Annotated in this window: 64 protein-coding genes and 1 pseudogene (2 of these 65 running past the window's edge); 20 read left to right on the top strand and 45 right to left on the bottom strand. The window is 62.6% G+C overall.

Annotation, left to right across the window (positions count from 1 at the left end):
• Positions 1–824, bottom strand: partial view of an NAD(P)/FAD-dependent oxidoreductase gene (locus BN2694_RS13365; protein WP_135666415.1) — the 5' portion only. It extends 184 nt beyond the left edge of the window; 824 of the gene's 1,008 nt are visible here — the first part of the coding sequence; the start codon lies at positions 822–824; its stop codon lies off the left edge, out of view.
• A gap of 220 nt (positions 825–1,044) precedes the next feature.
• Here BN2694_RS13365 and BN2694_RS13360 point away from each other — a divergent pair, with 220 nt between their 5' ends.
• Both BN2694_RS13360 and BN2694_RS13355 read left to right on the top strand, forming a co-directional pair.
• The gene (locus BN2694_RS13360; protein ID WP_135666413.1) at positions 1,045–1,260 is read left to right on the top strand and encodes a hypothetical protein; all 216 of its coding nucleotides are present in this window, start codon (positions 1,045–1,047) and stop codon (positions 1,258–1,260) included.
• Between the two features lie 93 nt (positions 1,261–1,353).
• A complete protein-coding gene (locus tag BN2694_RS13355) occupies positions 1,354–1,941 on the top strand; it encodes an NfeD family protein (protein ID WP_135666411.1) in 588 nt (195 codons plus the stop codon).
• Between the two features lie 15 nt (positions 1,942–1,956).
• Here BN2694_RS13355 and BN2694_RS13350 read toward each other — a convergent pair whose 3' ends face one another.
• Entirely contained in the window at positions 1,957–3,009 is a 1,053-nt protein-coding gene (locus BN2694_RS13350) for a zinc-dependent alcohol dehydrogenase family protein (protein WP_135666408.1), read from the bottom strand.
• Between the two features lie 298 nt (positions 3,010–3,307).
• On the opposite strand from BN2694_RS13350, the gene BN2694_RS13345 reads away from it, so the two are divergent.
• Positions 3,308–4,438 carry an SPFH domain-containing protein gene (locus tag BN2694_RS13345; protein WP_135666406.1) on the top strand — a complete coding sequence of 377 codons (1,131 nt, stop codon included), beginning with the start codon at positions 3,308–3,310 and terminating at the stop codon, positions 4,436–4,438.
• Between the two features lie 47 nt (positions 4,439–4,485).
• Positions 4,486–5,091 carry a winged helix-turn-helix transcriptional regulator gene (locus BN2694_RS13340; protein WP_135666404.1) on the top strand — a complete coding sequence of 202 codons (606 nt, stop codon included), beginning with the start codon at positions 4,486–4,488 and terminating at the stop codon, positions 5,089–5,091.
• A 75-nt stretch (positions 5,092–5,166) separates the two neighbouring features.
• Here the strand turns inward: BN2694_RS13340 and BN2694_RS13335 are convergent, their stop codons facing one another.
• A complete protein-coding gene (locus BN2694_RS13335; RefSeq protein ID WP_135666401.1) occupies positions 5,167–5,415 on the bottom strand; it encodes a DUF7123 family protein in 249 nt (82 codons plus the stop codon).
• 144 nt (positions 5,416–5,559) lie between these two features.
• Entirely contained in the window at positions 5,560–5,958 is a 399-nt protein-coding gene (locus tag BN2694_RS13330; RefSeq protein ID WP_135666399.1) for a TRAM domain-containing protein, read from the bottom strand.
• 136 nt (positions 5,959–6,094) lie between these two features.
• Here BN2694_RS13330 and BN2694_RS13325 point away from each other — a divergent pair, with 136 nt between their 5' ends.
• A complete protein-coding gene (locus BN2694_RS13325; RefSeq protein ID WP_342210814.1) occupies positions 6,095–6,862 on the top strand; it encodes an aldo/keto reductase in 768 nt (255 codons plus the stop codon).
• A 13-nt stretch (positions 6,863–6,875) separates the two neighbouring features.
• On the opposite strand, the gene BN2694_RS13320 is transcribed toward BN2694_RS13325, so the two are convergent.
• Together BN2694_RS13320 and BN2694_RS13315 are read right to left on the bottom strand one after the other, a co-directional pair.
• A complete protein-coding gene (locus BN2694_RS13320) occupies positions 6,876–7,526 on the bottom strand; it encodes a YkgJ family cysteine cluster protein (RefSeq protein WP_135666338.1) in 651 nt (216 codons plus the stop codon).
• Positions 7,527–7,569: 43 nt separating this feature from the next.
• Positions 7,570–7,848, bottom strand: coding sequence for a helix-turn-helix domain-containing protein (locus tag BN2694_RS13315; RefSeq protein WP_135666336.1), 279 nt, complete (start codon positions 7,846–7,848; stop codon positions 7,570–7,572).
• A 140-nt stretch (positions 7,849–7,988) separates the two neighbouring features.
• Between BN2694_RS13315 and BN2694_RS13310 the strand changes: the two genes are divergently transcribed.
• Together BN2694_RS13310 and BN2694_RS13305 are read left to right on the top strand one after the other, a co-directional pair.
• Complete coding sequence (locus tag BN2694_RS13310) at positions 7,989–8,693, top strand: class I SAM-dependent methyltransferase (protein ID WP_135666334.1); 705 nt, start codon at positions 7,989–7,991, stop codon at positions 8,691–8,693.
• Positions 8,694–8,772: 79 nt separating this feature from the next.
• Positions 8,773–9,672, top strand: coding sequence for a glycosyltransferase family 2 protein (locus BN2694_RS13305; RefSeq protein WP_135666332.1), 900 nt, complete (start codon positions 8,773–8,775; stop codon positions 9,670–9,672).
• Between the two features lie 25 nt (positions 9,673–9,697).
• Here BN2694_RS13305 and BN2694_RS13300 read toward each other — a convergent pair whose 3' ends face one another.
• From BN2694_RS13300 to BN2694_RS13270, 7 genes are all read right to left on the bottom strand, one after another.
• On the bottom strand, positions 9,698–10,507 hold the full coding sequence (locus BN2694_RS13300) for an amidohydrolase family protein (protein ID WP_135666330.1): 810 nt from the start codon (positions 10,505–10,507) through the stop codon (positions 9,698–9,700).
• Between the two features lie 244 nt (positions 10,508–10,751).
• Positions 10,752–11,363, bottom strand: coding sequence for a GTP-dependent dephospho-CoA kinase family protein (locus BN2694_RS13295; protein WP_135666328.1), 612 nt, complete (start codon positions 11,361–11,363; stop codon positions 10,752–10,754).
• Positions 11,364–11,366: 3 nt separating this feature from the next.
• Positions 11,367–11,564: a transcription elongation factor subunit Spt4 gene (spt4, locus tag BN2694_RS13290; protein ID WP_135666326.1), complete on the bottom strand. Its 198-nt coding sequence runs from the start codon at positions 11,562–11,564 to the stop codon at positions 11,367–11,369.
• Positions 11,564–12,136 (bottom strand): DNA-directed RNA polymerase, encoded by a 573-nt coding sequence (locus BN2694_RS13285; RefSeq protein ID WP_135666324.1) that lies wholly within the window; start codon positions 12,134–12,136, stop codon positions 11,564–11,566. The genes spt4 and BN2694_RS13285 overlap by 1 nt, the downstream gene beginning before the upstream one ends.
• Before the next feature lies 1 nt (position 12,137).
• Positions 12,138–12,512, bottom strand: coding sequence for a PIN domain-containing protein (locus tag BN2694_RS13280; RefSeq protein ID WP_135666322.1), 375 nt, complete (start codon positions 12,510–12,512; stop codon positions 12,138–12,140).
• Positions 12,509–13,744 carry a translation initiation factor IF-2 subunit gamma gene (locus BN2694_RS13275; protein WP_135666320.1) on the bottom strand — a complete coding sequence of 412 codons (1,236 nt, stop codon included), beginning with the start codon at positions 13,742–13,744 and terminating at the stop codon, positions 12,509–12,511. The genes BN2694_RS13280 and BN2694_RS13275 overlap by 4 nt, the downstream gene beginning before the upstream one ends.
• A 115-nt stretch (positions 13,745–13,859) precedes the next feature.
• Positions 13,860–14,408: a mechanosensitive ion channel domain-containing protein gene (locus tag BN2694_RS13270; RefSeq protein WP_135666318.1), complete on the bottom strand. Its 549-nt coding sequence runs from the start codon at positions 14,406–14,408 to the stop codon at positions 13,860–13,862.
• 100 nt (positions 14,409–14,508) lie between these two features.
• Between BN2694_RS13270 and BN2694_RS13265 the strand changes: the two genes are divergently transcribed.
• The gene (locus BN2694_RS13265) at positions 14,509–15,474 is read left to right on the top strand and encodes a DUF5787 family protein (RefSeq protein WP_135666316.1); all 966 of its coding nucleotides are present in this window, start codon (positions 14,509–14,511) and stop codon (positions 15,472–15,474) included.
• A gap of 4 nt (positions 15,475–15,478) precedes the next feature.
• On the opposite strand, the gene BN2694_RS13260 is transcribed toward BN2694_RS13265, so the two are convergent.
• From BN2694_RS13260 to BN2694_RS13250, 3 genes are all read right to left on the bottom strand, one after another.
• The gene (locus BN2694_RS13260; RefSeq protein ID WP_135666314.1) at positions 15,479–15,706 is read right to left on the bottom strand and encodes a hypothetical protein; all 228 of its coding nucleotides are present in this window, start codon (positions 15,704–15,706) and stop codon (positions 15,479–15,481) included.
• A gap of 70 nt (positions 15,707–15,776) precedes the next feature.
• Positions 15,777–16,655: an MBL fold metallo-hydrolase gene (locus tag BN2694_RS13255; protein ID WP_135666312.1), complete on the bottom strand. Its 879-nt coding sequence runs from the start codon at positions 16,653–16,655 to the stop codon at positions 15,777–15,779.
• Positions 16,655–18,019, bottom strand: a complete 1,365-nt coding sequence (locus tag BN2694_RS13250) for an ATP-binding protein (protein ID WP_135666309.1) — start codon at positions 18,017–18,019, stop codon at positions 16,655–16,657. Before BN2694_RS13250 ends, BN2694_RS13255 begins: the two co-directional genes overlap by 1 nt.
• A gap of 105 nt (positions 18,020–18,124) precedes the next feature.
• Between BN2694_RS13250 and BN2694_RS13245 the strand changes: the two genes are divergently transcribed.
• Together BN2694_RS13245 and BN2694_RS13240 are read left to right on the top strand one after the other, a co-directional pair.
• Positions 18,125–19,153 (top strand): phosphoribosylaminoimidazolesuccinocarboxamide synthase, encoded by a 1,029-nt coding sequence (locus BN2694_RS13245; RefSeq protein WP_135666307.1) that lies wholly within the window; start codon positions 18,125–18,127, stop codon positions 19,151–19,153.
• A 333-nt stretch (positions 19,154–19,486) separates the two neighbouring features.
• Positions 19,487–19,708, top strand: coding sequence for a hypothetical protein (locus BN2694_RS13240; RefSeq protein WP_135666305.1), 222 nt, complete (start codon positions 19,487–19,489; stop codon positions 19,706–19,708).
• Positions 19,709–19,849: 141 nt separating this feature from the next.
• On the opposite strand, the gene BN2694_RS13235 is transcribed toward BN2694_RS13240, so the two are convergent.
• The 5 genes from BN2694_RS13235 to BN2694_RS13215 all read right to left on the bottom strand — a co-directional run bounded on the left by BN2694_RS13235 (position 19,850) and on the right by BN2694_RS13215 (position 25,081).
• Positions 19,850–20,824, bottom strand: a complete 975-nt coding sequence (locus BN2694_RS13235) for a formyltetrahydrofolate deformylase (protein ID WP_135666303.1) — start codon at positions 20,822–20,824, stop codon at positions 19,850–19,852.
• Between the two features lie 75 nt (positions 20,825–20,899).
• A complete protein-coding gene (locus tag BN2694_RS13230) occupies positions 20,900–22,780 on the bottom strand; it encodes an NADH-quinone oxidoreductase subunit 5 family protein (protein WP_135666301.1) in 1,881 nt (626 codons plus the stop codon).
• Positions 22,774–23,058 (bottom strand): NADH-quinone oxidoreductase subunit K, encoded by a 285-nt coding sequence (locus BN2694_RS13225; protein ID WP_135666299.1) that lies wholly within the window; start codon positions 23,056–23,058, stop codon positions 22,774–22,776. The genes BN2694_RS13230 and BN2694_RS13225 overlap by 7 nt, the downstream gene beginning before the upstream one ends.
• Positions 23,055–23,585, bottom strand: coding sequence for an NADH-quinone oxidoreductase subunit J (locus BN2694_RS13220; RefSeq protein WP_244605456.1), 531 nt, complete (start codon positions 23,583–23,585; stop codon positions 23,055–23,057). The genes BN2694_RS13225 and BN2694_RS13220 overlap by 4 nt, the downstream gene beginning before the upstream one ends.
• Positions 23,582–25,081: an NADH-quinone oxidoreductase subunit N gene (locus BN2694_RS13215; protein WP_135666297.1), complete on the bottom strand. Its 1,500-nt coding sequence runs from the start codon at positions 25,079–25,081 to the stop codon at positions 23,582–23,584. Before BN2694_RS13215 ends, BN2694_RS13220 begins: the two co-directional genes overlap by 4 nt.
• A gap of 197 nt (positions 25,082–25,278) precedes the next feature.
• Between BN2694_RS13215 and BN2694_RS13210 the strand changes: the two genes are divergently transcribed.
• The 3 genes from BN2694_RS13210 to BN2694_RS13200 all read left to right on the top strand — a co-directional run bounded on the left by BN2694_RS13210 (position 25,279) and on the right by BN2694_RS13200 (position 28,058).
• Positions 25,279–25,794, top strand: coding sequence for a hydrogenase maturation protease (locus BN2694_RS13210; RefSeq protein WP_135666295.1), 516 nt, complete (start codon positions 25,279–25,281; stop codon positions 25,792–25,794).
• A 101-nt stretch (positions 25,795–25,895) separates the two neighbouring features.
• The gene (locus tag BN2694_RS13205) at positions 25,896–27,095 is read left to right on the top strand and encodes a class II D-tagatose-bisphosphate aldolase non-catalytic subunit (RefSeq protein ID WP_135666293.1); all 1,200 of its coding nucleotides are present in this window, start codon (positions 25,896–25,898) and stop codon (positions 27,093–27,095) included.
• The gene (locus tag BN2694_RS13200; protein ID WP_135666291.1) at positions 27,096–28,058 is read left to right on the top strand and encodes a BadF/BadG/BcrA/BcrD ATPase family protein; all 963 of its coding nucleotides are present in this window, start codon (positions 27,096–27,098) and stop codon (positions 28,056–28,058) included.
• A gap of 61 nt (positions 28,059–28,119) precedes the next feature.
• Here BN2694_RS13200 and BN2694_RS13195 read toward each other — a convergent pair whose 3' ends face one another.
• From BN2694_RS13195 to BN2694_RS13145, 11 genes are all read right to left on the bottom strand, one after another.
• A complete protein-coding gene (locus tag BN2694_RS13195) occupies positions 28,120–29,145 on the bottom strand; it encodes an SIS domain-containing protein (protein WP_135666289.1) in 1,026 nt (341 codons plus the stop codon).
• A gap of 106 nt (positions 29,146–29,251) precedes the next feature.
• The gene (locus BN2694_RS13190; RefSeq protein ID WP_135666287.1) at positions 29,252–30,346 is read right to left on the bottom strand and encodes an ABC transporter ATP-binding protein; all 1,095 of its coding nucleotides are present in this window, start codon (positions 30,344–30,346) and stop codon (positions 29,252–29,254) included.
• A 151-nt stretch (positions 30,347–30,497) separates the two neighbouring features.
• Complete coding sequence (locus tag BN2694_RS13185; protein WP_135666285.1) at positions 30,498–31,343, bottom strand: carbohydrate ABC transporter permease; 846 nt, start codon at positions 31,341–31,343, stop codon at positions 30,498–30,500.
• A complete protein-coding gene (locus BN2694_RS13180) occupies positions 31,340–32,278 on the bottom strand; it encodes a carbohydrate ABC transporter permease (protein WP_135666283.1) in 939 nt (312 codons plus the stop codon). The genes BN2694_RS13185 and BN2694_RS13180 overlap by 4 nt, the downstream gene beginning before the upstream one ends.
• Before the next feature lie 10 nt (positions 32,279–32,288).
• Positions 32,289–33,638 (bottom strand): ABC transporter substrate-binding protein, encoded by a 1,350-nt coding sequence (locus BN2694_RS13175; RefSeq protein WP_135666278.1) that lies wholly within the window; start codon positions 33,636–33,638, stop codon positions 32,289–32,291.
• A gap of 112 nt (positions 33,639–33,750) precedes the next feature.
• A complete protein-coding gene (locus BN2694_RS13170) occupies positions 33,751–34,110 on the bottom strand; it encodes a 4Fe-4S dicluster domain-containing protein (protein ID WP_135666272.1) in 360 nt (119 codons plus the stop codon).
• Positions 34,107–35,096, bottom strand: a complete 990-nt coding sequence (locus BN2694_RS13165) for a complex I subunit 1/NuoH family protein (protein WP_135666266.1) — start codon at positions 35,094–35,096, stop codon at positions 34,107–34,109. The genes BN2694_RS13170 and BN2694_RS13165 overlap by 4 nt, the downstream gene beginning before the upstream one ends.
• Positions 35,093–36,370, bottom strand: a complete 1,278-nt coding sequence (locus BN2694_RS13160; protein WP_135666260.1) for a hydrogenase large subunit — start codon at positions 36,368–36,370, stop codon at positions 35,093–35,095. Before BN2694_RS13160 ends, BN2694_RS13165 begins: the two co-directional genes overlap by 4 nt.
• Positions 36,370–36,843 carry an NADH-quinone oxidoreductase subunit C gene (locus tag BN2694_RS13155; protein WP_135666255.1) on the bottom strand — a complete coding sequence of 158 codons (474 nt, stop codon included), beginning with the start codon at positions 36,841–36,843 and terminating at the stop codon, positions 36,370–36,372. The genes BN2694_RS13160 and BN2694_RS13155 overlap by 1 nt, the downstream gene beginning before the upstream one ends.
• Complete coding sequence (locus BN2694_RS13150; protein WP_135666248.1) at positions 36,818–37,396, bottom strand: NADH-quinone oxidoreductase subunit B family protein; 579 nt, start codon at positions 37,394–37,396, stop codon at positions 36,818–36,820. Before BN2694_RS13150 ends, BN2694_RS13155 begins: the two co-directional genes overlap by 26 nt.
• 5 nt (positions 37,397–37,401) lie before the next feature.
• Positions 37,402–37,752, bottom strand: a complete 351-nt coding sequence (locus BN2694_RS13145; protein ID WP_135666242.1) for a hypothetical protein — start codon at positions 37,750–37,752, stop codon at positions 37,402–37,404.
• Between the two features lie 204 nt (positions 37,753–37,956).
• On the opposite strand from BN2694_RS13145, the gene purS reads away from it, so the two are divergent.
• Positions 37,957–38,208, top strand: coding sequence for a phosphoribosylformylglycinamidine synthase subunit PurS (purS, locus tag BN2694_RS13140; protein ID WP_135666240.1), 252 nt, complete (start codon positions 37,957–37,959; stop codon positions 38,206–38,208).
• Positions 38,205–38,879 (top strand): phosphoribosylformylglycinamidine synthase I, encoded by a 675-nt coding sequence (gene purQ, locus BN2694_RS13135; protein WP_135666238.1) that lies wholly within the window; start codon positions 38,205–38,207, stop codon positions 38,877–38,879. The genes purS and purQ overlap by 4 nt, the downstream gene beginning before the upstream one ends.
• A gap of 47 nt (positions 38,880–38,926) precedes the next feature.
• Here purQ and BN2694_RS13130 read toward each other — a convergent pair whose 3' ends face one another.
• The 6 genes from BN2694_RS13130 to BN2694_RS13105 form a co-directional block, all read right to left on the bottom strand.
• Positions 38,927–40,003: an archaeosine biosynthesis radical SAM protein RaSEA gene (locus tag BN2694_RS13130; RefSeq protein ID WP_135666236.1), complete on the bottom strand. Its 1,077-nt coding sequence runs from the start codon at positions 40,001–40,003 to the stop codon at positions 38,927–38,929.
• 50 nt (positions 40,004–40,053) lie between these two features.
• Positions 40,054–40,296 carry a hypothetical protein gene (locus tag BN2694_RS13125; protein ID WP_135666233.1) on the bottom strand — a complete coding sequence of 81 codons (243 nt, stop codon included), beginning with the start codon at positions 40,294–40,296 and terminating at the stop codon, positions 40,054–40,056.
• Entirely contained in the window at positions 40,280–40,876 is a 597-nt protein-coding gene (locus tag BN2694_RS13120) for a hypothetical protein (protein ID WP_135666231.1), read from the bottom strand. Before BN2694_RS13120 ends, BN2694_RS13125 begins: the two co-directional genes overlap by 17 nt.
• A 101-nt stretch (positions 40,877–40,977) precedes the next feature.
• Entirely contained in the window at positions 40,978–41,394 is a 417-nt protein-coding gene (locus BN2694_RS13115) for a VanZ family protein (protein ID WP_135666229.1), read from the bottom strand.
• Positions 41,391–43,139 (bottom strand): archaeosine synthase subunit alpha, encoded by a 1,749-nt coding sequence (arcS, locus tag BN2694_RS13110; protein ID WP_135666227.1) that lies wholly within the window; start codon positions 43,137–43,139, stop codon positions 41,391–41,393. The genes BN2694_RS13115 and arcS overlap by 4 nt, the downstream gene beginning before the upstream one ends.
• A gap of 120 nt (positions 43,140–43,259) precedes the next feature.
• Positions 43,260–44,003, bottom strand: a complete 744-nt coding sequence (locus BN2694_RS13105; protein ID WP_135666220.1) for a pirin family protein — start codon at positions 44,001–44,003, stop codon at positions 43,260–43,262.
• Between the two features lie 203 nt (positions 44,004–44,206).
• On the opposite strand from BN2694_RS13105, the gene sod reads away from it, so the two are divergent.
• Positions 44,207–44,809, top strand: coding sequence for a superoxide dismutase (sod, locus tag BN2694_RS13100; protein WP_135666218.1), 603 nt, complete (start codon positions 44,207–44,209; stop codon positions 44,807–44,809).
• Between the two features lie 153 nt (positions 44,810–44,962).
• On the opposite strand, the gene BN2694_RS13095 is transcribed toward sod, so the two are convergent.
• The 5 genes and pseudogenes from BN2694_RS13095 to BN2694_RS17785 all read right to left on the bottom strand — a co-directional run.
• Positions 44,963–45,460, bottom strand: a complete 498-nt coding sequence (locus BN2694_RS13095; protein WP_135666216.1) for a flavin reductase family protein — start codon at positions 45,458–45,460, stop codon at positions 44,963–44,965.
• A 149-nt stretch (positions 45,461–45,609) separates the two neighbouring features.
• Complete coding sequence (locus tag BN2694_RS13090) at positions 45,610–46,557, bottom strand: winged helix-turn-helix domain-containing protein (protein WP_135666214.1); 948 nt, start codon at positions 46,555–46,557, stop codon at positions 45,610–45,612.
• 234 nt (positions 46,558–46,791) lie between these two features.
• Positions 46,792–48,267, bottom strand: coding sequence for a tRNA guanosine(15) transglycosylase TgtA (gene tgtA, locus BN2694_RS13085; protein ID WP_135666212.1), 1,476 nt, complete (start codon positions 48,265–48,267; stop codon positions 46,792–46,794).
• Positions 48,268–48,360: 93 nt separating this feature from the next.
• Positions 48,361–48,522 carry a hypothetical protein gene (locus tag BN2694_RS17790; RefSeq protein ID WP_244605460.1) on the bottom strand — a complete coding sequence of 54 codons (162 nt, stop codon included), beginning with the start codon at positions 48,520–48,522 and terminating at the stop codon, positions 48,361–48,363.
• A gap of 20 nt (positions 48,523–48,542) precedes the next feature.
• Positions 48,543–48,683, bottom strand: a pseudogene (locus BN2694_RS17785) (NUDIX domain-containing protein); the annotation flags it as partial.
• A gap of 451 nt (positions 48,684–49,134) precedes the next feature.
• On the opposite strand from BN2694_RS17785, the gene BN2694_RS13075 reads away from it, so the two are divergent.
• The 3 genes from BN2694_RS13075 to BN2694_RS13065 all read left to right on the top strand — a co-directional run bounded on the left by BN2694_RS13075 (position 49,135) and on the right by BN2694_RS13065 (position 51,270).
• A complete protein-coding gene (locus BN2694_RS13075; RefSeq protein ID WP_135666210.1) occupies positions 49,135–49,656 on the top strand; it encodes a DoxX family protein in 522 nt (173 codons plus the stop codon).
• Positions 49,657–49,669: 13 nt separating this feature from the next.
• Complete coding sequence (locus BN2694_RS13070; RefSeq protein ID WP_135666208.1) at positions 49,670–49,936, top strand: hypothetical protein; 267 nt, start codon at positions 49,670–49,672, stop codon at positions 49,934–49,936.
• Positions 49,937–50,022: 86 nt separating this feature from the next.
• Entirely contained in the window at positions 50,023–51,270 is a 1,248-nt protein-coding gene (locus BN2694_RS13065) for an aminotransferase class V-fold PLP-dependent enzyme (RefSeq protein WP_135666206.1), read from the top strand.
• Between the two features lie 27 nt (positions 51,271–51,297).
• Here the strand turns inward: BN2694_RS13065 and BN2694_RS13060 are convergent, their stop codons facing one another.
• A complete protein-coding gene (locus BN2694_RS13060) occupies positions 51,298–52,554 on the bottom strand; it encodes a hypothetical protein (RefSeq protein WP_135666203.1) in 1,257 nt (418 codons plus the stop codon).
• Between the two features lie 111 nt (positions 52,555–52,665).
• On the opposite strand from BN2694_RS13060, the gene BN2694_RS18045 reads away from it, so the two are divergent.
• Positions 52,666–52,884 carry an aminotransferase class V-fold PLP-dependent enzyme gene (locus BN2694_RS18045; protein WP_342210813.1) on the top strand — a complete coding sequence of 73 codons (219 nt, stop codon included), beginning with the start codon at positions 52,666–52,668 and terminating at the stop codon, positions 52,882–52,884.
• 270 nt (positions 52,885–53,154) lie between these two features.
• On the opposite strand, the gene BN2694_RS13050 is transcribed toward BN2694_RS18045, so the two are convergent.
• Positions 53,155–54,257 carry the 3' portion of a hypothetical protein gene (locus BN2694_RS13050; RefSeq protein WP_135666201.1) on the bottom strand. 208 nt of this gene lie beyond the right edge of the window, so only the last 1,103 of its 1,311 coding nucleotides appear in the window; its start codon lies off the right edge, out of view — the gene reads right to left on this strand; it ends in the stop codon at positions 53,155–53,157.

Raw genomic sequence — 54,257 nt, 5'->3', positions numbered from 1 at the left:
GTCAATCGGTCGTCCCCAAGGAGTTCCACTACTCGCTGTGTGGCGGCCTCGGCGGCCGCGGCGGGTGACGTCTGCGGATGCGTGACTGCCCATCCTGGACCGAACTGGACGATGACGATGGCCTCACCATCCGGAACGTGGCCCGGCTTGTGCCCCTCGTTGGAGACCCAGGCGACATCGTAGACCCCCTCCTCGCTGACGAGGCCGAAAAACGGCGTCTCGAGTTCGAAGGGGTAGTGCAACGCGACGCTGTCCATCGTCCGATAGGGGATCGTATCGAGCGCTCCCGCGAGGTCAGCTCGGATGGGAGCGCCCCAGTCGGCTGTCTCGAAGAGTACCGACGCCGAAGCGCCGGGGACGGCCAGCACGACCGCGTCGAACTCCCGCTCGCCCGTGTCGGTTCTGACCAGCCAACCGTCCGTGAGGCGCTCAAGGTGGGTGACGCCGACGCCGACCTCCAGATCGGCCCCGCTGTTCTCTATCATCGCCCGGACAATGCCATCGAGACCCTCTTTGGTCGTCCAGCGGGTGTTCTGAGGCGTCTGACCTTCGGCGATCTCGCCGCTCGCGTCGAACTGCCAGACCGGCGGTTCGATCTCGACGGCAACGTCCCCGGCGGCGTCCTCGATAACGGATTCGAGGTCCGCGTCCCCGAGTTCGAGGTAGTTCGCGCCGAAGTCGAACACACATCCGTTCCGGCGGTGACTCGCCATGCGCCCGCCGACGGTGTCCATCTCGAAGACCGTCACATCGACGCCGTCCAGCACGTGGGCCGCCCCTGCCCCGGCGATGCCGGCGCCGACGACACAGACTCGTTCAGTCATACTGTCTCTTCGATGGGCCCGACCAAAAGGGACGCCTTGCAGGCAGGTACTGCGGTGATCACCCGCCACACCGGGGAAAGAGAAACGCTCCGGATACCGGTCGCTGTCGCAGTCAAGCCGAGAGATGGCAGGAAAGCGGCTCGATCGATGCGCGGCGGGATCGACCTTTTAATTATATCTAATTACTTTTTTGTGCGTCGAGCTCATCAGCCAGTCTACGATGAACCCGCCAGAACCGATGGGTTCGACACTGTCCGCGTCCCGCCAGGACCTGATACTGTTCGCCCTCCCGCTCGCCTTTTTCGGAACGTTCGTCCTCGGTCGCTGGATCGTCGACTCTACCGTGCTGGCGATCGGGGCCGCCGGGATCGTGTGTCTCGTGCTCCTGGTCGATGGGCTGTTCGTGAACCCGCCCGTTCCCGAGGAGAGAAAATGACGGGCGCGTCCACAGGACGGTTCGAACTGGGCGGGTTGCTGACAGAGAAAAGAGGCCCGAACTGTTAACTCATCTCGGACCAAAGATGGGGGCATGGCGTCGGTCTTTGGCACGGATCTGTCGTTGCTATTGCTGTTAGCGGGAGCGTTGCTCCTCATCGCGGAAGCGATGGCTCCGGGAGCGTACTTCATCGTCCTGGGGATCGCACTGCTTATCGCCGGACTGGTCGGACTCGCACTCCCGGCGTCGCTTGGCGTCTTCTCAGTCGTGATCATGGCCGGAGTGGTACTGGCCGTCGGATCGGTTACACTGTATGCCTACCGACAGTTCGACTTCTACGGCGGGAAAGGTGAGGCACGAACCAGCGACTCCGAGTCGTTGAAAGGCGCAACCGGACGTGTGACCGAGCGGGTCACCGCAAGCGAGGGCCAGGTCAAACTCCGGAGCGGTGGCTTCAACCCCCACTATCAAGCCCGGGCGTTCGACGACGAGATCCCCGTCGGCGAAGAAGTCATCGTCGTCGATCCCGGCGGGGGGAATGTCCTCACTGTCGAGTCGATGGCCGTCCTCAGTTCCGACGAGATCGACGAAGAACTCGAGGCGGGTCGGGAAGCCACTGAGCCGGAAGCAAAAAATCCAGGGAGAGATGCCGACAGAGAACCGGAGACGGATCCCGCCTGACACGGCGGCGCCCAATCAGAAGTCGTTACAGACCGGGAGCCCAACCGTGTCGAAGTCGCTCATCGCAGCGAGCGTCTCCGGAATATCATCGAGGCTGATCGTCTCGGAGACCAGCGCCGTGGGGTCAAGCTTCCCGCTCTCGATCATATCGAGCATCTCCGGGTAATGTGAAGGCTGGAGCCCCAAGGACCCATAGAAGTCGATTTCACTGGAGACAAACCGGTCGACCGGCAAGGGAATCTCCCCGCTTTCCTCTTCGGTGGTCATCCCAAGCTGGACGTGTCGGCCATTCTTTGCCAGAGAGTTGACGGCGTTTTTCGTGGTCTCGGCGATACCTAGTGCGTCGACGGAGACAGCCGCCCCACCGTCAGTGATGGCCCGAACCTCCGCAACTGGATCGGTCTCGGCGGCGTTGACCGTCGCGACTGCGCCGAGTTCCTCGGCTTTCTCGAGCTTTCGGTCCTCAAGGTCGACACCGATGACGTTGGCACCGAGGGCATCGGCAATCTGGACGCCAGAGAGCCCGACTCCCCCGAGTCCGTAGATGACCACGTCCTCGCCACGACCGACGTCAGCGCGATGAGCAACCCCGTGATAAGAGGTCATAAACCGACAGCCGATGCCGGCCGCCGTCTTCGGATCGATCGAGTCCGGCAGCGGCACGGCGTTGACATCCGCCGTCGGGATATGGACCTGCTCGGCAAAGGCACCGGAGACAGTAAATCCGAGCCCCTGGTGGTTCTCACAGATGTTCTCGTGTCCAGTCCGACAGAGATGACAGTGCCCACACCCGAGGTTGAACGGGATCGCGACCTGCTGACCGACTTCGACGGTCTCGACATCCTCGCCGACTTCGATAATGGTGCCCACCGGTTCGTGCCCGAGGACGTGCGGCGGATCCGGTCGATAGTCGATCCAGTCCCAGTGACCCTGCCAGGCGTGCCAGTCGCTCCGGCAGACGCCGACGCTGTCGATCCGTGCGACGGCGCCGTTCGGATCCGGCTCCGGATCCGCCACGTCGTCGATTACGAGCGGTTCCTGGTACTCTTCCATGACAGCTGCACGCATACATATACAACTCCGGCCCGAGAGAACCATATATCGATTCCCCGGATACTACGGCATATTTTAACTATAATACAACAAATAATAATTATCTAAGGAAGCTTCCATGCTAGTGGCTCCGGGTGTTTCCAAGCACTCAAAACAGGAGTGTTGCCCGAAGACCCTACCGAACGTGAGAGAGACAGGTCGTGCCACGGCGGATATCCCGATTAGGCGAGCAAGGTATCGTGCTTGCATAGTTGTTCTCCCCGCGGGACAGGCAGGCCAACACTTTTGTTCCGTTCCTGCCAAGTCGGATCGTATGCTTCCGATCACCCCGCTGCAACTGGGTGGGGACATCTTCCCCATCGTCGCGTTCGTACTGCTCGCCATCGCCGTGGTGACGGTCTGGCAGATGGTCGTCATCACGGACGCCTACGAGAAGAAAGCCCTCACGGTCCTGGGGGAGTACCGCAAACTCCTCGAGCCGGGGATCAACTTTGTCCCGCCCTTCGTCTCCCGGACGTACACCTTCGACATGCGGACACAGACCTTAGACGTACCGCGCCAGGAAGCGATCACGCGGGACAACTCACCGGTCACCGCCGACGCCGTCGTCTACATCAAGGTGATGGACGCCAAGAAGGCGTTCCTGGAAGTCGACGATTACAAACGGGCCGTCTCGAACCTCGCCCAGACGACCCTCCGTGCCGTCCTCGGTGACATGGAACTGGACGACACCCTGAACAAGCGCCAGGAGATCAACGCCAAGATCCGCAAGGAACTCGACGAACCCACCGACGAGTGGGGGATCCGCGTCGAGAGCGTCGAGGTCCGGGAGGTCAACCCCTCCAAGGACGTCCAGCAGGCCATGGAGCAACAGACCTCCGCCGAGCGTCGCCGCCGTGCCATGATCCTCGAAGCCCAGGGAGAACGTCGCTCGGCCGTCGAAGAAGCCCAGGGTGAAAAGCAGTCCAACATCATCCGCGCCCAGGGTGAGAAGCAAAGCCAGATCCTCGAAGCCCAGGGTGACGCCATCTCGACTGTCCTGCGTGCGAAGTCCGCGGAAGCGATGGGCGAACGCGCAGTCATCGAGCGCGGGATGGAGACCTTGGAGACGATCGGCGAGGGCGAATCGACGAAGTTCGTCCTGCCCCAGGAACTGACGTCGCTGGTCGGCCGCTACGGCAAGCATCTGACCGGGTCAGACACCAAGACTGACGGCGAAGTCCTCGAAGGGCTGGACTTCGACGCCGAAACCCGCGAAATGCTCGGTCTCGATGACATCGAGGAGATCCTCGGCCAGATCGACCAGGAAGCCGAAGTCGACGTCGAGGAGATGGAAGAGCAGGCCCAGGCAGTCAAGTCCGGTGCCGAAACCGCCGACATCAAAGATCCCGACGAAGTGATCGAGGAGATGGACGACGAGTTCGACAGCGGCGAGTCGTCCTGACTCGATCAAGCGAAGCCGTTTTGTGACTGCCTGACGTGTATCTGTTAATGGCTGATGGTGAGGGCGTCGACGAGAGCAAGCGGGCGACTCTCCGTCGGTTCGCCGCGCTGGGTGCCGCCAGCCCGCTGGTCGGCCTCGCGGACACCGGCAGCGATAGTCGCGCGCCGGATGCGATTGCGGGCTATCTCTCCCGGACGCCGGGGGCACACTTCTCGAAGATCCGTGACGACCTCAAGCTCGGGACCGGCGAGACCCAGCACCACCTCCGGACGTTGCTTACCGAGGATGCCATCGAGAGTGAGCGCGACGGAGAATACCGTCGGTTCTTCCCGGCCGACCGGTTCGACACGTTCGAACGCACGGCCCTGGGGTATCTTCGCCGCGAGACGCCCCGGGGAATGATTATCGCGTTGCTCGAAGATCCGGCCGCCGCGGCAAGTGAACTAGCCGAGGGCCTGGACGTTTCGACGCCGACCGTCAGCAAGCACGCCGCACGCCTCGAAGCGGCCGGGCTTCTCCGGCGAGAGGACGGATACGAACTCCGCGAACCGGAGACGCTGCTCCTGCTGGTTGTACGCTACGCCGACTCCTTCGGGCCAGACGCGATCACGTTCGCTTCCCACGCGGACGAACGCGTCAGCTACGACAGCTGAACGAGAGACATTTCGTGATGGCTGTGCCTCAACGAAGACCGTTCGGTCAGCGGATGAGAGAAAATGCCGTCAGAGTCAGGCTTCGACCATCCACGTCGTCGAAGAGGAGTACCCCCACTTCTCGACGGACACGTCGAACTCGCCGTCGGCGATGGCCGTCATGTTCGTCCCGACCTCCTTGGCCGAGAGCCCGAGTTCTTCGCCGATAAGTCGGGACTTGAAGTACGTCCGGTCCTCTGCGTTGGACCGAAGGTACTCGAGGATCCGCCGCTGTTTGTCCGAGAGTGGCTCGGTCTCCGTTCCCGCAGCCGGACGAACGCTCATATCCAACCGTTGGTCAGAGAGCGGTATAGGCAGTTTGGTACGGTCGGTTAATCGACTGCAGTAGTGCGGTTTGAGGCAGGGAGACGGGGGCGACCGTGATCTCGACGTTTCCCTGGGGGGCGTCTGGTACGGCGGGGAAACTGGTCAGATGTCTTCTTCGATGATCTCGCCGACAGCGAAGTTAGACTTCACTTCGGTGATCTCGACTTTGACGCGGTCGCCGACGTCAGCACCGGGGACAATAATGACGTAGCCGCGTTCGACGCGGGCGATGCCGTCGCCTTGCTTGCCGATGTCCTCGATCTCGACGTAGCGGATCTCGCCGTTTTCGACCGGGGGCTGGGGTTCCGAGGGCGGGCCTTCAGTCGTCGGCTGCTCGTCGGCTTCCTCGGCCTCGCCCGAGATGAGCGCGACCCGATAGGTGTCGCCGGGGTCGATCGAGCCGGTCTCGACCTCGCGGCGGGGTACCTCGACGACGTAGCGGTCGTCCTCGTCCGTCACTTCCGCACTGAACAGACACAAGAGTTTCTCTGAGATTTCCACAGTCAGTCCTCCGTTCGCCGCGTCGGCGGCCTCCCTAAAGAACTTGACGACAATCCGAGTCACAGACGGCCAATAGTGTCGAGCACTATCCGATCGACCCCGTGGGCTTTTGTTTCGATCCACCGGAGTGAGTGACATAGATACACTCCAGTCGATCGGTCTCGGCACCATGGGAATCGACGACCCTGAGACGATCGCAAGGGCGATCGAACTCGGGTATAGCCACCTCGATACGGCACAGATCTACGACAACGAGAGAGTCGTGGGCCAGGGCGTCGAGCGCTCTTCACTCGATCGAGAAGAGCTATTCGTCGCGACGAAAGTCTGGATCGACAAACTTGCCCCAAAGGCGGTGGTTGACTCGACGGAAGCGAGTCTGGGGCGCCTCGGAATGGACACCGTGGATCTGCTGTACGTCCACCGACCGCGGGGCGACTACGAGCCGGCCGAGACGTTGCCGGCCTTCGACGAACTCAGAGACAGCGGACACATCGAACACGTCGGCGTTTCGAACTTTACCGTGCCACAGCTGGAGCGGGCCAGAGACCACCTGGAGGCCCCTATCTTCGCTAATCAGGTCGAGTATCACCCGCTCTACCAGCCTGAAGCTGCGCTGGAAGACGCTCGCGAACACGAGTACTACCTCGTCGCGTACTCCCCGCTGGCAAACGGCCGTGCCGGTGACATCCCAGAGGTAGTCGAGATCGCCAATAAACACAACGCGACGCCCCAGGCGATCTGTCTCGCCTGGCTCACGGCCAAGGACAACGTCGTGGCGATCCCGAAAGCCAGCAGCGAGGCGCACCTCCGAGCGAATCTCGAAGCCGCCGACCTCGAACTCGATCCCGAGGACCACGACGCGATCGACGGGATCGAACGGGAGGAGGAAATCTTTCCGGAGTGAATCGTACAGGGAGTCACTCGCGGGCGTCCAGCGCCGTTCCGTCCGGGCGTTTCTGCCCTTCCGAATCGTGGACCACGACGCCGTCAACGTCTGTGGGTTCGTAGTTGTCGCGGACCCCGATAGCTTCTTCATGCTCTCGAATGGCGCGTTCTTTGAGGGCTTGTGCCAGTTCCTCGGCGTCCTCACGCGAGATGTCTCGCCCGAGACCTTCACACTCGTGGGCGCGAACAGGGCCGTCGCTATCGACGACGCTCCCCATCGGCTCGCTCGTGGCCTCGTCGTCTGCCAGGGCGATGCTGAACGGATAGGTTTCACAGATGAGCGGTCGGTCACCGTAGATCGAACACGCGCCCGCGTCGTCGTAGAAGGTGCAGTCCCCGCAGTCGTCGGTCTGTAACGCCCACTCGAAAGTCTCGCCGCTCACCGCGTCGCCGCCGTCGTCCAGCCCGTAGGGCATCGGCCGGGCGACGTCACGCCACACCTCACCTTCTGCGTCCTGGATCGCCCGGATCTCGTCGGGGAAGACCGTCGCCGTGTGTTCCTCGTCCATCCCTTTACAACAGTGACCACAGCGCGTACACTCGAAACCGATCCGCTCGATGGCGTCGGCAATAACACCCACGTCGAGGTCGCGCACGGCTGCCAGTTCGGTTTCGAGGGTCATGGATCGGCTACCCGGCGAAGGTAAAAAAGGGCGTCGGGGTCGCTTACTCGCTTGTACGGTAGTAGACCTGCTTGCGGGCGTCCCGGAAGCTGTGGCGGGCCGAGACGAGGTCGGCCTCCTCCAGGCGGTTCAGCGCGTACCGGACGGTCCGATCGGGCAGCAGGGACTCCTCGGCGAGCTCGCCCTGCGAGAGGGGTTGATCCGTCTCCAGGACTTTGGCGACCAACTTCGCGCTCGGCGGCAGCTCACGGAGGCGTTCGCGGAACTCCGCGTCCGTGAGGACGACTTCCGTTCTGGATCCGTCTTTGACGGTCGTGCTCATACGTGGAGAAAACCCGGTCGGTATTGGTAAAGCTTGGCTATATGGTGGATATAATTCCTTGGTTAGTATATACGTCCTTATACACTCCCGGAGCCGGCGATCCAATACCGTTTTAGTCGCCCCGTGGTGACAACGGTGACGTGAAGGGACAGGAGTGGTACCAGGCCGACGAGATCGCCGAGGCCTACGAGGACAAGCGCTTCTCCGGCGGTGGTCGGCTTATCGATCATCGGGAGAAAGAGGCGGTACTACGCGCGCTGGGGCCCGTCGAAGACAAGCGGGTCCTCGAAATCGCTTGCGGAACGGGCCGGTTCACCGTCATGCTGGCCGAGCGCGGAGCGGACATCGTCGGATTAGACATCTCGGGGCCGATGCTCCAGCAGGGCCGGGAGAAGGCTCGCGCTGCCGGCGTCGACGACCACCTCCAGTTCTTCAGGGGCGACGCCGGCCGGCTGCCCTTCCCGGACGATCACTTCGACGCTGTCCTTGCGATGCGGTTTTTCCACCTGGCAGACACGCCAGAAGCATATCTCAGCGAGATGCGACGGGTTGGGAAGGACGTCGTCTTCTTCGATACGTTCAACCGGTTCAGCACCCGGTCGATCTACAACTGGGCGCTCCCGATGGGGTCGCGGCTGTACTCCCGCTGGGAGGTCGACCGCCTGGTGTCGACGGCCGACCTGACACTGGTCAACGTCGCCCACGACTTCGTCGTCCCCTATGGATTTTACCGGGCGATCCCCGACGGTCTCGCTACCGCGTTCCGGAGCGTCGATCAAGTGATCGGCCGGGTTCCGGGTGGTGACCGACTCGCGTCGGTCTCCTACTGGACGTGCAAGGTCTGAACCTACGGAACTGTTGAAATAAAATATATCTCGTGGGATCCCGCGACGCTTATACGCGTTCGAGGCGCTATAGAGTGGTATGGAGCTGTCCGTCGTCGTCCCGACCCTCGACGGGCGCGAACAACTGGCCGGGACCCTCGACTCCATCGCGGCCAACGCGCCAGGGGTCGAGGTGATCGTCGTCAACGGCCCCTCGACCGACGGGACGACTGGAATGGTCCGCGATCGGGCGGACGTCGACGTTCTCGTCGAGATCGCTGACCGCTCGATCAACGCCGCTCGAAACGCCGGGATCGATCGGGCGAACGGCGAGGCCGTCGCGCTGGTCAACCAGGGACTCTCGCTGACCGAAGAGTGGTTGGAAGGGCTCCGGGTCGGCTTTCAGACGTCGCCAGTGGTCACTGGACCGACCCATCGCCCAGTCCGTGCTGGAAAGACCACCGAGGCGGTCGAGCGCCGGACGATTGCGGGGCGAACGGTGACGTACGTCAATCCGGGGAATCTGGCAGTGACGCGGAAGTTGATCGACGACCTCGACGGGTTCGACGAATACCTCAAGATCGGTGGCGCACGGGACTTCTCTCATCGGGTCGCCGGAACAGAGCGCAGCATCAGCTGGCAACCGGAGATGGCGGTCGAACGAGTCGTCGGTGCCGACGGCGGCAGTACCGAGCGCGACTGGGGCTGGAAGTATCGGTCGCTCTCGTACCGTCTCGCGAAGAACTACGGCCTTCGGCCGGCGGTCATCGGGCGTCTCTATCGCAATGCCGTCCGCGACGGGGCCGATGCACTCCGCGAGGTGTTCGACGGCGACCGGCGAGCGTCGATCTGGCTGGACACCGGTCGGCAGGTGCTCGGTGGCGTGGCACGCGGACTCAAAGACGGGCTGGCGGCCCGGGCACGCGATCGGAGCGAGCGCCGGAATCCCCGTGGCCGATCCAGCCGTCGGGACCGTGCCGTTTCGGTTTTCGAGAACTAACGACACGGCCGTGCGAAACGTCTCCTCAGGGGGCCAGCGCGTCGAACACCCGGGCCGGGTTCTTCGTGAAAGCCCTCCGCATTGCGTCCTCTGGCACGTCCAGGGTAAGGATCTCCATGAGCGCCACGTCAGGGTGGGCAGTGGGTGCTCCACTCCCGAACAGTACGCGATCAGGATGTTCGCGCAGCGCCCGCTCTAAGGGTTCACGGAACCTGACGAAACTCGTATCGAGGTAACAGCGGTCGTGTGCCTCCAGTAGATCGATGGCAGTTTCCATCCGCTCACGTGCGAGGGGATAGCCGCCGAAGTGGGCGACGACCGTCGGGAAGTCGTATTCGAGGATCGTCTCCGCGATGGTCTCGGGCGGGAACGCGTCACCGCCGTGGATGATCACCGGGAGCCCGACCGACTCGAGTGCCTCGAAAACCGCCTCGTCCGGAAGGCCGTCCCGGCCGGGGTGGAGTTTGAACCCCTCGAAACGATCGTCGTAGGCGTACTGTTCGACATCTTCGGGGGCGGTGTGTTCGTCCGCACGACTCGCGGCGAGATTGCGCAACCGCGTCCCGGCGTTGTCGCCCGGATCCAGTGGTCCGTTGATGCGTGCCAACGCCTCGAACGGACGGCCAACACTCATGCGGGCGATGGCGTTGTTGGCCTTCAGATAACTCTCTGCCCGACCGGTTGGGTAGACGAGCGACCGAACGATCCCGGCCTGGTGCATCTCCCGCTCGAGGCGCTCCGGAGTTCCCGGGACGTCCCCCGACTGTCGGTCGGCGTCAGGAGTCAATCGCATGTGCACGTCGACGACCCGGAACCCATGCTCCAGCTCCAACATCCCCCGATTGTTCTTCGGGTTCGCGTATTAAATCATCGCTCCGCGGCGTGGGGAGTCAGCGACCGCTTCACAGACACGGAACACCGACGGACCCAACTCGTCGGTGAAGGCGACTCCGGCAGTGACCCGGCGCCCATTCACGAAGGGTTCTCGAACGGAACACGTCGACGTGGAGAAACAGAGCGACCCCTGAAAAGATACCGTCACGCGGTAAGTGTGGGACCGAGACGGACGCCTCCGTGATTCATGCCGAAATACCGAGCAGTTCACGCGCCCGCTCCGGATCGCCGTCCATCCGATCGAACAGGGAGGCGGTACGCTCACGGACCTCCTCCTCGACGGCGACGTGTACCATCCCTTCGCCAGGTTGTCCGTAGACGACGCTCGCGCCCTCGGGGGCGGCCAGGATCGCCGGGAGCGTCGCAAGGTCCTCCTCGCCGTAGACGATCAGGACCGTCGTCGTCTCCTCGGCCGCGAGTGCATCGACGAGGGCCTCGAGCAACGACGCAGTCAGCGTCGCCGAGGGATTGGCCACGTCGATGCGCCGATCGAACCACGACCCCCCGTCGCCGACGACGGTTCGCCTGATACCGTCATCGACTGCGCTACGCTCGGTCCGTTCGTCGACGAGGGCGACATCTGGCCGTCGTCCCGCCTCCAGGAGGTGATAGGTGACGATATCACCCACGGCGATCAGCGGATCACCGGCGCCCTCGAGCAACGCGTCAGGATCCGTGAAGACGGGACCGAGCGGCGCCTTGAGGTCGGGCCGAAGCGCGTCAGGGAGTTCGAGGACGATTTCGGTTTCCGGATCGGATTCGTCGCTGCCGGCCGGCGTCGAAGGCTCCTCAGTCACGGTCTATCGGACCTTCAGCGCGTACTTGCCGGGCTCGGTGACCTCCATCTCCGCGGCAATCTCGCTGTTGGCAGGATGAGCGATAATAACGTATCCGGCCCAGTCCTCGGTGAGTGAACTCGACCCGCAAGCCTGACAGATTTCGGCTTCCGCCGAATCCTGAACGCGGTGGCACTCCCGGCAGACGTACCGATCCGCCATCAGTTCTCACCCGCGGCTTTCGCCCGCTCCTTTCGCTCTTCGTCGAGCCAGCCGTGTTTGCCCAGGCCAACCTGCTTTGCCGTGAGGCCGATCTTTGAGTCCCGCGGGTTGCGTTCGTCGATAGACTTGGTGACGATCCGGGCCCTGACGGCGTCGCCGACGGTCAGCGTCCGGTTGGAGTCCCGGGAGGCCAGCATCTGGTTCTCGCCGTCGTAGGCCAGATACTCGTCGGAGATCTGAGAGACGTGAAGCAGGCCGTCGACCGGCCCAATGCCGACGAACGCGCCGAAGTTGACGACCTCGACGATCTCGCCGTCGACGACTTCCTGCATCTGGGGGTCGAACGTGAGTGCGTCGAACTCGGCCTCGTAGTAGACGCCGGGCTCGTTGGGGACGACTGCCCCCTCGCCGACATCGTGGACCTCGGTAACGGAGACGATGCTGCCGACATCCTCGTCCATGCGGCCCTCTAGTTTGTCCTGTAGCAGTTTCTTCACCAGCTCCGGCGTCACGTCCGCCAGATGCTCGGGCGGTACCTCGACCGTATCGCGGAGACGAACCCGTTTGTACATGTTATAGTTGAGTGATCGCGAGTTTGTTCTGGCCCCTTAAACCAATTACTGGACAGTTCGCGGCAAGCAGCCGTTCTTTGAGCGGCCCATCGTTGGTGACGGCGTAGGCGCCCTCGGTACGGGCGAGTTCAAGCACCGCGTCGTCGGCATAGTCAGCCTCGTGTTCGCGGACCGTACAGCGCTCGACGAGGTCGCGACCGACACTCGCGGCGGTGGCTTCCTCGCCGGCGCCTGCCGAAAGATCTTCGAGTTCGCCCACGACGGCTTCGGGGACCAGTCGCTGGCCCGCACCGAGCAGGCGATCGAGTTCCTCGAAGACACGGACGTCACACTCGACGGGCATCATCAGTGCGTTGGTGTCCAGGACGGCGCTCATCCACGAAGCGTGCCGATACCGATCAGCCGCCAGCGCGCGCCGATCCGGCGGTTGATGGCGATAGTTGCCCCTTCGCGGGCGCAGACCGGCCGCTTCAGCGCGACTTCGGCCTCACCATCGCGAGCGCTCGTGACGGAACCGACCGTCGTTGCGGTACCGATCGTCAGCATCAGCGGCTCGCCCGTCGAGACCTCATCGACATCATCAGTCTCCTCGCCGACGATCCGGTCCAGCAACTGGACATCCATCGTGAACTCCTCGTGGACCGGCGGCAACGTCCCTGGGGGACCGGCAATCTGGCCCGCCAGCGCGTCGCCTTTCGTCAACGACGGATCGAGACCGGTTCCGAGACCCAGTAAGCCGCCGGGCGTCACTTCATCGACGGTCTCGCCACCGGCCTGCAGCGACCGGGCGGTCGTCGTCACGGGCCGCCACTCAGTCTGGCCGCCCTCTTCGACCTCCCGGCCCGGCCGGAGTTCGATCTCGTCGTCGGTCTCGAAGCGCCCCTGTGCGAGGCTGCCGCCCAGGACGCCGCCGACCAGCGAGTCCCAGGTCGAGCCCGGCCGATTGATGTCGAAACTCCGGGCAACCATCATCTCGGCATCGGCGTCGGGATCCCGATCCGGCGTCGGGATCTCTTCCTCGATGGCCTCGATCAGGATGTCCGTGTTGACGCCCTGGCCCGCGCTGATCGGAACGATCGGCGCGTCTTCGGCGACGGTGCCTTCGACGAACTCCTGGATCTGCTGATAGTTCTGTCGAGCGCGTTCCTCGTCGACCAGGTCGATCTTGTTCTGGGCGACGACGATGTTGTCGATTCCGATGATGTCCAGAGCCATGAGGTGCTCCTCGGTCTGGGCCTGGGGGACGTCCTCGGTCGCGGAAATGACGAGGACGGCGCCGTCCATGATCGCCGCACCGGCCAGCATCGTCGCCATCAGCGTCTCGTGGCCCGGTGCGTCGACGAACGAGACTGTCCGTAGCGGATCGGTCGCTTCGTCGTGTTCCGGGCAGGATTCGGCGACCGTATAGCAGGCCGGCTCCCCACACTCCGGACAGCGCCGGAACGTCGCGTCTGCGTAGCCCAGGCGGATCGAGATCCCGCGTTTCATCTCCTCGGAGTGTTGGTCCGTCCACTCCCCGCTCAGGGCCTCGACCAGCGTGGTCTTGCCGTGGTCGACGTGCCCGACCAGTCCGATGTTCACCTCCGGTTGTCCGTGTGTTCCTGTCATCTCCACAGTAATCGTAGCTGGATTACCCTCCTTGAAGTGATAAACCTACTGTTCTCCGCACGACGGCGGCGACCATCACCACCGCCCGGATCGCTGGATGGCGCCGAGATCACAATCAGGGATCGACGTGGTCGGTCAGGCGCGTCCAACGCGACTCGACATTGCGGTTGGCGAGTACTTCGATGCCCTCGCCGGTTCGGAACCGACTCTTCCGGAGTCCGATGTCCATGACGGTCCCGGTCATCGAGGCAGTCCGCACGCTGTCGCCCTCGTTGAAGTCGGGATCGCGGAGCAGGTACACCCCGGAGACGGTATCCTCGATCATCGCCGAGAGGGCATAGGAGACGCCGAGTCCGATGAATCCCGCGGCGGAACCGAGACTGGCCGCGACTGTACCCAGTCCGACGACGTTCAACAGGACCAGGCCGGCGCCGAACCACATGAACACGGCGACCACGAGGACGGAAAACTCGACGATCAGCTGTTCCTCGGCAGGATAGACGCGCTCGAGTCCTGACCGGAGCAAGCGCGTGAGGACTTTGATGGCGACGTATGCGACGGTGAGGAACACCAGCCCCGAGAGTAGTCGAGGCAGTGCGGCGACCACGTCCGCCCGGAACGATCCCAGCGTCGAGTCGAGCAGGTCGAGGAGACGTAGGGGCATGCCGGTCGTTTGTGCCACCGCGGCCAAAACGCTACCGGCAATCGTGACGAGCACCCCTCCGAGCGAGACGTTTTTGCGGATCGCCGCCCGACTTCCGGGTGTGCGTGAATACGCGTTCGAGCTGGCGCTGTGTGGTGCACTCGAGAGCAAGGACCGCCTCCTGGCTCGCCAGCTCGGCGCACACGTCAACGGTCGCCGGATCATCGACGTCGTGACGGTCGAGCCCGGCCCCGGATTCGATCGCCGCGCGTCGATCACTGCGGGGACGATTCCGCCAGCAGCGATCGAGGCCCCCGTCGGCCCGGGTGCCGCCCGGCGCGTCAAGGACGTCTTCCCGGATATACGACCCGAACAGCGCAGACGGCTCGTCGACCAGGCCGTCGAAGCGGGCTTCTTCGAGCGAAAACGCCGTGGCGGCGACCCGGCCGTCCGGCAGGTCTGTCGGTATCCAGCGGGGTGGTTCGACCACCTGGTTGGCATCGAGAACAAGCCCGATCTCGACCGACCGGGTGACCTCCAGGCGCAACTCCGGACGGACGTCTCGCTGGGCATCTTCGACGAAGTGGTCCTGGCGACAGCCTCTCACGTCACCGGCGCTCACCGCAACCGGATCCCCGAGGAGGTCGGAATCTGGCGGTTCGACCCAGAAACGGGCGAACGCGAGGTCCTGCGGGAACCCGATCCGCTCGACCCGGCCGAGCAGGGCCTCGAGATCCTCGATCGCCAGCCCGGCCGGTCGGACATCGCGATCGTCACGGCCGACGAGAAGCAGCGTGCCAGACGGCGGATCGCAGAACGAGCCTACGGCAAGGGCTGGCGGACGTTCGACCTACCGGCCTGCGGGCGGTGTGACCCGGACGGTGGCCCAGCCGTGGCAGTGCCCTACTGTGAGTGGGCCGAGCGAATCGTCGATCCAGCCAGCGAGTGCGGGACGGACTGTCCCGGCCATGAGCCGGCCGAGCCGCCAGCGATGGACCGACGACGCCACCGGGACGAACGCAGCGCCTGGCGACGTGATCCCGACGGACAGCGTCGTCGGCAGGCGGGACTCGATCGCTTCGAATGAGCGCTCACTCGCCCGCGAACTGCCGGCGGAGGTACAGGAAGGCGACGTAGACACCAGTAAAGACGATCGCGAACGCGGCGGTCTCGACGACATCGATCTGCCCGTCCATCGCCAGCTGGATCGCCAGGTAGACGACGGTGGCGACGACTGCTGCGATAGCGACCGCCACGACGGGCCGCTCGGCGGGAAGCCCCTCTACACTCGCCGGGTCGGTCTCAAGGTCGAGATCCATGCCGACGCCTTCGAGTTCCAGAACAAAGGTCTTACCCGAGAAACTTCCCCGACGGCATTTCTACGGCGACTCACAGCGTAAAGCGCTCGCCGTCGACGGCACGCGGGGCGTCGAAGGCCGTCTCGGCCGGCAGGTAATGCGAGAGGTGGACGATCCGCAGTTCAGTGGCGTCGAGTTCGTCCGCGAGCGACCGTGCGCCTTCGATCGTCATGTGCTTGCTCCCGTAGGTCATCGGGACGCCGTCGGTGTCGTGATGAGAGCCGCCGGCCGGGTGAGAGTCACAGCGGTCGGCCGGCAGGATGCCATCTGCCAGCAGGAGATCGGCATCGGCGAAGGCGTCCTTCGACTCGGGCGGCACCCGATAGCTGGTGTCGCCGGTGAGCGCGAGTGTCCCACCCGTTTGGGGATCCTCGATCACGACGCCGTAGCAATCGAGGGGTGGATGGTCAACGGGGACGAGCATGAAATCGAGCCCACAGACCCGGACGGACTCGAAGGGGTCACGAGGACGGACATCGATGACATCCAGGTAGTCGTACCGCTCACGGATGCTCTCGGCGACGCTCTGTCCGGTCGCAGGGTCCGTCTTCCCCGACGCGTAGACCGGCAGATCCCGCGTCAGCCGGTAGACGTTTCCCAGCCCGTCGAGGTGATCGAAATGAACGTGAGTGATCAGTGCGGCGTCGGGTGCCTCGAAGCCGTGCCGGAGGAACTGCGTCCGGAAGTCTGGACTGGCGTCGATCAGCAGCGTCTCGCCGGTCCGGTCGTTGCGAACGTGCACCGAGAACCGCGTGCGTTCGACGCCCCGGGTGCCGACATCCACGCCACGCTCGCGGAGCTGTTCGCGGAGTCGATCGTCCGGCTCGCGAGCGCGCCGACACGTTTCACAGTCACAGCCGACCGTCGGGGTACCCGTCGTGTCGCCGGCACCCAGCAGCGTGACCTCCATCAGTCCTGGGCGTGATCGGCCGCGTGATCGTGGGCGTGGTCGTGTCCGCCGCTTTCATCGCCGGTGTCAGGAGTTCCGCCGGCGACGAGAGCGTCGTGGTCGCCCTCGATCATATCGAGGTTCTTGAGGTTGTCCCGCTCCTCGAAGTTGGCGACGGCGTCCTCTAGGTCTTGCTGGGTTAGCGTCGTCCGCTCTTCGGTCAGCGCGTCCAGAACTGCTTCCCGCAGGACCAGCCGGAGGTCGCTGCCTGTCAAGCCCTCGGTCAGCTCCGCCAGGCCCTTCGGATCGAAGTCATCGATATCCATCTCCTGGGTGACTACACGCAGGATGTCCGCGCGCATCTGCCCGTCCGGCTTCGGGAAGTTAACAATTTCATCAAAGCGCCGCCAGGCCGCGGCGTCGAGTTGATCCGGGTGATTGGTCGCACCGATCAACAGGACATCGTCCTCGATCAGGCTCACCTCGTCGATGGATTTCAGCAAGGTGTTCACAGCGCGCTTGATCGCCGCGTGTTCGTCGCTGGCGCGGGTCTTGGCGACGAAGTCGAACTCGTCCATAAAGAGGATACACGGCGAGAGTCGCTTGGCCACCTCGAAGGTCTTCTCGACGTTCTTCGCGGTCTCGCCGAGGTACTGGGAGGTGATCATCGAGAGTTTGACCTCTACAAAGGGGAGATCAAGGTCGTGGGCGAGTGCCCGCGCGACGCTCGTCTTTCCCGTTCCTGGCGGGCCAACAAACAGGAGTTTGCCGATCTCCCGGAGGCCGATCTGGGCGAGATACTCCCGGTGCTCGATAGCCTTGACGAGCTTGCTGATCTCGGCCTCTTGGTCCTCGGTGAGGACCAGGTTCTCGAGGGTCATCTCGACTTCCTCCGGGGCGCGGATCTCGACGAGATCGAGCATCTCCTCTTCTTCCTCCTCGGCAAAGTACTCCTCGAGTAGACTGTCGATCCAGGCCCGATCGGCACGAGCGGGACGGACCTGTTCGCGGGCCTGCTCGTGGCTGACGCCCTCGATCTCGTCCTCGAATTCAGCGGCCAGCGTCGGGTTCTCGAGCAGCTCCGCCGGTTCGATCCGCTTTTGAAGCCACTCTTTGGCCATGTTCCGGTCAGTGAACTCGATGGCGTTCGAGAACTCGTCGCGGTCGGTGAACATTAGTCCCGAGACGGCACTCCAGGGTCGTTCGACGCCAGTCGCGTTCGTGACGGCCTCGGAAGTCGGGACGAGTGGGCGTTCGATCGTCCCGTCCTCCCAGAACACCGCACGGTAGGCAGGCGGCAGGTCGTCGGGCTCTAGATCCTCCCGATCGGAGTACACTGCCGCCGTCAGAACGAACTCGACGACGGCACGTTCCGGATCACTCATCCCCCGCGCATTGTAGCGGGATCGACATAAGCCACTCGAAGACGGACAACCGGCGGGACCGTCGATGTGCAACCTCTAAGGGGTGGGACACGGAAGGCCGATTCGATGACCAGCGTCAAGGAGTTCCGAATCGACGAGGAACCGACCCCGACGGAGCTCGGTCGGGGCGCGTTCGTCTTCACCGACGATTACTCGGTGTTCGACTGGGGGAAGATGCCCGACGAGATTCCCGGGAAGGGCGTGGCACTCTGTACGATGGGGGCGGACAACTTCGAGGCTCTCGAGGCCGAGGGGATCGCGACACACTACGAAGGGGTCGTCCTCGACGGCGAGACGACGAGTGTCGAGAGAGCGATCGGAGCGGGCGAAAAGCCCCGCGAGATGGCGATCGAGCTGACGCAGGTTCCGGACCTGCCCCACGGGGCCGACGGATACGACTACGACACCTATCACGACGCGGCCGGCGAGAACTACCTGATCCCCCTAGAGATCGTCTTCCGGAACACTGTCCCGGTCGGCTCGAGCCTGCGGAACCGATCCGATCCCACGGACCACGGACTCGAGTACGAGGAGTGGCCCGACGAGGCCGTCGACCTGCCCGAACCGGTCGTCGAGTTCTCGACGAAGTACGAGGAGCAAGACCGGTATCTCTCACGGGACGAAGCCGATCGGATCGCCGGCCGTGCGGACGTCGCCGATCTCGAATCGATCGCCCGCGAGGTGAACGGCCTGTTGAACCGCCGGGCTGCAAAGGCCGGGTTCGTCCACGAGGACGGCAAGATAGAGTGTCTCTTCTACGAGGGCGAGATCCGTGTGGCGGACGTGGTCGGGACGTTCGACGAGAATCGCTTCTCCTACGACGGCCAGGAGATCAGCAAGGAGGTCGTTCGCCAGTACCACAAGCGGACCCAACCCGAATGGGTCGAGGCTGTCAGCGAGGCGAAACAACGGGCGAACGAACAGGGCGTCGCCGACTGGAAGGCACTCTGTGACTCTCGGCCGGAACCGCTCGACGAGCACGTCCTCGACGTCGCGAGCGGCCTCTACTGTGCGGGAACCAACGCCTACGCTGGTCGTGACGTCTTCGACGCATCCCCGATCGAGGACGCGATCCGACGGGCAGAGGGACTCTGAGAGGCCACCAGTCCCGGCGGTTTAGGGCCGCTACGAGGACAGATGGGACGCTCGATCAGGCGAGCGTTCCGCCACAATCCGCGCAGTAGGCGTGCTTGCGGTAGGTGGTCGTCTCCGCGAGTTCGGCGCCACAGTCCTGGCACGTGTCGTAGTGTGCGACCTGCATGCCCAAACACCGGGGATCGACGTGTTTAGCCCTTCCAGAAGAGGCGGGTTCTGCCTGTTTTTAGGCCAGCCAAAAACAGGAGATCCGGCGCCCGCTCTCGGGCCGAACGTTGAAATATCCGTGAGGTAGCAATCTTTTTGGGTCGGTCGAGTGTAGCAAAGAGTGCTATGGAAGCAGACGAACTCCAGGAAATGCTCGAAACGAACGGTGAGCTGATGATCGCGGTCGCAGACTTCGGCCAGCCGCTGGAGCTTCACCTCCACGACACGGAGATCGACGACGATACGGTCCGACTCGAACTGACTGACGGCGTCCTGACCTTCGATATCGACGCGATCGCTGGCGCGTGGCAGCACACACACTCGCTTGCGGACCTCGGCCTCGAATAACTGATTTTTGACCGGTGATTCCACCGGTCGTCCTTCGCCGGAGACGACCAGCCGACGGCTTTGTGATGTTCGGAGTTACTCGAGATCCTCAGCGAGTCACGGCCGCCCCTGGCGGAGCAAATACGAATATAGCCCGGCGGTTCAGTCGTCGGCTTCGCCACCTTCGGCGACGATGTCTCCCAGCCCGTCGATCGGCCGGTCGGGGTTGCGTGCGTCGAGTTCCTCGGGTGCGCCGAGTTGGGCGTCTGACTCCTCGGGATCGCGCAGGCGAGTGCGTCCGCGGTGGACGTAGACCTCGTCGTTGAGATGAAGGTCGATCGCTTCCAGCAGCGCCTCGGCCTCGAGGGGCTGGCCGATTTCCTGGAGTTCCTCCTCGGTGGCCTCCGGCGGGACGTTGAACACGCGCTGGGTGATGATCGGCCCCTGATCGAGGTCGGTCGTCACGTAGTGGGCCGTGACGCCGGCGACGCGGACACCCTCCTCGATGGCCTGCATGTACGCCGACGCACCGGGGAAGGAAGGCAGCAACGACGGGTGGACGTTGATGATCCGGCTCTCGTAGCGGAAGACGACGTCCGGGCTGAGGATACGCATGTACCGTGCGAGGACGATCAGATCCGTGTCGTACTCCGCAAGGAGGTCTAACAGTTCGTCTTCGTCGGGTGTCCCCTTCTCGTCGCCGATGTCGTGGAACGGCACGTCGTATTTCTCGGCGAGCGGTCGGAGATCGGGGTGGTTGCCGATGACGACCTCGACATCGGCGTCGATGTCCCCGCTGGCCCAGGCCTCGAAGATCGCCTCCAGGCAGTGGCTCTCCTTGGTGACGAGGACGGCGATGGTCTGGGTTTCGCGATCCTTGGGGAAGCGGACGGTGATGTCGACCCCCAATCCCTCGGCGAGTTCCGCCATGTCCTCCCGTAGCTTCACCTCGGTACAGACCATCTCACTCGTGTCGACGAGCATGGTCATCCGGAAGACGCCCTCCCGGACGGCCTGATCTAAGTCCTCGATGTTGATTCCGCGCTCGAAGAGGAGGGAGGTGACTTCCGCGATCAGTCCCGTATCGTCGTCGCCGACGACGGTAATCTCGGTCAGTTCGCGGGTCACGGCCACCACCTCGCTGAATGATCGATGGGGCTCATTGTCCAGTCATGGCAGCCACGCGAGCAAAAAGGGTGCGTTTTCGACCGATCAGAACAAGAGTACCACGGCAGCGATCACCAGCGCTACGACGATGCCGACGGCGTTGTAGTTGACGTCGCCAGTTTGGATGACACGCGTGCGCGAACACCACCAGCGGTAGGCCGCGACCAGCCCCTCGTAGAGCCGGTCGAAGCCGTAGCCAGCCTCAAGGACGGCGAGCAGCCCGCCCGGCGCGGCGTCGTTGATCGACGCCCGGAAGCGGAACCCGAGATAGCCGAACCCGAGAAAGCCGGCCGTCAGTGCTGCTGTCCGAAGCGTGAGTGTGTGTTCGAGGAACTCCACGAGCGTGTAGGCGTGGAGATGGCCGTGTGGGAAGTACGTCGCCAGGGCCGACGAGAGCGGCCCGATCGCCAGCCAGGAGGTGACCGTCAGGCCCGCAAGCACGGCCAGCGGCCCAGTCATCGCGAGCGGGGACTCCTCGGCGCTCGCCGTCGGCTCGGCGACAAAAACCAGGTAGTAGATCCGGATCGAGTAGACCGCGGTCAGTACGGCCGTCACCGCCAGGACCGCGAAGGCGACCTGCTCGATGGCGCTGCCCTCGAGTGCCGTCGAGAGGAGCAGTTCCTTGCTCCAGAAGCCGTTGAAGCCAGGCACGCCTATCAGTCCGAGGATACCGACCAGGAACGTGACGTTGGTCAGGGGCATCTGCTCGCGGTTGCCCACGCCGCGATACTCGAGCATATCGACGTGTTTGTGGACCGTTCCACCGATCCCGTAGATGACCGATCCGGCCGCCAGGAAGAGCAGGGCCTTGAAGATCGAGTGACTCAGCAGGTGGTACGTCGCCGGGAGTGCGCCACCGGACAGCCCGATCGCCGCGGTCACATAGCCCAGCTGGCTGATCGTACAGTACGCCAGCGCGCGCTTGAAGTCATTCTCACGGGTCGCCAGCACGGCAGCGAGAAACGCAGTGATCGTCCCGATCGCCAGCACTACGGTCGTCCACCATTCGAGTCCGTCGAAGATGGGTCGGGTCCGCAAGAGCAGGTACAACCCGGCATTGACCATACAGGCGGCGTGGATCAGCGCCGTGCTGGTCGTCGGGGCCTCCATCGCGTCGGGCAGCCAGACGTGCAAGGGGAACTGCGCGGACTTGCCGATCGCCGCGAGGATGAACAGCGCACCCGCGGCGGTGACCGTCCAAGTCGGCAGTGCGCCACTCGCAGCCTGGTCGATCAGTTCGCGGATCGAGAACGTCCCGCCACCGACCCACAGCACGGCGATCCCCGCAAGTAGGCCGATGTCACCGAAGCGCGTCGTGACGAAGGCCTTCACGCCCGCGGCGAAGGAGGTCTCGTCCTCGAGCCAGAACGCGATCAGGCCAAAGGAACACAACCCCAGGACTTCCCAGAAGGCGTACAGCGCGACGAGGCTGTCGGTCAGCACGAACCCGATCATGCCGCCGACGAACAGCAACGTCAGCGCGTAATACCGGGTCAACCCGCCCTCCCGTTCCATGAAGCGCGTCGAGAAGACGAGCGCGAGCGCACCGACGATCCCGGCGATCGTCGCCATCAGCACACCCAGCACGTCGAGATAGAGCCCGAAGGAGACGTCCGCAGCGGGTACCCAGGCGACCTCGTACTGCACGACGCCGGGATCGCCCGACAGCGCCCGCGGGACGAGCGACAGCGTCAGGGCGGCAGTGGCGAGTCCGGCCAAGACAGCCGTTCCGTTCCGGACGCGATCACCGGCGACGGCCACGAACGGCAACAAGGCGGCACCGACCAGCGGGAGCACGATCGCGCCGAGCGCCAGGACGGCCGGCATCGGCTGTCCGGGTGCCATGACGGCAACGGCGGCCAGTAGTGCGCCGGCAACGAGCAGGCCGGGCGTCGATGCAAGCAGCGTCCGTCGATTCGTTACCATGTCAACCTCCCGAGTGCCTCGAGATCGAGTGTCCCGTACTGTCGATACGCCGCGACGGCCACGCCCAGCAACACCGCGACCACGATCGCGTCGATCAGGATCAACAGGACGACGATCCCCTGGCTACCGGTGGGATCGGTCGCCACGAAGTTCACCAGCACGCCCTTCGAGGCGAGTTCGACGCCGATCAGCGTCTTCACGACGTTGCGACCGGCGACGATGCTCGCCAGGCCGATCACCAACAGTGCCAGTGCCGCGCCGTAGGCGATGGCCGTCATTGCTCCACCTCCCGGGATCCGGCAGTGGATCCAGTTTCGCTGTCACTCTCGGGTTCGAGCCGTTCGGCGGTCAACCGTACAACCGCCAAGACGCCGACGAACACCAGCACCGTGACGGCAAGCAGATCGATCGACCGGGCACTCCACAGCGCCTCGGCGAAGGCTGTGTCGCTGGCCCCAGTAGTGACAGCGGTCGGATCGACCAGCGCCCAGACCGTGATCCCGACGCCGAGCAAGAGGCCCAGCGCCAGGCCGACCACGGGGAGTTTCCCGCCCGAGATACGCTCGGCGGCGTCGGTCTCGGTCAGACTGATCACGAACAGGAACAGGACGGTCACCAACCCGGCGGCGACGACGGCCTCGAAAACCGCCGCGATCGGCGCACCCGCGAGGTAGAAATACACCGCCAGCGCGACGCTCGCACCCGACAGCGAGAGGATCGAGACGAGGAAGTCCCGTGCAGCGACCGCGAGCAGTCCCAGCAGGACCGTCACTGCGAGTGCCGCTGTGGTTAGTTGTCCGATCATGGTGCCACCTCCAGTCCGTGCTGAAGCACGTCAGCTGCCGGCCCGACGAGGTCGAACCCGAACGCCGGTGCGATCCCCAGCAGGATCGTCCCGGCAGTCAACGCCAGGATCGGGATTGCGAGCACCGTGGGCGTTCGATCGACAGTCTGCGTAGCGTCGGTCGGCGTGCCGAACAGCGCACCCAGCACCGGGAGATAATAGCCCAGCGAGAGGAAAGAGTTCCCGATCACGAGCAGCGCGAGACCGACACCGACCGCGCCCGAGACTTCGGCGCTCCCGAGGACGATGAACAGCTTGCCCCAGAAGCCAGCGAGCGGTGGCACGCCGGCAAGCGCCAGCACGGCGACCGCGATCGCGCCCGCGGCGACAGGCATCCGATAGCCAACCCCGGCGAGCGCGTCAAGCGTGCGGGTCTCGCCTTCGGCCCCAGCCAGTCGGTAGACGATTGCACCGACCGCAAGGAAAGCCCCGCCCTTCATGAACGCGTTTGCGAGGACATGAAAGAGGGCGCCATCGAAGGCGACGCCGAAGCCGCCGTAGAATCCGACGCCAAAGCCAAAGAGAATGTATCCTACGTGCGGGATCGACGAGTACGCGAGCAGTCGCTTGAGGTCGCGCTGGCCCAGCGCGAGGAAGTTGCCGACGGTCATCGTCAGTCCGCCCAGGACGAGCAAGAGGAGGCCGACCGAGACGCCGTCCGGGACCACTGAGAGTGCTTTCACCATGGCGACGACCGCGGCCGGTGTCGCCAGCCCCGCAAGCAGTGCGCTCGCGCTCGCCGGCGCCTCCGCGTAGGCGTCGGGCAACCAGGTGTGAAGTGGGACGACCGCCGCCTTCACGCCGAATCCGACGACGAGGAAGAGAACAGCGGCTTCGAGGGGGCCAGGACCAGCGGTCGTGGTCAGTTCCCCGGAGAGTACTGCAAAGTCAAGGACGCCACCGGTGTGAGCGTAGACGAGCGAGATACCGAAGATCGCGAGCAACGAGCCCGCCGCGTTCATGACGACGTATTTGACGCCCGCTTCGACGGCCGTCGCGCGATCGACTGCGAACGGAACCAGCGCGTACGTCGCGACCGCCATCACTTCGAAGAAGACGTATAGCGAGAACAGGTCCGCCGCGAGGCCGATCCCGACGACCCCTGCGACGGCCGCCAGCACCAGCGGGAAGTACACGTCGGCGGCGTCTTCGACGTCACCACCCCCAGTCGCGTGGACCGTGACCGCGAGACCAGCCAGACACGCGACCGCCGAGAGGAAGACGCTCAGCGCGGTGACCCGGATGCCGACACCCTCTCCCAACAAGGCATACTCGATCGGGAGCGAGCGGGTCCACAGCAGCCAGGTCGTACCCAGCGCGACCAGCAACGACACGACCGCGGTCCCACCAGCCCACGCTGTCGACCGTTCGCGGACGTAGCGACCGGCCAGGTAAGTGCCGAAAACGCCGCCGAACAGCGCGATCAGTGGGACGATGGCGAGATAAGTGCCACTCACGCCAGTACCCTCCCGAAAGTATTCATACCGGCAAGTTTGGTCGGAAATCACCTTGAATCATTCGACTTCCGGCGGTACCTTCGTTGGCATTTATTTGACGATCTATCGTGAAGGTTTCGAATTACGGCGGCTTCAATGGCCCAGCGAGCCGACAACTCATCGGACGTCTTTAGGTAGTCCGTGACGTTTCGGCGAGTGTGACGAGGACACCCACAATCGGGCTGGACGACCGCGTCGCGGTCGTCGGTATCGGGTCGGCGCTCCGAGGTGACGACGCCGTCGGGCTCAGACTCCTCGATCATCTGGACTCCCGCCGGGGCCACTCCGGAGACGATCGACTGCTGCTCGTCGAAGGTGGGGTCGCCCCCGAGAACCATACCAGCGTCATCAGACGGTTTGCTCCGGACTGGATCGTTCTTGTCGACGCAGTGGACTTCGGTGGCGATCCCGGCTCCGGGAAATGGGTCGATCCCGACGATCTCGGCGGCGAGTCTTTTTCTTCACACAAGTCGACACCGGCGATGCTCCGGACCTTCCTCGCTCGCGAAACTGGGGCCGAGGTCGCGCTGTTCGGTATCCAGCCCGCCACGATCGATCACGCCAGGGCCCTATCCGACGCTGTCGAGCACCGGCTGGACGAGCTGGCCGAGGAACTGGCCGAAATCCTGAGCATCGACGGGCCGAGTACAGGTGGGAACTCACGAACAACGTAACGCCAGCTCGGGCCAGTCGAAAGAACGTATCGAAGGGTCCGTCCAGTCAGTCCAGCGGTTTTGCCCCAACGGTTATCTATATTTCTTCCCTATTCCGTGCCATGCAAAAGAATGTCAAGACATGGCTCGGCTCCCACAATGGGTCAGCAGTGTTACTGGGAGTCTGTCCGATGACCTCCGAAATCGTCGAGGCAACCCTCCGGGAGGCCAGGCAAGCCACAAACTTCACCCCGATGTTCATCGCAACACCCCGTCAAGTCGATGCGGACCGGGGCTACACCGGCTGGTCGCAATCGGAACTCGTCTCCTTTATCGAAGAGCTAAGCAGTGCTGTCGATTACGACGGCGAAACGATTCTCGCACGGGACCACGGCGGTCCCTATCAGAGCATGCGCGACCGCGGCGATCCGAGTGTGGACCTCTCGGAGGCGATGGACTATGCGACGGACGTGTTCTTCGACGACCTCGATGCCGGCTTCGACGTACTCCACGTCGACGCAACGGAGGACGCTCGTGCTGATGGGATTCTGGATCTCGAAACCGTTGCCGAGCGGACGGCAACTCTGATCGACGAGATCGAGGAGCGGCGCGTCTCGAACGACCAGGAGCCGGTCTACTACGAAGTCGGCACCGAGGAGATCAGTGGCGGGATGACCGAACCGGACGATTTCGAGCGGTACATCCACCTGCTGAAGGAGGCACTCGCCGAGCAACGGCCCGGTGTGTTCGAGCGGATCATCTTCGTCGTCGGGCAGGTCGGCACGACGATGCGGATCGACATGACCAACGACTTCGATCCGGACCAGACCGAACGGCTGTGTGCAATCGCCGACGAGAACGATCTCTTCGTGAAGGTCCACTACACCGACTGGCTCCCGAATGAAACCTTAGAGCGGTTCGCGGAGTTTGGCATCGGTGCCGCCAACGTCGGCCCCGAGTTCGCCGCGGCCCAGATCGAAGCCCTGGCGGAACTCGAAGCGACAGTCAAGGACGCAGACGCCGTCGAACCGTCGGCGTTCATGTCGACACTTGAAGATGCGGCCGTTGCCGACGCGCCGTGGCAGAAGTTCGCGCCCGACTCGCTTGCTTCCGCAAATCACGACGCCTATGCCGAGGAGAACCGACGGAATATCGCACTCTGTGTCGGCCGGTACGTCCTGACTGAACCCGAGGTCGAGGCGGCACAGAACCAACTGTACGAAAACGTCCGGCGACACACGGACATCGATCCGGACGAGTTCGTCGTCTCCCGGATTAGCGAAACGATTCACCGGTACGTTGAGGCGTTTTCGCTCGCATAGATGCTCCTGCTTGGCATCGACTCCGGCGGGACGAGCACCACCTGTGTCGCCGCGGACACGGATTTCAGCCTCCAGGGAGTCGGGCGGAGTGGCCCGAGCCGGTACACAGCGGTCGGTGTAGAGACAGCCCAGAAGAACGTCCGTGCGGCACTCACTGACGCTGTTCCCGCCGACCGCCTGGAAGAGCGGATCGTCGGCGGGTTCGGCATGGGCGGGTTGGACAACGAGGCGGATCGCCGGCGGATCGAGTCGTTCCTGTCAGACATCGAATTAGTCGATCGACACTACATCGAGAACGACGTTGTCATCGCCAACGAGGCGATGTTTCAGGGCGGGCCTGGGATCGTCGTCGTCGCGGGAACAGGAGCAATCGCCTACGGCTGTGACGCCGACGGCACGAGCGCGCGATCCAGCGGCTGGGGCTGGCTGATCGGCGACGAGGGAAGCGGGTTCGACGCCGCACGGCGGGGACTGCAAGCGGCAGCACGGGCCCAGGACGGACGCGGGCCCGAAACGGCACTGCTTGGGGCGGCCGAGTCAGCCTTCGACGTTGAGACCCTTCCGGACGTGACTGACCACTTACATCAACAGATCGACCATCCCCGGGAGATCGCACCGTTCGCCGAATCAGTCGTTTCGGAAGCGACAAATGGCGACGACGTGGCGACTGAAATCGTCGAGGACTGTGGCCAAGAGCTGGCGCTGGCCTGCAAAGCAATCGACGACCGCATCGAGGTTGGGCCACCCGTGCCCGTCGGCTGTGTCGGCGGGTTCGGCACAGCAGAGCCAGTTGCAGACGCGTTTGCGCGCCACGCCGAGGAGATGATCGCTGGCGCAACCGTGGCCCCACCAGTCACAAATCCGGCGATCGGCGGGCTCGTTATGGCTGCCAGACACGAAGGGATCGACAGCGAAACGGCGGCTATCGGCCGGCTCGACGACGCGATCAAGCAGGCCGAGTGATCGTGACTGTTTTCGAATGCGTATCTGGAGCGACGCCCCAAAGGCACTGAACCTGGGCCGCTCAGAGTTCGACGACCTGCGAGAGGTGTTTTGGATCGTCAGGGTTCAACCCGAGGGAGACCGCCCGATAATAGCCCAGCAACTGGACGAGTGGCATGTACAGTGCACGACTCGGCACCGTCTCGCTCGGAAACGCGAAGGTGTAGGTCCCATCGAATGCATCGAGATCACCGCGGGGGCCGATGATCAGCGTCTCCGCACCGAGAGCGGAAATGTCTTCGACGAGCGAGTGGTATCGTTCGTCCGGATCCTCGGGGACGAACAGCGTCACCAACGTCTCCTCGTCGGCGATCGACTTCGGCCCGTGTCTGAACTCCAGTGGATGGTAGGCCTTGCTCCAGGACAGCGTGAGTTCCTCGAACTTCAACATCGCTTCGGAGGCAAGTCCGAACAGCGGGCCGGACCCGAGGAAGACGAACTTCTGGGCCGGCGCGTCGTCGGCGATCTCCCTGGCGAGCCCATCGGCCGCTGTAACGGTCTGTTCACTCAGTTCGGGCACTGCATCGAATCGATCGGTCGTGGACGACCCGGAGGCAAGTTCGGCAAGATATTCGAGGGCGACCAGCATCGACGAGAAGGACTTGGTCATCACGACGCTGTCCTCGCTGCCGTCAGGCGAGACGATCGATCGATCGGCCAGCTGGTCGAGTGAGCTATCCGGCGTACACGTCACGCCAAGGACGGACGCCGCGTCGTGTTCGGCGGCGAGTTGGTCGGCTGCCGCGACCGTTTCGGTCGATTCGCCCGACCGGGAGATCGGCACGATCGTCTCGAAAGACGATTGTGGCAGTTGCGAAGGCGACATCAGTACCTCACCGCCCGGTATCGCCGCCGCGACGCCGTCCCGGTTCAGCAACGCTTCGCCCGCACGGGCGAGATAGTACGAGGTACCACAGCCGACCAGACAGAACGGCGATGACACAATCGACGGAAGCGTCTCCCGATCCGCCTGCAAGGCCTCAAGTACGGTCTCGATAGCCTGTGGTTGCTCGTGAATCTCACGAACCGTATGGTGTGGTTCGTCCATGGCTCGTGATTGTGTGGCAATGACAAAAAGATACGTGCGGCATCGTACAACTGAGAAAGGCAAACGCAGGGCAACAGCGACGGATGACAAGAAACCCCGCCGCCAGTTAGGCGTCACCGACGACAGTGTCCTCGAGTTCGACCCGATCGCCGTCCTCGCCAAAGAAATGAGCGTCCTCGCTTTCGAAGGTTAGCGAGACGGCGTCGCCGCTCTCGATGGCCATGTCGCTGTCGACCCGAGCCGTGATCTCGACCTCGGTTTCGTCGATCAACAGGTGGAGGAAATTGTCCGACCCCATCGGTTCGACGACATCGACTGTCGTCTCGATCGCCCCGTCGTCGACGACGATAAAGTCCTCCGGACGAACGCCCAGCGTGTATTCGTCGTCCGGCAGTCGACCACCGAGAGTGACCGCGAAGCCGGGGCCATCAAGCGTAATCGTCCCCCCGTCGGCTGTGCTCGTCACGTCGAAGAAGTTCATGCTTGGCGAGCCGATGAACCCGGCAACGAATTCGTTGGCCGGATGATCGTAGCACCGGTTCGGCGGGGCAACCTGCTGTAGCTCACCTTTGTTGAGTATGGCAATCCGATCGCCCATCGTCATCGCTTCCGTCTGATCGTGCGTGACGTAGATAGCCGTCACACCGAGTTCGTCCTGAATCCGCTGGAGTTCCGTCCGCATCTGCGAACGCAGTTTCGCGTCGAGATTGCTGAGTGGTTCATCCAGCAGGAACACTTCCGGATCGCGGACGATCGCCCGACCCAGGGCGACGCGTTGCTGTTGGCCGCCAGAGAGCTGTTTGGGATAGTCATCAAGGAGCTCCGGGATTTCGAGCAGTTCGGCGGCGTCCTCGACACGCTCGTCGATCTCTGCATCCAACAGCTCGTCTGCCAGCCGCAGGCCAAAGGAGATATTCTCCCGAACAGTCATGTGTGGATACAGAGCGTAGTTCTGGAACACCATCGCGATGTCCCGGTCCTGTGGCCTGACGTCGTTGACGACCTCGCCGGCGATACTGATCTCGCCGTCCGTGATTGTCTCCAGTCCGGCGATCATCCGGAGGGTCGTTGATTTCCCACAGCCCGAAGGCCCGACCAATACGAGGAACTCCCCGTCCTCGATGTCGAGATCGATCTCCTGGACTGCGAGTACCTCACCGTCGTACACCTTCGTTACGTCCGATAGGGTTACGCTACTCATACACTCTCACTCGCTGATTCAGTGGTTGGCTGGGTGGTTTCGTCTCGATCCTGTGTGACTCTGTTCCGTAGCGCCGACTGCGCCCGGTTCCCGCGGGTGCTTCGGTCAGTATCCGTACGGATGCGGGCAGTGTGCAAGAATGGTGTCCAGCTCATTCCTTGACCGCCCCCGCTGTCATCCCGGTCACGATGTAGCGTTCGAGGAAGGCGAACATGATCAAGATGGGGATGACGCCGATGACCGAGACAGTGAGCATCATCCGCCAGTCGACGCTGACAGCCCCAACCATCGAGAACACACCACGGGGAACGTTGTATTTCCCACTGCTCGAGAGGAACGTCAACACAAACAGGAGTCGGTTCCACGCATACAGGAATGTATACGTGACGCTTGCGACCAGCGCGGGTTTCGTCAACGGGAGCACGATCTTCCAGAGAATCGTCAGCTGGCTGGCGCCGTCGATGCGTGCGGACTCCTCCAGTGCAACGGGAATCGTCTTGAAATACCCGTAGAGCATCCAGACGTTGAACGGCAGGGTAAATGCCGCCGCCGGAATGATGACCGCGAGATAACTGTCGAAGAGCCCGAAGCTCTTGATCACGTCGAACAGCCCGGCGATCAAGACAACCGGGGCGAACATCTGGACGACAAGGACGGACAGCAGGAAGCTCCGCTTACCGATGAAGTCGTTGCGCGCACACGAGTATGCCGCCGGAATGGCAAGCAAAAGCGTCAGCACGACAGTCCCGATCGAGATCAGGAAACTGTTCCCGACCCAGACAAGCACGTCCGTCTGCTCCCAGACGGTCAGATACGCTTCGACGGTCAGGTCCTCGGGAATAAGCGTCGCCGGGACGCTGAATATCTCGGATTCTGTCTTCAGCGTTGTCGAGATCATCATGTAAAACGGCGACATCATGACCGCGAACAGCGCCAGCAAGACACCGTGAACCCGAACTTTGCGGAGCCAACTGTGGTCGTTACCGGCCATCGTCATAGCTCTTGCCCTCCACGTGTGTAGAAGCGGAGATAGATAATCGCGAAGATGAACAGCAGGATGAACCCGATGACGCTGTACGCGGAAGCGAGGCCGATATTACCGTTCTCGATGCCTGTCTGGTAGATCCACGTCACCAGCGTGTGGGTGGTGTTGATCGGGCCACCACCGGTCATCGTCCAGATAACGTCGAAGCTGACGAACGTCCAGATCGTCGAGAGGAGCGTGGCGATGAACAGCACGCTTTTGAGCTGTGGCAGAGTGACATAGCGGAACTGCTGGAACCGTTCGGCTCCGTCGATCGCCGCCGCCTCGTACAGCTCCTCAGGAATCGACTGCAGTCCCGCCAGGATGATGATCGCCATAAAGGGCGTGCCGATCCAGATGTCGCCGATAACGACACCGAGCCAGGCAATCGTCGGATCCCCGAGGACCCCGATACTCCCCTCGATCAAGCCCAGTTCCTGCAAGATGGTATTGAGGTACCCGTACTGCGGGTGCTCGAACCAGCGGAACACGACTGCCGAGATTGCATACGGAATGCCCCAGGGAATCAGAAACGCTGTCCGGAAGAACTTCCGACCCTTGATGTTGGCGTTGAGATGCAACGCGATCACCAGGCCCAAGAGCGTCTTCCCGAGAACGCCGACGACGACCCATCGCCCAGTCTGGGTGAGTAACTGCCCGAAGAATTCGTTGTTCAGAATCTCGGTATAGTTTTGTAGACCGACGAACGTCTCGACAGTCGTGTCGGCGGGCGCTTCATACAGCGAAAGCCGGAACGTCTCCAAGATCGGATAGCCGATCACGGCAAGCAGGAACACGACCGTCGGTGCGAGCAGGAGGTACGCACGGCTGTTTCGTTTGATATAGCCTGCGGCCCGTTCGATCCGCGAACCCGAGTGCTTCTCGATGTAATCTTCGGCAGTGCTCATGCCTCGAAGATTATGCCATCATCTCTTCAAGGTCTGCCTGTGCGGCGTCTAATGCCTTCTGTGGGGACTTCTGTCCGGCGATCGCTTCCTGGATCGCCTGAACCATGCGGTTGTTGAACTGGCTGAATTTCGAGAGCTTTGGCCGTGCTCGTGCGTACTGGCCGGCCTCGATGAACGGTTTCCAGTTCTTCGAGTCCTGGAAATAGTCACGCTCGCCGACAGACTTCATCACCGGCATGAACCCTTTCTGACTCGAATAGTTGAACCGCCGTTCCTCATCGAAATAGAACTCCAGGAGATCGTATGCCAGATCTTTGACCTCGGTCTGACTGAACACCGCCACGCTGTCGATTGTGTTGAGACTGTACCGTCCCTCGGGGCCTTTCGGGACCTGCACGATCCCATAATCGAAGTCGGCATCGCTGTCTTCGATATTCAGGCCCGCATAGACGTGGGCAATGACCATCCCGAGTTCGCCGCTCTCGAACAACTGTCGGACGTCCTGGCGAGTCGAGGACAACGGCGAAGTCTGGGTGACATTGTGCTCGTTGGCCAGCCCGGCATAGAAGCCCAGCGCGTCTGCCGCTCCGGAGCCATTGACGACCGGGTTCCCCTCATCGTCGACCAGATCGGCTCCGTACGACCAGTGGTAATGGTAATATTGTGAGCCGGTCTCGATTGCGTCCGCCCCGGCAAGTCCCAGGGCCGGCTGAGTGACTTCGTCGCTGTCCCTGATCTGCTTGGCCGCTTCGAGCATGTCTTGCCAGGAGTTCAGATTCGGATTCTCGGGATCGAGGCCAGCACTCTCGAAGATATCCTTGTTGTAGTAGAAACACTTGTTCGAGGCGGCCCACGGAACGCCGTAGTAGTGGCCCTGGTACTTACAGCCCTCGGCCATTCCCTCATAGAACTTCTCGTAGAAGTCACCCTGCATCAAGTCATCGAGCGGTTCGAGTGCCTCCTTGCCAACCATCTGTGGAATCCAGCGCGCCGGCCACCGGGCCACGTCGGGGGCTTCGTTCCCGTCGACGCGGTTGTTGACTGTCTGTTTCGCGTTGCCCCAGGTGACGCTCGTGAAGTCCATCTCGACGCCGAACTCTTCCTCGAAGGCGGCGTTGTTCTCATCGAAGAACGACTTGATGTTGTCGCCGACTCCCATCGTCAGGAACTGAATGGAATCGGGAGAGTCCATGTCTCCGCCGTCGCCCTCTGCAGTGTCCATGTCTCCGCCGGCCTCAGTCGGTGTATCTCCCTCGCTACACCCAGCGATCGCAATGATGCCACCGGCCCCTAGCATCTCCATCATCCGCCGCCGATCGATCATCTGCTCGGCGTCATTGTGTGTGGGCTTCTCAGCCATGTGAAACAATGACTATTCATGGCATAATAAAGATTCCTACCAGAATGACATATGATAAGTATATAATGATAAAAAATGCGGGCGCGGAGACACGGAACGAGGACGACGGAACTTAGCGTTCGAAGGTGTAGTGTTCCTCGAAACTCGGCTTGTCGCTTGCCGCCAGTTCGAACTCCTTGCCCATCACGATCGCGTCGGTGGGGCAAGACTCCTCACACTGGCCACAGAACATGCACTTTGCGACGTCGTAGCTCCAGGTGACGTTGCCGTCGGCGTCGCTCTCGACGATGATAGCGTCGGCCGCACAGTGGCGTTCGCACATGCCACAGCCGGTGCAGGGTTCGGGCTCGAACTCCACGGCTCCGCGGAACCGTTCGGGCATCGTGCGCTTGTCTTTCGGGTACGATACGGTCGCGTTGTCCTTGCCGAGGGTCTTTAGCGCCTCGGGGACGAGTTTTCCTGGGATGCTCATGGAATCACTCCGTTAGTGTACAGTCCAACAGCCAGCACGAGCGCGATCTGGGCGAGGGCCACCGGGACCAACACCCGATAGAAGACATCGACCAGTTGCTCGATGCGGAGCCGCGCCACGACGGCCTTCAACACCGTCAACAGCGCGATCACCGCGAGGGTCTTGACGAAGAAGACGACCACGCTCGCGGCGAGGCCGGCCGTGCCCTCGAGTATCCCGGCGGGGTAGGGTCCGCCTAGGAACAGCGCCGACAACAGCGCCGCGCCAACGACTAACTCAACGTCCTTCGTCAGCCGGAACAGCGCCAGCTTCCGCCCGGAGTACTCGACTAAGGCCCCGGTCGCCAGTTCCGTCTCGGCCTCGGGGATGTCGAAGGGGATCCGTTCGAGCTTCGCCTGCAAGGATAGTAGCGCGATGGCGAAGGCCGGCAGGAGGACGAGCACGTACCACGGGTTCGCCCCGACGAACGCGACGATCCCGGAGGTCGAGAGCGTTCCGGCAGCGACAGCCGGCGCGAACGCCGCGAGGAAGAACGGGATCTCGTAGCCGAACAGTTGCGTGATCGTTCGGGTAGTCCCGATCCGGCTGAAGACGTTCCCCGAGTACCAGCCGCCGAAGAACAGCGAGAACGACGGCAACGACAACAAGAACAGCACAACCACCAGATCACCCTCGAAGGCGAACGCCGCCTGCTGGCCCCAGACAGGGATGTACAGCATTGCGGTGAACACGCCCGCCAGGCCGGTCAGCGGCGCGGCGTTGTAGATGCGTGCCGTAGCATCGGCGGGGACGGCCGACTCCTTGGCGAGTAGTTTCAGAAAGTCCGCCAGGGGCTGGACGACCGGCGGCCCGACGCGGTTCTGTAGCCGGGCGTACAGTTTCCGATCGAGGTACTCCGCGGCCAGCCCGTAGACGAACAGGAACGCGAATCCAGGGAACACCAGCAGGGAAGCGAGGGAGGTGGCCAGGTCGAGTTCGAGGCTCACGGTCGATCACCTCGCATGCTGTCCGATCCCGTCCGTGCGTCGCCCTCGATCGATGGCCGGGCGACATCGCCACGGTCGTCGTACCACTCGATGCCGTACTCCCTGAGTTCGCCGAGATCGAAGGCGTTCTCGCCGCCGTGGCTGCCGTCGGTCTCGACGCCGATCCGGGAGGTACAACTGATGCAGGGGTCGATCCCGGCGACGACGATCGGCGTGTCGGCGATATAACTGCCCTTCAGGGACTCGACGACGGTCGGCCAGTTGGCCAGCGTCGGTACGCGGATGTGGACGCGAGCCGGCGTGTCCGTCCCGTCGGCCTGGACGTAGTGGAGCAATTCCCCGCGCGGGGCCTCGTACCGACTGACGACGTCGTCCTCGGGAACCTGTGCAAGGATCGCCTGCGGTGGCTTCGCACTGGCCTTCAGGTCCCCGTCTGGGATCCGCTCTGTGACCTGCCGAATGATCCGGATCGCCTGGGCGACCTCCTTGATCCGGACGACCGTCCGGGCCAGCAGGTCGCCCCGATCGTCGGTAATCACGTCGAAGTCGACGTCGTCGTAGGCGGCATACGGCGCGTCTTTCCGGACGTCAGTGGGCACGCCCGAAGCGCGACCGACCGCCCCGACCGCACAGTACTCGCGGGCGAGATCCGGCGGGACGACCCCGACGTCCTCACACCGCATCCGGACAGTCTCCTCGTTGGGGACGGTCTCCAGGTAGAAGTCGATACGCTCCTCGAGGTCGTCCATCCCGTCGAGGATCGTCTCGCGTTGCTCGTCGGTGAGATCCACCCGAACGCCGCCAATCGTGTTGATCGAGTAGTGGACCCGGTTGCCCGTGATCTCCTCTAAGAGATCCATGACGATCTCCCGATCCCGCCAGGCGTACTGCCAGAGCGTGTCGAAACCGATCTCGTGGCCAGCGACCCCCAGCCAGAGCATGTGGCTGTGGATGCGTTCGAGTTCGCCGATCAGCGTCCGGATGTACCGGGCGCGGGGAGGCACCTCGAGATCGAGCAACTCCTCGACGCCCTGAGTGAACGCCGACGTGTGGGCGTGCGAGCAGATGCCACAGATCCGTTCCAAGAGGTAGATCGCCTCGATATAGGACTTCGAGAGGACCGCCTGCTCGATCCCACGGTGGTTGTACGACAGTTTCATCTCCGCCCCGGTAATGACCTCACCGTCGACGTTGAGGGTGAAGTTAGCGGGTTCCTTCAGCGAGGGATGTTGTGGACCCACCGGGATCTCCGTGCCCGAGGTCTGCTCGGACATCAGTCGCTCACCTCCAGATTCTCGGCCCGGAGCGGCGGACCGCCGTCGTAGTCGTCGGGCAACAAGAGTTTCTCGGGGTTGGGATGGTCCGGTACCTCGACGCCGAGCATGTCCATCAGTTCGCGCTCGTAGAGCCCCGCAGCGGGTATCTGATCGGTGACCGTCCCGATCGTCGGATCCGCGTCGGGGACGATCACCCGAAGGGTGAGTTCGACCCCCTCGCTCAGATCGCCGTCATCGTACTCGCCGTACTTGAGGAAGTGATACAGGACCTCGATCTCCTCGCCGCCGTCGACACCCGTGATGGTAACGAGATGTTTGATACCGGCCGTTCGCAACCGCGAGACAGCATCCTGGAGGTTCGTCCTGTCCTCGAGGACGAATTCCAGACGGCCGTCATCGCGTTCGCTCGATTCCGCGATCACGTCTTCGAGCCTGTCGTCAAGGTCACGCTTCAACTGGCTCGGGGTCATCCGTTCCCTCCTGTGTCGTATCATCGGTTTCGGATCGATCGGCGTCCGTCTCTGCCGGAACGGCCTCGTCGATCTGCGTTTCCCCTTCGACGATCTCCGGCTTCTTCGCCGCCAAACGCTCGGCCCGGGCTTGCTGGCCGGATTCTGCCAAGAGTTCGACGATCCCGTCGATCAACGCCTCCGGCGAGATCGGACAGCCCGGGATGTACATATCGACCGGGATCACGTCGTCGACGCCCTCGTGGCAGTTGTAGCAGTCATAGAAGACGCCGCCGGTCGAGGCACACGACCCGGCCGCGATCACGAGTTTTGGCTCGGGCATCTGTTCGTAGATGCGCTCCAGTCGAGGAGCCATCTGCTTGGTCACCGGACCGGTCGCGACGAGGATGTCAGCATGGCGTGGCGTATCCTTCTTCTGGATGCCAAAGCGCTCGATGTCGTACCGGGGCATCAGCGCGTCCAGCGTCTCGATATCACAGCCGTTGCAACTCCCGCAGTTCAGGTGGAGTATCCACGGCGAACGGTTCCGTGCCCAGTCGATGATGCGTCCCATTTGTGTTACCTCCCTGGTGATGGTCGTCCGGAGTCGAGCAGCGCGAACAGCGAGAGACCTACGACCGCCAGCAGCGGCAGACCCACCACTGCCCCGCCGAGATCAGTCGGCATCGTCGCCACGAGTAGGACGGCGACGTGGACGATCGTGAACCCGATCCCGACGTGATAGAGTCGATAGTTCGGCCGGGCCGACTGCGCTGGCGGGTCCTCCCCACTGGCCCAGGCCGTCCGAAACGATCCACCGGTCGCGTCCCTGTCGTTCGATATTCTGTCTCCTACACGATCAATAATCAAAGACATCAAAAGGAAGACACCGAACGCAACAGGCGGCACAAGAAGCAGATCAGTCACCATACTGCTTAAAAATATTCGACTGTCCCAGATAAAGCTTGCTTCGATTGCAGACTTTTAGTTTCCTACAAAGGATAATAGGCAATACTATCCGCAATCGCTCGCATATCCGTAACGTTACTGAACGTGGTGTGTTCAGCCATATATCACGACTTGTTCGGCGTGGATTCACAAGAGTTTTCGCTGGTCGCCACACCCCTTGGGGCAATGATCGACTACACAGCGACCGTAACTGTTCGACTCAAGGAAGGGGTGCTCGATCCGGAGGCCGAAACGACCCGGCAGGCTCTAGAGCGTCTCGGGTTCGAGTTACAGGCCTTGCGCTCGGCCGAGCAATTCGAGATCGACCTGGCGGCCGACGACGAGTCGGCAGCCTTCGAGCGTGCCGAGGAAATGACCGAACGCCTGCTGGCCAATCCGACGATCCACGACTACGAGGTAGACATCGAGAAACGATGAGTGTCACAGTTATTCAGTTCGGCGGGAGCAACTGTGATCGGGACACAGTCCGGGCGCTGCAGTCGATCGGCGTCGAGGCTGAACTCGTCTGGCACGAGGACGGCCTCCCGGCTGGGACCGACGGCATCGTCCTGCCCGGCGGCTTCTCCTACGGTGACTTCCTCCGGGCGGGCGCGATGGCCGCCCAGTCACCGATCATGGACGAGGTGCACGAACGTGCTCGCGAGGGAACCCCAGTACTGGGGATCTGTAACGGCGCCCAGATCGGCTGTGAAGCCTCGCTGACCCCCGGGGCGTTCACGACCAACGAGAGCGCGCGCTTCCAGTGTGAACACGTCCACCTGCGCGTCGAGAACGCCGAGACACCCTGGACGGACCACTACGAAGAAGGCGAGGTCATCGAACTACCCATTGCCCACGGCGAAGGTCGCTTCGAGATCAGCGACGAACGCCTCGAAACGCTGGAGGGCAACGATCGGGTCCTCTTTCGGTACTGTGACGACGAGGGGAACGTCACGCCCGAAGCCAATCCGAACGGTTCGAAACACGCCGTTGCCGGCGTCACGAGCAAGGACGATCACGTCGCCGTACTAATGCCCCACCCCGAACGGATGTCCCTGCCCGACATCGGCGAGACTGATGGACGCGGCATACTAGAAGCGTTCGCCTGACACGAGCCGGATACGACCGGATGGCGCCCCGGTCACGGGTAAAGATGCTACTGGGCAAGCGGCATCGAATAGCTTTTCTCTCGCTGGCAGACTGCCTCCCAGGTCCCTTCACAGTCACACTCGACCTGCGCGAAGACGCTCTCGTCCTGCCGGAGGTTGAAGTCCTTGATGGCCGTCTGAACACGATCGTCGCACTCACCGCAGTTGTGGGGCCCACGGTCGCTGCCGTGCCCAACAGGATCTGAGACGACCGTAACGTCTTCGTCGGCCGTCTCCCGAAGCACCTCGACGACGCTCCAGAGCCACGGTGGCCGGTAGCCACCGTCGAAATACAGCTGTTCGACCATCGTATAGCGCTGGACGTTCGTCGGATTCATCGAGACAGTGTGACAGCCCTCGACATCACCACATCGCTCGATCGAGGTGATCATGTCTTCGATCGTCTCGGATTCACTGAGGAAGGGGGGCTTCATCAGCAGGTATGCCTTCACGCCGGCGTCGGCTGCGACGGCCTCCGTGCAAGCGTTTTCGAAGTCGGCAAAGTCGAAGTACTTGTTCACACAGTCGTGACGAACGCGGTCAGTTGCCGTTTCCAGTCCGATGGCAACGTCGGTTTCCAGCCCCTGCTCGCGGAAGTCGTCGATCTTCTCGCGATCGACGAAATCCGGCAACGACTCGACAACAATGCGATCGCGGTCGCCAAAGCGCTTGGCGATGGCCCGGCGGGTCTCGGCGGGGACCTCTCGCTCGTCGAGGAAACTTCCTGAGGTGTAGATCTTGACCTGTCGGCAGGTTCCGTCGTGGGTCTCGCGTTCCTGTTCCAGAGCGGCGTCGATCTGGGCGAGCAGGTCCTCGTGGGCGACTGTCCCGCCGTCGACGCTCTCGGCGACGTAGCCACACATGGTGCAGCCGCCCGCCCGCGCCCAGCGACACCCGCCGGTGTTGAGGACGATCGTCAGCGAATCGACGACGCCGTCGGGCGTGTTGTCCCGGTCGATCCACACCCGGGTCGGCTCGTCGGGTTCGTAAGAGGCGTCGTTACGGGCACGGATCTCCCGCATCACCTGGTTGTGGGCGTCCATGCCCTTCCCGCGCTCGTAGACGTCTGGACTCGGCTGGCTCATTGGACATCGATAGCCGGTCAGTGCCTAAAGCCCCTGCGGGACGACCGGGCCTACTTCTCGCGCTCTTCTTTCGCCCACTCCCGCCCTGCTTCTTCAACCCGCTCGCGCTGCGCTAGGGAGACGCCTGATTCGCGTGCCGCCTCCAGTTGGGACTCAATGAGTGTATTGAGTTGTGGGCCCCACACGTCCGACGGGTTTTCCTGAATGTATGTGACCCACCGCTCGATCTCCGCGCGGCGCTGCTCCCGGTTGCGCTCGTGTTTCTCGGCCAGTGGATCAGTCGAGTCGTTCATACTCGTCCTCGACGTCGAGTGCTTCGACCCATCGTTCGAGTTCGCGCTCACTAAGGCTTTCTCCGAACATCGTGTAGAGATGGACTGCATCTTCGAAATCCTTCTGGGATCCGAGGTACAGTTTGTACGCGATCTGGAGTTCGAGCGGACCGATAGAGAGTTCGTGTCCATCTATCGAGGCAGTGATAGCGTCTTCGACTGACGCCCGATCGAACCGGTCAGTGGCGTACGAGAGTTCGATGTTCGGGACGACTTCACCGTCGGGTGCGACACGGACGTTACCGCCACTCGATAGCGTCGTGGACAATTCCGACAGCGGCGTCGTGGCTCCCCAGAACCCTGCATCTTCGAGCGCGGCGATGAGATCCCGTGACTGGACGCGATCAAGCGGTTCCAGAATCAGATCGATGTCTTCCGTACTCCGGGCACGCCCGGCGAGGATAGCGACGTATCCAGCCACGAGTACATGATCGATGTCGAGATCAGAAAGGATAGACGAGACGTCGATCGCCAGTCGATCGAGTGTCGTCGGATCTCGATCGACGAATAAGACGTCATCACGGAGTTCGATACCGCTCATTGGTGATGAACTCCCATCCGTAGCTACAAAAAACCGCTCCTGCCGTCGGTGATCGCAGATCTGTCGGCGGACAACGTTTGCTCTGTAACAACGATACCTCCTCACGACCCACGAAAACCCAGTGCCGCGAACGCAGCCTGACCGTACGTCCACACGCCGACGACCACGACGGTCCCCAGACCGTCCGCGAAAATGTCTCCGACAGCAAACGATCGGTAGGGAATCAACAGCTGGAGCAGTTCGAGCGAGGTGCCGTAAGCCACGACGATAATCGGCACGATGGCCGCAGAGAGTGCCGGTCCGTCGGGCGAGACCAACAGTGCGTACACCAGTGTCAAGCTCAGAAAGGCATATCCGAAGACGTGCAGCCAACTTGCCCACGCGAACAGTCCGAACGGCCCCATACGGGTGATCCCCGTCGAGGGTGCGACAACCGCCCCGGCGAACAGAATCACCGCGACAACGAGGACGACCAGCCACCGTCGCGGTCGATCGATCTGCCGGGCCACCCCGCTCATTTCTCTTCGACGTGACGTATCTCGCTGGCGATCCCGCGGGAACTATCGACCATCGCCGGGCCGCTCATGTTCGCCCGGCCGATCGCGAACGCCGAAGGCCCCTCGAAGATCACCTCGTCGCCGACCCGGATCGACTCGTCGGCGTCGACGATACCCGGCGCGAGGACGCTACCGTGCGGGACGAAGTCGTCGATCTCGACGCGCTTTGTGGGCACTGACGATGCGACCCACCGCCGCGCGCCCGCCAGAGTCAGTGCGAGGACGCCGTACTCGGGCACCATCGCGGCGAGTTGCTCTCTGTCCCCGTCTCGGACTCTGAGCTTCGGATAGCGGCTTTCGACCTGAAAGTCCCCGAATAGCGCGTCGCCAGCGCCGGCCCCGAACTGGTAGTCAGCGATGGCCCGGATCACGTTGTGTTGGCGTTCGCGCTTGCGGTATTTGGGCTCGCCCGCGAGTGCCTCCGAGAGGTTCGAGAGCGAGTCGTCGGTCGTCGGGTGATCAGCGACGGTGTACTCGAAGTCGCGATCGAGACGTCCCTCGACGCGCTCGGTGATTACCTGATAATCCGTGGGGACGTGAGCGATCACCCGCGAGTAGTCGTTCGCCTCGATGTAGGCTTCGAGGATATCTGCGACGAATTCGATCTCCGTTTCGGACCACTGCCCGGTCACGACGGTATCGTAGTGCTGGGCCGGATAGGTGAGTTCGAGTTCCTGGGGGACGACGCCGATCGGCGAGGTCATCGAGGCGACGTGGCCGCGGTAGTTGATCGCCTCGCGGAACTGGCCGTGGCTCTGGGAGTCGCTGTAGGGTTTTGTCGCCGAACACGGGAGGAGTACCAGTGGCGCGTCGAAACGGTTGCGGTAGCGTTCGGTGACGCGCTCGGCGAAGCGCTGGATCTCGACTCGCCGGAGCGTATCGTCGGTTGCGGCCGTGATCTCGGCGTTCCGCACCAGCGGCGTGCGCTGTTCGAGGTAGGTGTACTGATCGTCGAGTCGACGCATCGTCGCCGTCAGCCACTGATCGTGGCGGGCCTGGCCTTCGATGTAGTCCCGGAGTCGCCCGCCGCGGACGCGGTTGCGGACAGTCCGGAGTTCGGCCTCCAGGGCCGCGACGTTGTGGGAAACGCAGTCCTCGCGGTCGAACTCTTCGATCCCGCCCTGGCACGCCGGGCACGAACACGGGAGTTCCTCGAGGTCCTTGAGCCGGTGCTCGCCGTCGCGAGTGAGATACCAGCCTTGTGTCCCGCGGATCACGGCTCGATCACGGTCGAAGAGATCGATCCCGGCGTAGACGAGAAGCGCAACGTTGCCGGGCGTGGCGACACCCGGGAGGTAGAGGCCAGCATCCGGTGGGATCGAGTCCCGCGTGGCAAGAACGGCCTCGACGAACGCCGCGCTATGGCCGACCAGTCCAGAACCACCCGAGAGAACGTAGACATCGGTGCCGTGATCTGTGGCCGTCTCCGGAGAGACGACAGCGGCGCTTGGATACTCGATGTCGGGGACACTGGGGTCGAACGCTGTCTGGACTTCCTCGGGCGTTCCGGCCGGGAATCCGCGGTGAGGGAGGACAGTCACTTCGTCCTCGCTTCCCTCTGGGACCTGCCGATCCGCCGTCCAGAGACTGCCGGCATCACTGAGAACGTCGTCGACGAGGGCGGGCGTCGTGATCGACTCCGCCAGCCGGAGGTCGCCGATTCTGGCGGCCCCATCCCGGTCGATCACTTCGAAGTACTCGGTCATAGAATCCATTCGGAGACCCGCTCACAACTATCTTTTCAGTCCCGGACGATCGACGGCAACGATACTTCGGAGACGAAAAGCCGTCTCAAATCAGGACTCAGCCGGCGTGTCGCCGCGACTTCACAGAACGACGGGCCCGCGCAGTTCGATCGGGTCGCCGTGCGGACGGCCGGCGACCGCGACGAGGCGCAACGACTCCGCACTTCGGACAGTCACGTCACGACCCTCGGGGACCGGAACGACGTCACCGGTACTAAATTCGTCGCCCTCGATGGATCCGCTATCGGCGACGCCATAGAGAAATCCCGACCAGCCGTCCGGAACCGGCCACGTCCACTCTCCCGTGACGGTGACGTCGCGGTACTCCATGGTGGTATGGGTCTGGAGTGGCGACCCCTCGCCGACGACGGTCGTTACAGTCGCACCGTCGTGATGATCGGTCGGCAACGCCGCGGCGGACGCGTCAGTGTACTCAGGTTCGATGTCCTTGTTCGCTCGCGGGAGATTCACCCACAGCTGGAGGCCGCTGCAGGCCGCCCCGTGGGCCGGGAACTCCGAGTGACGGATGCCGCTCCCGGCGGTAATGTGCATGGCCGTGTTCTCGCGGGCGGTGTGAGAAACGCCCAGAGAGTCCTCGTGTTCCATCCCACCCTCGATCATGTACGAGACGATCTCGAACCCGCGATGGGAGTGCATCGGGAATCCCGTCTCGGGGTCGATGTAGAACTGCTCGAAGAGCACGAACGGGTCCAGATGTCCGGGATAAGTCTCCGTCGGGAACGCCCGATTCGCGGTGATTCCGGTGCCGTGACGGACCGTCTGTCCCGCGATCAGCTCCCCTGCATCCGGTGCTGTTCGATTCATACGCTGATTGAGTTGATTGGGGCTGATAAGCCATGTGCAGCCGGTAATCGAATATAGTCAGAATACATATTTTTTCTCCAAAAACCATTCGAAAAAGCTTGAAAAACCCATCAAGGCCATATTTGGACTTGAAAACTATCTTTCTAAAAAGTCCTACAGAGAACGTTCATATTCCCATCGCCCATCAGTCGGAAATGCGTAATATGAGCGACTACGAACTACCGCCGCTACCGTACGACTACGACGCACTGGAACCGCACATCTCCGAGCAGGTACTCCGCTGGCATCACGACACCCACCACCAGGGGTACGTCAACGGCTGGAACGCCGCCGAGGAGACCCTCGCCGAGAACCGCGAGGCCGAGGAATTCGACTCCTCGGCGGGCGCGATCCGTAACGTCACGCACAACGGATCCGGCCACGTTCTACACGACCTCTTCTGGCAGTCGATGAGTCCCGACGGTGGCGAGGAACCCGAGGGCGACCTCCGGGAACGAATCGAGGAAGACTTCGGCTCCTACGCGGCCTGGAAAGGCGAATTCGAGGCCGCCGCTTCCGCCGCCGGTGGCTGGGCACTGCTGGTCTATGACTCCCACAGCAACCAGCTTCGCAACATCGTCGTCGACAAGCACGACCAGGGTGCACTCTGGGGAAGCCATCCCATCCTCGCTCTGGACGTCTGGGAACACTCCTACTACCACGATTACGGTCCCGCCCGCGGCGAGTTCGTCGAGAACTTCTTCGAGGTCGTCGACTGGGAAGAGCCTGCCGCTCGCTACGAACAGGCTGTCGAACAGTTCGAATAGCTGCGCGGCCACCCGGCCGACACACTGCAGTGGGCATTTTTGCGACAGAGAATACCCATCACCGCAGCCGTGAGTCACCCGATCACGGCAGCAGTCATGTGGCTGTGCCTCGCACTATCAGCACAGGACTCCGAGACAGAGCACTGCCAGCGATCAGGCGTCGTCCGCTGACGCTGCGGTCGTCCCCCACTCCCCACGGTGATACGTGAGCGGTTCGGCGTCGGGATTGAAGAGTTCGGCCGCCTCGACGTGCCCCACGTACACCGTGTGATCGCCCGCTTGGAAGCTATCGTACAGCGTACAGTCGACGTACGCGAGGTCGTCCTCGAAGACGGGCGCACCCGTGGCAGGAGCGTCGCTCGCTTCGGCGAACGGGTCGCCGTCGTCGGTCATTCCTGCGAAGAATTCACCAAGGTGGCGCTGTCCACGAGCGAGGATGTTGACGGCAAACCCGTCGTCGTCGCCGTCGGCGAGTCGCCGATGGGCATCGGTATCGTGGTCGAGCGAGACGAGTACGAGCGGCGGGTCGACCGACAGACTGGCGAACGCGCTGACGGTGATGCCGTGAGGCGGGTCACCCGGTAGCGTCACGACGGTCACGCCGGTCGCAAACTGCCCGAGGACGGCCCGGAACTGCTCTCCGTCGACCATGCTTACCGATCACTCCCTGCGTTCGTCCGAGTCGTCGATGCGATCCGTCCAGTCGGTGACTGGGTCATACACTCCGCGCAAGGGGTTCGATCGACATGAGCCCTTGCTTGATCCGAATACAGTTGAAGATTTGACACATACATCGTCGGCTACTCCGGGAGTCGTTCGACGACAGCGGTATCGATCACAGAGACGGCTTCGTCGAGAAGGACGCGGAGTTCGTCGCCCTCACAGGGGAGGGTCAACCTGACACGGAGCGGATCAGTCGAGACGACCTCCGTGCGCTGGTCGCTGACGCACCAATCGAAGTGCCAGAACGGCGTCGCGTTCAGATCGACGCCGCGCTTCGAGAAGAACACCAGGACGTCGGCGACATCGAGCAGCGTGATACCGACGGTCGACTGCAGACGGTACCCGCAGCGCTGACAGACGTGCCCAACGGCGACGTCCAGGTCGTCCTCGTCCGGATCGACCACGAGGTCGGACTCGATCGAGCCAGTACACTCCGGACAAACGCCGTCGGCGGCCAGACAGTAGTGGTGGCGGACGTAATGCTGGAACGCCTCGAGAACGTCCTCGGTCGTGCGGTCGTCGAGTCCGCCGGCAGGGAAGGGATAGCTGACCTGAATCGTCCCACAGTCGGTACAGCCGATGGTGAGTTCGTCGTCGACGTACCAGCCGTGCAGCGGTCCCTCACACGCGTAACACGTGCCCCCGACGGGGAAAAAGCCAAGCTGGGCGCGCTCCGTGAGCGTGCCGGTGAAGATCGAACTGACGACTTTCCGTCCGGGATAGCGGAACACGTAGCCGTCCTCGCGGTGGGCGACGAAATGGCCCGTCAACTGCTCGAGGTGGTAGCTGAAGTTTGCGCTGTCGGCCACCTCAACCTGCTCGAAGATGGCCGTGAAACTGACCGGCTGCTCGTCGGCACCGAGTTCCAGCATGGCCTGGAGGATGGCCACCCGCGTGTCGTTGCCGAGAATGGAGAAGACCTCCGCCGGGGGGATGCGAGATTCGGTCCGCGCCGGGTCCGGGGCCGTCTCGGTCCCGACCCCCGATTCGTTCCCGGAATCGTTCGTCCGGTCGAACTGACTCATATCGGGGCAACGACGACCGGACGGGAAAGCCCACGGGTGCTGTCAGTGCTTACCGGGATCGACCGAACGATCTTCGCGATAGTGTGCGATCCAGGGCGGGTCGCCACGACGGAAACGCCCGCTGCCATCGAGCAGTCGACCGTGACTGGGCCCTCATACTGGTGGCTATAACATTTCGAAATGATCCGGCACGACGGTGTGCCGGATATCTTTACGAACTTATAGCCACCAGTATCACTCCGATGGTACCGTCGATACATCCACGCTGTCCGGAAGACGATCGAGCGCGCTCGTCGGCCAGCCGTCGTGGACGAACGTGATCGAAGCGTCACTGTGCTCCGTGAGAGCGGTGATCCCCCGGATGGCCGAACGGTATGCCCGGTCGTCGATTCGATCCGGCACCTCGGCGGTGACCGGATACGTCTGTTCGAGGCCGCCGGGGATCGGTCCGAACGGCGGAATCACTGTCCAGACATCGTCGTACTCCCCCGCAGTCGCACTCACACCGTCAGAACGAACCAACAGCTCGCCTGTCAGTTCGATTCGATGCAACCGATCGTGATGTCGCTGGACTTCCGGTCGGTCGGCACTCTCCCCCGAGAGGTAGAAGAACGCGTCCTTGGAAGCGGGATCGGTCGCCTCAAGCTGGTCGACGTACGCTAGTAACGCCCGGTAACCGTCGATCACTGTCGGGTGTGCCCGCGCACGCGTCTCGACGAGTTCCAGCAGATTGCCTCGCCGGATTGCCTGCTTGATGCGACGCATCTCGCCGAACGAGACGTGAAGGTTGTGCTCGGCGAGCAGACGCATCCGCTCGTCTCCGGAGCGATCACGGAGATCCGCCGGGCTGTGTGCCGTACAGATAGGGCACTCACACGGGAAGTACTCGAGGTCTTCGAGATGGCGGGTGCCCCGCACCGTGAGATAGCGATCGTCACGGGCGTACAGCGCGTAGGCGGCCGAATCGAAGAGGTCACAGCCCGCCGCCACTGCGAGGGCGAACATCATCGGATGACCCGCCCCAAAGAGGTGCACTGGGGCGTCCTCGCCGAGACCTCGCTTGGCTGCCATGACTGCCTCGATCATGTCGCCGTAGCGGTAGTCGTTCATCAGGGGCACCATCGCGCCGACCGGGAACACGTCCAATCCCGTGCCGTAGGCATCCCCGGCGGCACGTTCCCGAAGGTCGGGATACGTTGACCCCTGGATGGGGGCGTTGACGAGCATCTCCCCGAAGTCGAGGTCGGCGGCCACCTCCAAGCGCTGTTGGGTCGTCGCCAGTTCGTCGACGGCGCGCTCGCGTGAGACATCGGGGGGCGTCGGGATGTCCACGGGCGTGCCGATGTCCGTCCCGATCTCGTGTTGGAACGCCAGGATCTCCTCGTTGGTCACGTCGATCTCGCCGTACTCGGCCAGCTGGAACGACCCCGAATCGGTCATGATCGCCCCCGAAAAGTCAAGCAGGTCGTGCAGACCGTCTTCGAGGGCGGGTTCGCGAACCTCGTCGCTCCCGTAGATGACGTAGCTGTTGGTGATGAGCATCTCGGCTCCGAACTCCATCTCGAGTCGGCGGGGTTCGATCGTCTCGTGATGTGGGTTGATGACCGGCAGGAGTGCAGGAGTCTCGACGGTGACGTCCGCTCGCGGAACGGTCAACTCGCCGAGTCGTCCCGCGGCGTCGTACCCCTGGAGTTCGAAGTGCTCGCGCATGCTCCTTCCTGGAGTATCCGCGGGCCTAAGGATTCCGTTCCAAGTCGCCCCCAGTCACCGCAATCGAGAGTGCCCAAGCAGTGTCCGCCTGTCTCAGAACTCGTCCTCGCGGGCTGCCTCAACGATCGCGTCGAACGTTGTTGTCTCGACGGCGGTGGACTCGTTGTCAGCCAGATCGCGGTCGGCTGTCTGCGTACACTCCGTCGCGAGATAGTAGTGGAAAACGGTATGGGAGAAACCGTTTGCGGGTTCCACCGTCTCAGGTGCTCGACGCTACCAGGCTCGTAGCCCGTCTCCTCGGAGGGTTCTCGGTCGACAGCCGTCGCGGGATCGTCGCCATAGGGTTCCAGAACCCCCGCCGGAAGGCCGTGGTTGACTCGTCCGACGGCCTGTCGCCACTCCTTGATAACGGCCATCTCGCCATCCCGGGTAAACGGAAGGTCAACGACGTTCTCGTCCGCTTCGAGATAGTCGAAATCGTCCCAGTTCCGTCTGGCAGCCGGCCCGTCTCGATGCGTACACAGAACCCGTCGCAGGTATAGAGCGTCTCTATGGCGAGTGTTTCCCAGTCGAGAGTGCCCTCTGACTTACCATCGAACCGACCTCGTTGCATGAAACTGTCCCGGCTTCGTGGCCCGCCCGACTTGGCCGACGCCCGAATCCGGAAACTGGCAATCAAAATATATTATTCGATGTATGAGGTGACTTGGATATCGAAATCAGATATCAAGACTTTGTTGACTACTATTCACCGACTGTCGGAGTATTTGGATGAGCTAATATCCCCTACATTGTTTATCAGGAGCTGAAAATACCACCCGCTTTAATATACCTCTCCGGAGAAGACTGGATGTGAGGTAGATAGTAATGGCAAACACCGAGGTGGATACGACCCTGTTCGGGACGGACGTATCGTACGAGATAGACGGTAGATGGCTGGCCTACTGGACGCTGCTGCTGCGGTTGATAGTCGGGTGGTGGTTCCTCCATGCCGGATTGGACAAGATCCTGAACTGGCCCTTCGACGCAAGTTGGTTCGTGGGTTCGGAAGGAACAATAGTCTCACCGATCATGACAGCGTTCAGCAGCGGAATCGGGCTCGAAATCGTGAACGTCATGGTTCCAGTCGGGCAGACGCTGATCGGGCTTGGCCTGATCGTCGGTTGCCTGCTCAGGCTGGCCGCGTTCTTCGGGACCTTTCTGATGGTTTTCTTCACGACGGCCAACCAAGAATGGGCCCACGGCATGGTCAACGGCGACCTGATGGGGCTGGTGTTGTTCATCGCGCTGATCATCCTCGGCGCCGGTCGCGTTTGGGGGCTCGATGCGTACATCGAGCGGACCTCCCTCGTCCAGAACAACCAATGGCTGCGGTACATACTCGGTTAAGGAGGTGACAAACATGGCAACCAACACTACCACGGAGACGATGGCGGACAAGGTCGCAATGGCACTCGGCGGCGGACTGATCATCCTTGGAGTCGTCGTGCTGGGACTGCTCGAATCGATCGCCGGCCGGTCAGCCGGTCCCGTGACGGAAGACGGCGCTATCCCCGACGCGGTCCTGATTGACCCGTCCATCCGGGCGGGACTCATCCTCGTCGGCGTCATCGTGCTGCTGGTGTACGCGATCTACACGTTCGCGATCCAGCAGCACCTCGGCGAGTAACGCAGCCGTCTTTCCCGTTCCGTAATCACCTCCTGTTTCTAGGCGGACCGAAGGAAAGTTCAGTCTCGGTCCCCCACTGTCAGGTAATGACAGTACGCGAATCCGGGGACCTCGCCGTCCCCGCCATCCGCGAGGACTTTCCCGTCCTCGAGCGGGAGTTCGACGGAACACCGCTGGTCTACCTCGACAACGCAGCGACGACCCAGACGCCCCAGCAGGTGATCGACGCCATCACCGAGTACTACGAGCGCTACAACGCCAATGTCCACCGTGGTCTCCATCACCTCAGTCAGGAGGCGTCGGTGGCCTACGAGGACGCCCACGACCGCGTCGCCGAGTTTATCGGCGCTGGGGGCGGTCGCGAAGAACTGGTCTTCACCTCGAATACGACTGAGTCCGAGAACCTCGTCGCCTACGCCTGGGGGTTGAACGAACTGGGTCCTGGCGACGAGGTCGTCCTGACGGAGATGGAGCACCACGCCTCGCTGGTCACCTGGCAACAGATCGCCAAGCAGACTGGCGCGACAGTCCGGTACATCCGGGTCACCGACGATGGCCATCTCGACATGGAACACGCAAAAGAGGTGATCGGCCCGGATACGGCGATGGTGTCGGTGGTCCACGTCTCGAACACGCTCGGGACGATCAATCCTGTCGATGAACTCGCCGAAATGGCGCACGCCGAGGACGCCATGATCTTTGTCGACGGTGCCCAGGCCGTTCCCAACCGGCCGGTCGACGTCGAGGCGATCGACGCGGATTTCTATGCCTTCTCGGGACACAAGATGGCTGGCCCGACTGGGATCGGCGCACTGTACGGCAAGAAAGCGATCTTAGAAGACATGGAACCGTTCAACTACGGCGGTGACATGATCACGAAGGTCACCTTCGAGGACGCCACCTGGAACGAGTTGCCCTGGAAGTTCGAGGCCGGGACGCCCCGGATCGCCCAGGGAATAGCGCTCGCGGAGGCTGTCGAGTATCTCGAGGACATCGGCATGGAGGCGATCGCCCGTCACGAGAACGAACTCGCCCAGTACGCCCTCGATCGCCTGGGGGAGTTCGACGATGTGGAGACGTATGGGCCGCCTGCGGGTGAGGAACGCGGCGGTCTGGTTTCGTTCAACTTGGCGTCCGTCCACGCCCACGATCTCGCGTCGATCCTCAACGACTACGCGGTCGCGATCCGGGCCGGTGATCACTGTACGCAACCGCTCCACGACAAGTTAGGTGTAGCTGCGACAGCGCGCGCTTCCTTTTACGTGTACAACACGCCTGAAGAGATCGACGTGCTGATCGAAGCGATCGACGACGCCAGAGAACTGTTCGCATAAGCGGCCACACTGTCGTCTCGGCGACACTCACGTCCCTCCCCACTCCCACTCCGTGACTTCGATCTTTTCTTGGAGTTCCGCCAGTTGCTCGTCGTAGGTTGCACTATCGCCCACTGCCTGCGTCTCGACGATTTCCTGTGCCTGACGGATCTGTGTTACCGCCCGCTCGAAGTATTCCCGTGCCTCCGAAACATCGTCGTCCAGTGCTCGCTCACCGGCTCGCATGAGGGCATCAGCGTGCCGTTGCAATGCATCGACTGTCGCCTCGGCGATCGATTCGATCTCCGAGATTGGGAGATCGGTCGAGTCGGTTGTCGTCTCCCAACCAGCCTCGCGAGCGGCCATCACCCGTCGGTAGGTTTCGAGCCAGCACGTGGCGGTTACCGCGGCGGCGTCAGCGTCTGTCGCTCGCTCGTAGACGTTCCGGGTGGACTCGACGTACGCCTCAGCCACCCCCTCGACGGCGTCGGCCGTCTCCTCGACTTCATCGGAGACCTCTTCAGGCGGATCGTCGAGATTGGAAAGTACGTCCCGGAGCGACGTCAATGCGTCCGCAGCCGTAACGTACGCCTCACAGAACGGAGTGTACTCATCCGCGTCGAGCGCCCTCTCGGCACGCTCCAATGCATCGCGGGCTTGGTCGACCCAAGCATCGACGTACCGCCGGTTAAGGGCCTCTTCCGTGGATTCGATCTTCTCCAGCAGCCGATCAGTATGGATTTTCTCGTGTGTGGCCGAGTAGCGAGCGTCCGATAGCTCCGACTGGATCTGGAGACGGAGATACCCGATCGTCTCGCCTTCGCGGACCTGGTCTTCGAGTTCCTCGGTCATCTCCGTGGCGGACGTGATGGCGTCTTCGACATCCGCGTACGCCTCTGCCATGACCGTAATGTATTCCGCGACCGCGTCCGGATCGCCGTGGGTAGGCGACAACCGGATCGCTTCTGCCCCATCTTCGACCACCAGTGTCGAACTCAACAAACCGACTTCGACTGCTGCTCGTGATACTGACCGTAATTCGAATTCGATCTCGCTGTCGGACGGTCGTTCTCCAAGAACAACCAACACCCGGTCGTCAGTTACGATCAAATAGGCGTGGTGCTCGCTGTCGGGTTCGAGTGTCGTCGTTCGCTCCGCTGTCTCATACTCGACGCTGTCGCCCGCCAGGACGTGTCTGGGTTGCTCGTCTCCTTCCAGCAGTTCTGCGACCGGACCGCTGGGGGAATCAGCCGTGACGACGTTCCCAAGCGCGGTATCCGGCAACTCCTGTATACTGTCAAACATTACTGTATCATCTCACTGGAGACAACAACCCTTACTAACGTACATGTGGCATAAAGTACTAATCATTTATATGGTTTCGAACGCATACAAATAAAATTATAATCATCACGCCTGCCGCGGAACGGTCTTCCGCCGGAATCTATCGGCTATCGAGGGTGTGCTCGGCTTCTGGACGCTCACGGACGGGAACGCGGCGATCTGGTTTCGTTCAACCTGGGGTCCGTCCACGCCCACGCTCTCGCGTCGATTCCCAACGACTACACGGTCGCGATCCGGACCGGCGATCCCTGCACGCAGCCCCGACGAGAAGAGAGGCAGGGTCGCGACTAGGCGAGCATCGCACCACGTCTACGACACCTGCCAAACGACGATCGACGTGCTGACCGAAGCGACCGGGGCGAACGCAACAGCCATTCACGTGAGACGAAGCGATCACAGCAAGTCAAGTGCTTCGAGGCGTGGGGCATCCCGTCATCTGCTCGCGGGTTTGCCGCTGGCAAGTTCGTTGAACGGAGACCAGCTCACATTACGGAAGACCGAAGAGCTGCAGAACGATCCCGAGGCACTCGGCGTGCTTCGCCTGTTGACTATGGGAACGACTCAGGAGTTCGAGCCAGGGGACCCCCACTCCCACTTGGTGCGGCCGATCTGTTCTTCGAGCCTTTCGATCCGTCCCTCGAAAGATCGGTCGTCGAAATCAGCGTCATGCCCCTCGACGATCGTCTCCGCAGTACGTAATCGCTCAGTCGCCCGTTCGTAGTACTTGCGTGCCTCCTCAACGTCGTCGTCCTCACGGTCTTCACCCATCTCTTCGAGCACATCGGCGTGTTCGACGAGAGCTTGGACCGTCGCCGGAGCGATCGAATCGAGTTCCTTCTCGGCCTCAAGTTTCGGGAGACCATCCGTTTGATCCCACGCCGCCGCGCGGGCAGCATCGTATCGGCGGTATGCTTCGTACCAGCACTTTGCTGTAGTCTCCGGGTCATCTTCTTCTCTCGCTCTGTCGAGGACGTCACGTGTCTCTCCGACGTACGAGCGATCGAAACCATCTAGTTCCCCCGTGAACGCCTCGATCTCGTCGGCCGCTTGCTGGGGGAGCTGCTCCAATCGGTCGATCGCGTTTCGTAGTGTAGCGGCGGCTTCGACCGCGTTCGTGTACGAGACACAGAACGAGGCATGGTCGTCGGCCTCCCGGGCGTCCCGTGCCTGTGCAAGTTGCGCTCGACCGCGTTCGAGCCAGGCCTCGACGTATCGTCGCTGAAGATCACGTTGGACGTCTTCGACGCGATGGAGTAGCCGATCTAACGTGACCTCGTTCGCGTCCGATTCGAGCGGATGCTGTGTACCGACGTTGGTCGTATAACTCCGGGCTTCCGAGAGTGAAGACTGGATACGCAACCACAGATTCGACCCTGCTCCCTCGTCTCGGATCTTCGATTCAAGCGTGTCGAATCGATCCGTGGCGGTCTGGAGGGCGTCGCCAACGTCCTGATGGATGTCCGACGCCTGTTCGACGTAGTCCTCGACGGCTTCAAGGTCACCCCCAGTGGGCGAAAAGCGGATCGTCTCCTCGTCGCCGTCCACGACCAGGGTCTTGTTCAGTAAACCGGACTGAGCGGTACACCGCTTGACTGTACTCAGTTTGAACTCGATTTCGACCGTATCCGGTTGGACCCCCAGGACGATCATCACCCGCTCGTCCG

Origin of the sequence: Halorhabdus rudnickae (assembly GCF_900880625.1) — an archaeon.
Classification (GTDB): domain Archaea; phylum Halobacteriota; class Halobacteria; order Halobacteriales; family Haloarculaceae; genus Halorhabdus; species Halorhabdus rudnickae.
The sequence above is the reverse complement of the archived record's forward strand: the minus strand, read 5'-3'. Positions and strand labels throughout refer to the sequence as shown.

What these genes read in the sequence shown, in the direction of transcription:
- BN2694_RS13360 (WP_135666413.1), top strand. Translation starts at nt 1,045, where the DNA reads ATGAACCCGCCAGAACCGATGGGTTCGACACTGTCCGCGTCCCGCCAG.
- BN2694_RS13355 (WP_135666411.1), top strand. Translation starts at nt 1,354, where the DNA reads ATGGCGTCGGTCTTTGGCACGGATCTGTCGTTGCTATTGCTGTTAGCG.
- BN2694_RS13350 (WP_135666408.1), bottom strand. Translation starts at nt 3,009, where the DNA reads ATGCGTGCAGCTGTCATGGAAGAGTACCAGGAACCGCTCGTAATCGAC.
- BN2694_RS13345 (WP_135666406.1), top strand. Translation starts at nt 3,308, where the DNA reads ATGCTTCCGATCACCCCGCTGCAACTGGGTGGGGACATCTTCCCCATC.
- BN2694_RS13340 (WP_135666404.1), top strand. Translation starts at nt 4,486, where the DNA reads ATGGCTGATGGTGAGGGCGTCGACGAGAGCAAGCGGGCGACTCTCCGT.
- BN2694_RS13335 (WP_135666401.1), bottom strand. Translation starts at nt 5,415, where the DNA reads ATGAGCGTTCGTCCGGCTGCGGGAACGGAGACCGAGCCACTCTCGGAC.
- BN2694_RS13320 (WP_135666338.1), bottom strand. Translation starts at nt 7,526, where the DNA reads ATGACCCTCGAAACCGAACTGGCAGCCGTGCGCGACCTCGACGTGGGT.
- BN2694_RS13315 (WP_135666336.1), bottom strand. Translation starts at nt 7,848, where the DNA reads ATGAGCACGACCGTCAAAGACGGATCCAGAACGGAAGTCGTCCTCACG.
- BN2694_RS13305 (WP_135666332.1), top strand. Translation starts at nt 8,773, where the DNA reads ATGGAGCTGTCCGTCGTCGTCCCGACCCTCGACGGGCGCGAACAACTG.
- BN2694_RS13300 (WP_135666330.1), bottom strand. Translation starts at nt 10,507, where the DNA reads ATGTTGGAGCTGGAGCATGGGTTCCGGGTCGTCGACGTGCACATGCGA.
- spt4 (WP_135666326.1), bottom strand. Translation starts at nt 11,564, where the DNA reads ATGGCGGATCGGTACGTCTGCCGGGAGTGCCACCGCGTTCAGGATTCG.
- BN2694_RS13285 (WP_135666324.1), bottom strand. Translation starts at nt 12,136, where the DNA reads ATGTACAAACGGGTTCGTCTCCGCGATACGGTCGAGGTACCGCCCGAG.
- BN2694_RS13280 (WP_135666322.1), bottom strand. Translation starts at nt 12,512, where the DNA reads ATGAGCGCCGTCCTGGACACCAACGCACTGATGATGCCCGTCGAGTGT.
- BN2694_RS13275 (WP_135666320.1), bottom strand. Translation starts at nt 13,744, where the DNA reads ATGACAGGAACACACGGACAACCGGAGGTGAACATCGGACTGGTCGGG.
- BN2694_RS13270 (WP_135666318.1), bottom strand. Translation starts at nt 14,408, where the DNA reads ATGCCCCTACGTCTCCTCGACCTGCTCGACTCGACGCTGGGATCGTTC.
- BN2694_RS13260 (WP_135666314.1), bottom strand. Translation starts at nt 15,706, where the DNA reads ATGGATCTCGACCTTGAGACCGACCCGGCGAGTGTAGAGGGGCTTCCC.
- BN2694_RS13255 (WP_135666312.1), bottom strand. Translation starts at nt 16,655, where the DNA reads ATGGAGGTCACGCTGCTGGGTGCCGGCGACACGACGGGTACCCCGACG.
- BN2694_RS13250 (WP_135666309.1), bottom strand. Translation starts at nt 18,019, where the DNA reads ATGAGTGATCCGGAACGTGCCGTCGTCGAGTTCGTTCTGACGGCGGCA.
- BN2694_RS13245 (WP_135666307.1), top strand. Translation starts at nt 18,125, where the DNA reads ATGACCAGCGTCAAGGAGTTCCGAATCGACGAGGAACCGACCCCGACG.
- BN2694_RS13240 (WP_135666305.1), top strand. Translation starts at nt 19,487, where the DNA reads ATGGAAGCAGACGAACTCCAGGAAATGCTCGAAACGAACGGTGAGCTG.
- BN2694_RS13230 (WP_135666301.1), bottom strand. Translation starts at nt 22,780, where the DNA reads ATGGTAACGAATCGACGGACGCTGCTTGCATCGACGCCCGGCCTGCTC.
- BN2694_RS13225 (WP_135666299.1), bottom strand. Translation starts at nt 23,058, where the DNA reads ATGACGGCCATCGCCTACGGCGCGGCACTGGCACTGTTGGTGATCGGC.
- BN2694_RS13220 (WP_244605456.1), bottom strand. Translation starts at nt 23,585, where the DNA reads ATGATCGGACAACTAACCACAGCGGCACTCGCAGTGACGGTCCTGCTG.
- BN2694_RS13205 (WP_135666293.1), top strand. Translation starts at nt 25,896, where the DNA reads ATGCAAAAGAATGTCAAGACATGGCTCGGCTCCCACAATGGGTCAGCA.
- BN2694_RS13200 (WP_135666291.1), top strand. Translation starts at nt 27,096, where the DNA reads ATGCTCCTGCTTGGCATCGACTCCGGCGGGACGAGCACCACCTGTGTC.
- BN2694_RS13195 (WP_135666289.1), bottom strand. Translation starts at nt 29,145, where the DNA reads ATGGACGAACCACACCATACGGTTCGTGAGATTCACGAGCAACCACAG.
- BN2694_RS13190 (WP_135666287.1), bottom strand. Translation starts at nt 30,346, where the DNA reads ATGAGTAGCGTAACCCTATCGGACGTAACGAAGGTGTACGACGGTGAG.
- BN2694_RS13185 (WP_135666285.1), bottom strand. Translation starts at nt 31,343, where the DNA reads ATGACGATGGCCGGTAACGACCACAGTTGGCTCCGCAAAGTTCGGGTT.
- BN2694_RS13180 (WP_135666283.1), bottom strand. Translation starts at nt 32,278, where the DNA reads ATGAGCACTGCCGAAGATTACATCGAGAAGCACTCGGGTTCGCGGATC.
- BN2694_RS13175 (WP_135666278.1), bottom strand. Translation starts at nt 33,638, where the DNA reads ATGGCTGAGAAGCCCACACACAATGACGCCGAGCAGATGATCGATCGG.
- BN2694_RS13170 (WP_135666272.1), bottom strand. Translation starts at nt 34,110, where the DNA reads ATGAGCATCCCAGGAAAACTCGTCCCCGAGGCGCTAAAGACCCTCGGC.
- BN2694_RS13160 (WP_135666260.1), bottom strand. Translation starts at nt 36,370, where the DNA reads ATGTCCGAGCAGACCTCGGGCACGGAGATCCCGGTGGGTCCACAACAT.
- BN2694_RS13155 (WP_135666255.1), bottom strand. Translation starts at nt 36,843, where the DNA reads ATGACCCCGAGCCAGTTGAAGCGTGACCTTGACGACAGGCTCGAAGAC.
- BN2694_RS13150 (WP_135666248.1), bottom strand. Translation starts at nt 37,396, where the DNA reads ATGGGACGCATCATCGACTGGGCACGGAACCGTTCGCCGTGGATACTC.
- BN2694_RS13145 (WP_135666242.1), bottom strand. Translation starts at nt 37,752, where the DNA reads ATGGTGACTGATCTGCTTCTTGTGCCGCCTGTTGCGTTCGGTGTCTTC.
- purS (WP_135666240.1), top strand. Translation starts at nt 37,957, where the DNA reads ATGATCGACTACACAGCGACCGTAACTGTTCGACTCAAGGAAGGGGTG.
- purQ (WP_135666238.1), top strand. Translation starts at nt 38,205, where the DNA reads ATGAGTGTCACAGTTATTCAGTTCGGCGGGAGCAACTGTGATCGGGAC.
- BN2694_RS13130 (WP_135666236.1), bottom strand. Translation starts at nt 40,003, where the DNA reads ATGAGCCAGCCGAGTCCAGACGTCTACGAGCGCGGGAAGGGCATGGAC.
- BN2694_RS13125 (WP_135666233.1), bottom strand. Translation starts at nt 40,296, where the DNA reads ATGAACGACTCGACTGATCCACTGGCCGAGAAACACGAGCGCAACCGG.
- BN2694_RS13120 (WP_135666231.1), bottom strand. Translation starts at nt 40,876, where the DNA reads ATGAGCGGTATCGAACTCCGTGATGACGTCTTATTCGTCGATCGAGAT.
- BN2694_RS13115 (WP_135666229.1), bottom strand. Translation starts at nt 41,394, where the DNA reads ATGAGCGGGGTGGCCCGGCAGATCGATCGACCGCGACGGTGGCTGGTC.
- arcS (WP_135666227.1), bottom strand. Translation starts at nt 43,139, where the DNA reads ATGACCGAGTACTTCGAAGTGATCGACCGGGATGGGGCCGCCAGAATC.
- BN2694_RS13105 (WP_135666220.1), bottom strand. Translation starts at nt 44,003, where the DNA reads ATGAATCGAACAGCACCGGATGCAGGGGAGCTGATCGCGGGACAGACG.
- sod (WP_135666218.1), top strand. Translation starts at nt 44,207, where the DNA reads ATGAGCGACTACGAACTACCGCCGCTACCGTACGACTACGACGCACTG.
- BN2694_RS13095 (WP_135666216.1), bottom strand. Translation starts at nt 45,460, where the DNA reads ATGGTCGACGGAGAGCAGTTCCGGGCCGTCCTCGGGCAGTTTGCGACC.
- BN2694_RS13090 (WP_135666214.1), bottom strand. Translation starts at nt 46,557, where the DNA reads ATGAGTCAGTTCGACCGGACGAACGATTCCGGGAACGAATCGGGGGTC.
- tgtA (WP_135666212.1), bottom strand. Translation starts at nt 48,267, where the DNA reads ATGCGCGAGCACTTCGAACTCCAGGGGTACGACGCCGCGGGACGACTC.
- BN2694_RS13075 (WP_135666210.1), top strand. Translation starts at nt 49,135, where the DNA reads ATGGCAAACACCGAGGTGGATACGACCCTGTTCGGGACGGACGTATCG.
- BN2694_RS13070 (WP_135666208.1), top strand. Translation starts at nt 49,670, where the DNA reads ATGGCAACCAACACTACCACGGAGACGATGGCGGACAAGGTCGCAATG.
- BN2694_RS13065 (WP_135666206.1), top strand. Translation starts at nt 50,023, where the DNA reads ATGACAGTACGCGAATCCGGGGACCTCGCCGTCCCCGCCATCCGCGAG.
- BN2694_RS13060 (WP_135666203.1), bottom strand. Translation starts at nt 52,554, where the DNA reads ATGTTTGACAGTATACAGGAGTTGCCGGATACCGCGCTTGGGAACGTC.